This window comes from Cupriavidus sp. FW305-26 (assembly GCF_058787975.1).
In genome coordinates this window covers 1-54,303 of the sequence record NZ_JBYTAH010000023.1, presented here as the reverse complement: position 1 = coordinate 54,303, position 54,303 = coordinate 1, and the positions used below count along the sequence as shown (strand labels likewise).

Genomic DNA, 54,303 nt, shown 5'->3' with positions numbered 1-54,303 from the left:
GACAGCGCGGCGAGCCATCCGGCCTTGTAGCCAAAGGTATGGAAGAACGGATTGACGATCAGGTAGCGGTCGCCCGGCCGCACCCCGGTGATGGCGGCCCAGCCGTCGACGGCACGCAGGTTCTGCGCGTGGGCGGTCATCACGCCCTTGGGACGCCCGGTGGTGCCCGAGGTGAACATGATGTCCATCAGCGTGTCGCCGCGCACCCCGTCCTCGCGCTTGGCGAACGCCGCCATGTCCGCCTGTGGCGCCAGCGCGAGGAAGGCTTCCCAGGCCAGCTCGTCGGGGCCGGGCGTCCGGCCCTGCCCGGGGCGCAGGATCACCAGCCGCTCCAGCGTGGCGGGGCGGTGTGGCGCCAGCATCTGCGGATAGCTTTCGCCGAGGAAAGCGTCGACGCAGAGCAGCAGGCGCGCGCCGCTGTCGGCCAGCACGGCGCCGGCCTCGGCCCCCTTCATGCGCGTGTTGAGCGGCACCAGCGCCGCGCCTATGCTGTGCGTGGCCAGCGCCGCGATGATCCATTCGGAGAAGTTCGGCGCCCAGACGGCAACCCGGTCGCCGGGCTGCACGCCCAGCGCCATCAGCGCCCGGGCCGCCTGTATCCGGCTGGCGTCGAGCGCGGCGTAGGTGAGGCGCAGCCCGTCTTCCTGGATGGCGATGCGCTCGCCGTGGCGCCTGGCCGCGCGCCGCACCAGCTCGGGAATGGTCGCGGCAATGTCGTCGTTGGCGGCGGCGAGGTCGAGGTCGAGGCCGGCCGGTGCCGCAATGGCGTCGATGATGTCAGATGGGGTCATGTCAATCCGGGAACTTCAGGTGGATTTCGGCGCTGGACGGGCGGGCCTGGCAAGCCAGGGTCCAGCCCGCCTCCAGGTCGGCGCGGTCGAGCACATGGTTCTCGCCGAGCGTCACGTCGCCCTGCGTCACCTGGCACATGCAGGCGCCGCACAGCCCGGCGCGGCAGGAATTGGGCGCGGCCACGCCGGCGCGCTGCAACGCGTCGAGCACGGTTTCGTCCGGCGCCACGCCGACGTGGTGGATCTCGCCGTCGAGCTGCACGGTCAGTGCGGCGCCGCGCATCGCGGGCGCGGGCGATGCCGTGGCGGTGTCCCCCGCGCTGGCGGCCCCGCTTGCCGGTGCCTTGGCCGCCGGCACATCGGGCAAGGACACGAAGCGCTCGACGTGCAGTTGCCCGCGCGGCACCCCCAGGGCCTGAAGCGCGGCCTGGGCGCCGTCCATGAACGGGCCGGGCCCGCAGACAAAGCATTGCGCCATGCTCCACGGCCGCACCAGTTCCTCGATCTGGCGCTGCGTGGGCGGCCCCTGCACGCTGTCCAACCAGTGGATCACGCGCAGCCGGCCGGGGTGGTTGCGCGCCAGTTCCGCAAGCGCCTCGCGGAAGATGATGGAGCGCTCGTCGCGGTTGGCATAGACCAGCGTGACCGCGCCGCGCCCGTGGCGCAGCGCCGCCTTGGCGATCGACAGCACCGGGGTGATGCCGCTGCCGCCGGCCAGCAGCAGGAAATCGCCATGCAGCGCGGGCGGGGTGAACACCCCGGCGGGCGGCATCACCTCGACCGTATCGCCCGCGCCCAGGTGGTCGCAGATCCAGTTGGACACGCGCCCGCTCTGCACGCGCTTGATCGTCACGCGCAGGGCGTTGTCCACCTCAGGCGTGCTCGACAGCGAATAGCAGCGCTGCAGCGGCACGCCGTCCACGGGCACGCGCAGGGTCAGGAACTGCCCGGGACGGTAGGCAAACGCATCGCGCAGGCCGTCCGGCAGCGCGAATACCAGCGAATGCGCCTGGTCAGTTTCCGTGACGACTTCGGCGATCTGCAGCCGGTGGAATTGCACTGGCGCCATGATGTCCTTCTATTGCTTGAGGGCGGGGTCAGGCCACGCCCATGATGGTCTGCGCGTTGTCGATACGCAGTTCCGCACCGTTGATAAAGCGCGATTCGTCGGAGGCCAGGAACAGCACCAGGTTGGCCACGTCGCGCGGATGGCACATGCGCTGCATCGGCTCGGCGCCACCCACCTCCTCCGGCAGGGCCGTGGCACCGCCCGGCAGGAAGGCCGCGGTCATCGGCGTAAGGATGCCGTCCGGGTGGATCGAGTTGCAGCGGATCCGGTAGCCGCTCTGCTTGCAGTGCCCCGCCACCGCGCGCGTGAGCGCAGCCACCGCGCCCTTGCTCGCGCTGTAGGCGCAGAACGCGCCCATGCCGCCCAGCGCCGCCACCGACGACATATTGACGATGCTGCCGCCGCCCGCCTTCATCGCGGCCACGCCGTACTTGCAGCCGAGGAAGTAGCCGTCGGCATTGATGCGCATCACGCGCTGCCATTGCTCCAGCGTGGCGTCCTCGACCGAACCCAGCAACAGGATGGCGGCATTGTTGACCAGCACGCTGGGGGCGCCGAATTGCTTTTCGGTGCGCGCCATCACCTGCTGCCAGCCGGCTTCGCTGGCGATGTCATGCGGCACGAACAGCGCGGTCTCGCCGATCTCGCGCGCCAGCGCATGGCCCGCCTCCTCGTTGAGGTCGGTCAGCACCACGCGCGCGCCCTCGCGCGCCAGCAGCAGCGCGTCTTCCTTGCCGACGCCGCTGGCGGCCCCGGTGACGATGGCGATCTTTCCTTCAGTACGTTGGCTCATGGGTGGTCTCCTCGTTGGTGTGTGCCTGCCGGTCGCCGGCAGGCTGTCGTGTCAGATGGCGGCCCGCGTTGCGCCCCGACCAGATGCAGTCGGCAAGCGACAGGCCGCTTACGTAATGGTTGGATGCGATGCCAGCGGCAGTGCGGCCCACGGCGTAGAGCCCTGGAATGGGCGCCCCGCCAGCGGCGGCCAGTACACGGCCGCTGGACTCTTCCACCGACAATCCGCCCAGCGTGATGGCAGGGCACGGAAAGACGCGGCTGTTGGCCGAGATGTCGATGGCAAGCCACGGCCCGGTTTCGAGCGACGCGCACATCGGCGCCGATTTGCCGGCCGGATCGGGGATCTCGCCGCGGGCCGCGGCGTTATAGGCATCGACGGTGGCCCGCAGCGCCGCGCCGGGCATGCCCAGCTTGCCGGCAAGCGCTTCGAGGCTGGAGGCACGCCGCGCCCCCGCCAGCATCAGCAGCGCCGCGGGCAAGGCCTGGAAGGCCCACAGCCGGCCGCCCAGGCATTCACGCAGCGCGGCGCGCGCCAGTTCGCGGTTCAGGACCAGCCAGGCCCGCCCGCCATGCCGTTCGCAGATGGCGTGGCCAAGGGTGGCGCCGTAGGTTTCCTCGTTGCCGATGCGCGCGCCCTGCGCATCGACCACGCAGCCGCGCGCCCAGTCGAACGGCGGATTGATGAAGCGCCATGCCGAGACCCGCTCCAGGTGCCGCGTGGCCGCGCCCGCCGACTCACCAAGGCGGATGCCGCTGCCGTCGCAGCCGGTCGCGCCAAGGCGCCAGTTCTGCAGGTATTTGCCGGCGTGGCGCGCCACCATGGCGCGGTTGAAGATAAAGCCGCCGGTGGCCAGCACCACCGCGCCGGTGCGCACCGCGACCGGGCGCGCATGGCGCAGTTCCAGTTGCAGCACGCGCTCGCGCAACAGGTCGGCCAGCGCAGGCGCTACGTTGTGCAGGCGCTCGGCCAGGCGCGCCAGGCGGGCGTGGCGTTTCTGGTGGCGGCCCGGCGACAGCTGCCACAGCTCGATGCCGACGACCGCGCCGTCCTGGTCGAGAATCAGCCGCCTTGCCGCGGTCTGGCGCATCACCGTCACCTCCGGCCGGGCCTGCACGGCGGCGCGCAGCACGGCGTACAGCGTGCGGCCGGACATGCCGGGGCCTTTCACGCGGTGACCGCGCGGCGCGGGCGCGGCATGCTGCGCGTAGGCGGCGACCGCTTCGTTGCCGGAGTAGTAGAGGTAGTAGGGCTGCGCCGGATACGAGGTCTTGCGCGGCGGCACGGTGGCGGCAAAGCCCACGCCCAGGCCTTCAAGCCAGCCGATCATCTCGCGGCTGCGCTGACAGAATGCCTGCAGCGTGGCATCGCTGACGACCCCGCCCGTCTCCTGGCGCAGGTAGTCCGCCATCGCCTGCGGTGTATCGGCATAGCCCGCGGCAGACTGGTAGGGCGTGCCGCCGCCGGCGTAGACCACCCCGCCGCTCTTGGCGCTGGCGCCCCCGCCTTCGAAGCGTTCCGCAACGATCACGCGCGCGCCGCCATGCGCGGCCTCCAGCGCGGCGCAGGCCCCGGCGGCGCCGAAGCCCACCACCACGGCATCGCAGGCGGCCTGCCACGGGTGTGCGTCCGGATCGTCGAGGCGCAGCGGCGCGTGGACCGGCGTGGCGGAATCGGTCGGAGGGTACATGCTGGCTTGCGCTCCCGGCTTAGGCCGAACACAGTGCGCCAAGCGGCGCGGACGTGGTGTAGGCACCATCGACATAGACCAGCGGCGACACCTCGCCAGCCAGCTTTACCTCGCGCAGGCGTCCGATGAAGACCGCGTGCGTGCCGTAGTCGAAGCGGCCATCCTGCTGGCACACCAGGTTCGCCTGGGCATCGCGCAGGCACGGCACGCCGAGCAGATCGTCCTCCCACTCGCCACTGGTGAAGCGTTCCTCGCCCTTGAGCCGGCCGCTGCAATCCACTGCGATATCGCGGTGGTCGGCTGCCAGCAGGTTGATGCAGAAGTCCGCGCCGGCATCCAGCGGCGGGTAGATCGAAGAATTGCGGTTGATGCAGATCAGCAGCGAAGGCGGGTCCGCGGACAGCGAATCGACCGCGGTCACGGACATCGAATAGCGGCGCTCGCCATGGCGGCAGCTGATCACCGCCACCGAGCGCGCCATGCGGCGCATCGCCATCAGCATGTCTTCGCGCAGCGCGGTGCTGGGTTCGGGGTTGGCGCTCATAGGGCCTCCTGTACGGTTTGAGCATGGGGCGCGGCGGCAGGCTGGCGCGCGTTCTGAGAGAGCACGTCGGCAGCGATAAAGCCGAAGGTCATGGCCGGGCCCAGTGTCGAGCCCGCGCCGGGATAGCTGGTGCCCATCATCGAGGCACTGGTATTGCCGATGGCGAACAGCCCGGCAATGGCGCTGCCGTCGTCGCGCAGCACGCGCGCGCTGGCGTCCGTCACCAGGCCGCCCTTGGTGCCGATGTCGCCGGCATCGATGCGCACGGCGTAGAACGGCGCCTTGCCGATCGGCGCCAGGCACGGGTTGGGCCGCACTGCCGGGTCGCTGTAGTAGGTATCGAACAGGTTGTCGCCCTTGCCGAACTCCTCGTCCACGCCGGTGGCAGCATAGTGGTTCATGCGCGCCACGCTGTCGGCCAGGCCGCCGGCATCGACACCGATCCGCTGCGCCAGCTGCGCCAGCGAGTCGGCGCGCACCAGGATGCCGGACAGGCTTGCCGGAATGCCGCGGTCCGGCATGACCGAGCCGGGCAGGATCGGCCCGCACGGATATTTGTGGCGGAAGGCGGCGTCGAACACCATCCACGCCGGCACGCTGCTGCCGGTTTTCTCGTGGTCGCGGTACATGGCGGGAACGAACTCGGAATACGGCGCGGCCTCGTTGACGAAGCGCCGGCCCTGCCCGTTCACCACCAGGCAGCCGGGCATGGCGCGCTCGATAAAGAGCGCGCGCTGCTTTTCCTCGCCCTGCACATGCACGGTGGGTGCGCCCCAGACGTGGGACATCAGCGCCACGCCGGCGCCGGCGGCCTGGGCGGCGCGGATGCCGTCACCGGTGTTGTTGGGCGGGGTCGCGCTCCAGGCGGCCTGGGTCGGCTGCGGCAGGTACTGTTCGCGCATGGCCTGGTTGCGCTCGAAGCCGCCGGCGGCCAGGATCACGCCGCGCAGCGCGCGGATCTCCACCACGCGCCCGTCCTGCACCGCGCGCACGCCGCGCACGGTGCCATCCTCGACGATCAGGTCCTGCAGCGCGGTGTCGAGCCACAGCGGAATCGCGCGGTCCATCATGGCCCGCCGCAGGCCGCCGACCAGGCTGTTGCCGAGCGTGAGCCGGCGGTCGCGCCGGGTCTTGCGGCGCCAGCCCAGGTCCAGCCAGTAGCGGGCAAACTGGCGCACCGCCAGGCCCAGCCAGCCGGGCGCGCGGCACAGCAGCGCATGCGCCTCGGCCGAGGTCACGGCCACGCGCCCGCCCACCAGCGTGCCCGGCGACGGCGGCCGCAGCCGTGCGAATTCCTCGCGCAGCTGCGCGCCGTCGAACGGCATCGGGTCGAGCGCGCGGTAGCCCGGCATCGCGCCCGGAACCTTCTGGAAGTAGTCCGCGTAGCGCGGCAGCGTGTAGTAACGCACGCCGGCCTGCTGCTCCAGGTACTGGAGCATGCGGGGCGCCTGCTCAAGATAGGCGCGCACGCGCTGTGGATCGCCGTGCTCGCCGGCGCACGCCAGGATGTATTCCAGCGCCGTGGCGTAGTCGTCGCGCCCGCCCGCCGGCGCGATATGGTGGTTGAGCGGAATCCAGATGCCGCCGCCGGACACCGCCGAGGTGCCGCCGTACTGGCTGCTCTTTTCCAGCACCACCACCGACAGTCCGCGGTCCGCGGCGCGGCAGGCGGCCAGCATGCCGCCGGCGCCCGAGCCGACCACCACCACGTCGAACTCGCTGGGCTGCATGCGCGCTCTGCTCTGGCTCATATTGGATCTCCGTGCGGCGCGCGGCTCAAATGAAGAAGTCAGTGTTGGCGCGGCCCATCATCACGCCGCCCAGGTTCTGGCCGAAGCGGTCCAGGTTGTTGGCGTAGTGGGCGCGGGCCGCATGCAGGTCGAGGAAGCGGCGCACCATCGGGTTGCTGCGGTAGATGCCGTTGCCGCCGGCATAGCGCAGCAGGCCGTTGGCCAGCTGCGCGCAGCGCTCGGCCACTTGCGCGGACTGGTAGCGGAAATGCAGGCGGCGCGGGGTCTGCACCTGGCCGCCTTCACGCGCAACGGCCAGCAGCTCGTCGAAATTGCGCTCAAGGATGGTCCGCATCTCGTCGATGGCGACCTGCGCGTTGGCGCAAGCCATCTGCGCGCCGCCGTCTTCCGCGGTCTTTCCGCCACCGTTGCTGCTGACGCGGCCGTCGGCATAGGCGACAAAGTCATCGAGCGTGCCTTCCAGCGCGCCGATGCAGGCGGTGCACACCGCGCGCACGAAGATCTGCGCGAACGGCAGCCGGTACAGCGGAACGTCATTGACCGCCAGCCCCGGGCTGGTGCCCATGGCGCCATCGACGGCGCGGTGGGTGCGGTACTCGGGCACGAACACGTCCTCGACCACGATATCGTGGCTGCCGGTCGCGCGCAGGCCCAGCACATCCCAGTTGCGCACGATCTTGTAGTCGGAGCGCGGCAGCAGGAAGGTGCGGTAGTCATAGGCGCCGCCCGGCTCGGCCGGCGGCACCAGCCCGCCCAGGAAGATCCAGTCGCACAGTTCGCTGCCGCTGGAGAACTTCCAGTGGCCGGAGAAGCGATAGCCGTCTTCGACCGGCGTGACCTTGCCCACCGGCATATAGGTCGAGGCGATCAGCGTGGCAGGGTTGCTGCCCCACACTTCCTGCTGCGCGCGCTCGTCGAACAGTGCCAGCTGCCAGTTGTGCACGCCGACCACGCCATAGACCCAGGCGGTGGACATGCAGCCCTTGGCCAGCGCCATCTGGATGCGGAAGAAGGTCTGCGGATCGAGTTCGTAGCCGCCGTGGCGGCGGGGCTGCAGCACCTTGAAGAAGCCCGCGGCCTGCATGTCGGCAATGGTCTCGGCGGGAATGCGCGCTTCGGCCTCGGCCTGCGCGGCGCGCTCGGCCAGCACCGGAATCATCTGCTCGGCACGCGCGATCAGCCGTGCCGCCAGTTCCTTGGGATTGTTGTCGTGATGCACCGCGGTCTCCTTGTTGCTTGGTCTTGTAGCTGGCCTTGATGTTTGCACCGGTGGGGCCGGGTGCCATCGTCTGTTGGGACTAGCTATGTCGCGATTTGGTGAGTGGGACTTCGTGGATGCTCTGGCCCTCTCCCCCGGCCCCTCTCCCGCAAGCGGGAGAGGGGAGCAAACCCGCAGGCTTGCATAGCGCCGATCAAGCCAGCGCGCGCAGCTTCCGTCCCTGCTTGCGGAAGTGCGGGATCACGTGCTCGCCGATATTGCGGATGGTTTCCAGCTGCGCCCACTGCGGCACCGTGCCCATCTGGCAGATGAACAGGATCTCGTCGGCGCCGGAATCGATCAGGCGCTGCACGTAGCCGATACAGTCCTCGACGGTACCGTAGGCATGGTTGGGGTTGAGCATCATCATCGACGGGTCGCTGAAATCCACCGAGACCTTCTCTGAGGCGAACTTGGTGTTGATGACGGCCTTGCCCTGCGCGTCCGTGGCGGTGACATGCTCGTCGTCCCAGGTGGACGGGTCGGGCCGCTCGCCGCCGGCATACCAGTACGACAGCGACTCCATGAAATAACGCTGGCCCTTGATGCCGATCTTGCGCGCGGCCAGGCCGTCTTCCAGCACGATGGTCGGGCACAGCGCGGCCAGGTGCTGGTGCGGGCGGAAGCCCACCTGGTCCTCAGGCTTGCGGGTCTCCCACGCGGTACGGTAGATCTCGTTCTTTTTGGCGACATCCTCGGGGCCGCCAAAGCCAAGCACCAGCGCGCCCATGCCGCGCGCGCCGGCGCGCTGCAGCGTGTCGGCATTGGTGCAGGCCAGGTACATCAGCGGGTGCGGGTCCTGGCGCGGCTTGGGGTGGATCGGGCGGCGCGGGATCTTGATGAACTCGCCGTCGTGCTCGATCTCGTCCTGCGTCATGATCTTCGGGATCAGGTACATCGATTCGTCGATCATCGGGTGCAGGCTGTTCAGGTCGTAGCCGAAGGTGCCGGCCTCCTGCTGGGTGCCGCCCTTGCCCACGCCGAAGTGCACGCGGCCTCCGGACAGGATGTCCAGCGTGGCGATGCGCTCGGCCACCTTGACCGGATGGTTCATCGCCGGCGGCAGGCACACCACGCCGTGGCCGATGCCGATGCGCTGCGTGCGCCCGGCGACGAAGGCCAGGAAGGTTTCCGGCGCGCTCATGTGCGCATAGTTGGTCAGTGCGGTGTGCTCGACCGCCCAGACCACGTCAAAGCCCATGTCCTCGGCCAGCACCACCTGTTCCATGATTTCATCGAACACCTTGTGGTCGCCGGCACGCGAGGCATCGACGGTCTGGGCTTCATAGATCAGTGAAAAACGCATTGCAGTCCCCTTGTCTGGCATTGATGGTTCAGGACCGCCGCCGGGGCGCCGCCCGTTGCCGCGCCACCGGCCCGAAACGGCCTGTGTGATCGCAGTGTGGTCGGCGCAAGGCGTTGCAACATCGTCTGATTGGATTATGAACAGGACATGGAGCATCCCTATCATTGGCCGCGGGCATCACGCCCGCTTTCACCAGGAGGATCAGGACATCATGCAAGCCAGGCTGCTGCTTTACCCCGTCGCGGACATCGACACCGCGCTGCCGTTCTTCACGGAAGGACTCGGACTACCGGTGAAGTTTCGCGACGGAAACCGCTATTGCGCGCTCGACGCGGGCGCGCTGACGCTGGCGCTGGTGGCCGGCGAGGAACGCCTGGTGGACCAGCCCGCGCTGGCCTTCAAGGTGGATGAGGGTGACGATATCGCCGCGGCAATGGCGCGGCTGGTGGGTGCCGGTGCCGGCGTGACGCTGCCCGCGGCGCAGGGGCCGCATGAGACGCGCGCGGTGCTGGAAACGCCGGAAGGCTTTGCGCTGGTGCTCAGCGCAAAGCCCTGACGTGCGTTACGTGGTTTAGCCGAGAGAAATCACGCTGCTCAGCAGCATGCGCACCAGCGTGGCCTGCCGGGTCACGCCGGTCTTGGAGAAGATCGCGCGCAGGTGCGCGCGCGCCGTGTTCTTGCTGATGCCGAGCTCGTCCGCGGCCTCATCGAGCGTGAGCCCGTTGGCCAGCTGCAGCGCCAGCTGCGTCTCCGCCGGGGTGAAGTCGAACAGCTGGCGCACGACCTCGTGCGAGGCCTGCGAGCGCCGCTCGGGGTCGCGGATGAACACCACGCAGGCGGGGCGCTTGCGGTTGTCCTCGGACCACTCGCTGAGCGGGATGGTGCGGATCAGCACGCCCAGCCTGGCGCTGCCGGACGGGCGCGTGATCGACATCGCTTCCATCAGCGCCGGCGTGGTGCCGAGGTGGCCCATCATGGCCTGGCGCAGCAGGCGCTGGAACTTGCGGTTCTCCTGGCCGTATTCCACGTCCAGGCTGCCTTTGGCGACACGGATGCCATCCTTGGCGCCCAGGATTTCATCGGCGGCGGCATTGGTCTTGATGATGGTGCCGGACTCGTCCAGGATCACCATCCCGACCAGCATGCGGTCGATGGCGCTGGCATAGACGGTGCGCTCGGATTCAACCACGTCGATGCGCGAGTGCAGGTCCACCGCGCGCTTCAGGTGCGGCAGCAGCGCGGTGCACAGCGCCTTGTCCGCGGCGGAGAAGTCGCGTCCGTCATGCTCGCGGCACACGCGGAAGCGGCATTCGACGCCGTCATCGGTACGCAGGTCCGCGCCAAGGATGTAGCGGATGCCGATGTCCTTGAGGAACTGCTGGTAGAGCTCGCTCTGGCACCAGGCGCCGGGCCCGAGATGCTCATCGATGGTCACCACCCGGTCCGACGGCAGGCCGATGAACGGGTCGAGCGCGTAGTAGTAGTTGTTGTAGGAGGTCTCGCCCGGCAAGGTCGAGCCATGCTCGGACGCATTGATCATCAGCCCGGGCCGGTCCGTGGCCGGCGAGCGCAGGATCAGGGTGCAATAGTTGGCATTGAGCTGGCGGCGGATCTGTTCCAGTGCCTTGCCCCAGGGCACCTGCTCCATCGGGCCCTGGTAGATATTGCCCAGCAATGTGCTGAACTCCGACAGCGACACCGTCGCCTGCGCGAACAGGTGTGCGGCCGCCTGGTTCTGGCTAACCTCCATCAGCATTTTCCTCTGTCTCCATTGTGGCGTGCGCAGCGCTTCGGGCGTGCCGGGTCGGCGCTGGCCTGCTACGGGCTCTGTGGCCCTTTTTTGTGCCCTGATTATAGGGACGGCAAAGGGGTCGCGGCTTGCCCCCGCCTTCGTGGTTTGCCCTAGGCAAGACCGGCTGCACACGCTGGCCGGACTAGTCCTGCGGGACAGGCCAATCCTCACGCGCCGGCGGGCCGAACACATACTCCAAACAGACTAAGGACAGACCCGTCCCGGCCGTTCAAGGGCAAACCCCTACACGCCGTGTGATGCCACCCTGTCCTACCCAAACAGACGATGCCGTGCCGCCGCGCTGCCGCTACAAGTCAGCCATGCGCGGCGATCCCCGCCGCCTTCTTTTCACGGAGAACCATGACCATGGCGGCAAACCCGCGGCTGCAGGCCGCAGTGATCACCGGAGCGGCAAGCGGCATCGGCCGCGCGCTCGCGCAGGCGCTGGCAGCGCAAGGCTACGCGCTGGCGCTGGCCGATATCGACGCCGGCGCGCTTGAAGCGGTGCGCGAGGCGCTTGCCGGCCAGGGGGCGAACGTCATCGCCGTCCCCACCGATGTCTGCGACGCGCGGCAGATCGAGCACCTATGTGAAGAGAGCTTCCTGCGCCTGGGCCGTGTGGACCTGCTGGTCAACAACGCCGGCGTGCTCGTCACCGGCCGCTGCTGGGAGCTGCCGCCGGAAGTGTTCGACCACGTGATGCGCGTCAACCTGTGGAGCGTGCTGCACGCGCTGCGCTGCTTCGTGCCGCGCATGGCGGCACAAGGCGCCGGCCATATCGTCAACGTGGCCTCGATGGCCGGCCTGGCCGTGGGGCCGTGGCTGGCCCCCTACACGCTGTCCAAGCAAGCGGTGGTGGCGCTCAGCGAAGGGCTCGCGCTGGAGTTGCAGGCGGCGGGCCTGCCGCTGGGCGTGTCCGTGGTCTGCCCCGGTCCGGTGGCCACCGGCATCGCTGCCGGCCTCGACGGCGGCGGCGCGCAGGAGGTGGACCAGATGAACGGCGCGCTGCGCAGCGGCATTGCCGCCGGCATCACGCCGGACGCGGTCGCGCGCTTCATCCTGGACGGGGTCTCGGCCGGCCAGTTCTGGATCCTGCCGCACGAGCAGGCCGTGCATGCGGCGCTTGCGCGCGCGCAAGGCATTGCCGCCGGCACCGCGCCGGCGTTCGCGCTCTGACACCGATTTCCCCACCGCAATCCAGGAGACCCCATGCCGCTCGATCCCCAGGCCCGCGCCGTGCTTGAAGCCATGGCCGCCATGCCCAGCCCCGACTTTTCCACGCTGCGCGCGGCCGACTACCGTGCCGCGCTGGCTGCCATGCCCGCGTTCGCGCCCGGCGACACCGTCGCCGCGCAGCAAGACCTCACCATCGATGGCGCCGCAGGCCCGCTGAAGGCCCGCCTGTACCGGCCCGACGACGGCACCGCACTGCCGCTCGTGGTCTATTTCCATGGCGGCGGCTTTGTCCTCTGCGGCCTCGATTCGCACGACAACATCTGCCGCGGCCTGGCGCGCCGCAGCGGCGCGCTGGTGCTGTCGGTCGACTACCGGCTCGCGCCGGAGGCACGCTTCCCGGCCGCGGCCGACGACGCCGTCGCGGCCGTGCGCTGGGCCGCCGCGCATGCGGCACAACTGGGCGCCGACCCGGCCCGCCTTGCCGTGGCCGGCGACAGCGCCGGCGGCAACCTTGCCGCCGTTGCCTGCCAGCAGCTGCGCGGCAGCGCCATCGCGCTGCGGCACCAGCTGCTGCTCTACCCCTACCTGGACTGCAGCGACGCCGCGGCCACCAGCGCCAGCTACCGCGAATGCGCGCAGGGCTACTTCCTCAGTGCCGCGGAACTGGACTGGTATCGCGCCCAGTACCTGGCCAACCCGGCGGACGCCACCGATGTGCGCGCCAGCCCGCTGCACCAGCGCGAGCTGCACGGCCTGCCGCCAGCCACCATCATCACCGCCGAATACGACCCGCTGCGCGACCAGGGCGAGGCCTATGGCGAGGCCCTGCAGCGCGCGGGCGGCAGCGCCACCGTGCGCCGCTGGCCCGGCCAGTTCCACGGCTTTATCAGCATGCAGGGGATGATCGATGCCGCCAGCGATGCACTGGATGCGGCCGCGGCATCGCTGCGCCAGGCCTTCGGCAGTACCAGCCGGCAGGAGGCAGCATGAGCGCCACCACACTGCCGCCGATGGCCGACGTGCTCGCGGCACTGGCCGCGGGCCAGCGTGTGCTGGTGATCGAGGACGAGACCGACGAGGCCACCGGCTGCGTCCTGGTCGCCGCCGAGCGCGCCAGCGAGGCCGATGTCAACTTCATGGCCGCCGAGGCGCGCGGCCTGGTCTGCATGGCAATCACCGAGGCGCGCCGCGCGCTGCTGCAGCTGCCGCCGATGGCCGCGAACCACCGCCAGCGCGAGCGCTACACGGTGTCGATCGAAGCGGCCAGCGGCGTCAGCACCGGCATCTCCGCCGCCGACCGCGCGCTCACGCTGCGCGTGGCGGCGGCAGCGCGCGCGCAGCCGCATGACCTGGTCCAGCCCGGCCACATCTTCCCGGTGGTGGCCCAGCCCGACGGCGTGCTGCGCCGCGCGGGCTTTGCCGAGGCCTGCTCAGACCTGCCGGCGCTGGCCGGTCGCGTAGCCGCCGGCGCCTACGCGATGCTGCTCGATGACGACGGCGACCTGCTGCGCGGCCCCGCCCTGCTGGCCTTCGCGCGGCACCACGGCCTGCCGGCGGTTTCGATCAGCGGGCTGATCCACCACCGGCTGCTGACCGAAAGCGCACTGTGCCGCACGCATTCGACGGAACTGGCCACGCCCTTCGGTTGCTTCACCGTGCACGCCTACCATGACGCGCCGGTCGATGCGCTTCATCTTGCGCTGGTGCTGGGCCAGCCCGATCCTGGGCAGCCAGTGCTGACACGCGTGCAGACCGTGGAAATGCAGCGCGACGTGCTGGGCTTCGGCACGCCGGCCCTGCCCGCCTGGAACCTGGAGCGCTCGCTCGCCCGCATCGGCGCCGAGGGTTGTGGGGTGCTGGTGCTGCTGGATGAGCGCGAATCGCCGCAGCAGCGGCTGGAGCGGCTGGCAGCGCCGGCCGCCGCCATGCCGGCGCCGGCCTTCGCGCAACGCGCGCTGGGGGTCGGGGCGCAGATCCTGCGCGATGTGGGGGCGCACAAGCTGCGCCTGCTCAGCCACCCGGTGCCGTATCGCGCCGTCACCGGCTTCGACCTGGAGGTCACCGAGTTCGTGCCGCCGTGCTGAATTATCAGGAACGGGGACCGAAGCAATCTGCAAAGCAGCGCGTGAAGCGCTCCACTTCGGCGTCTGGCAGGTGGTTGATGCCGCCTGCCAGGCGCCGGCCGCCGCCGGTCTCGAAGCCGCGGCAGAAATCGGCCGCCCCGGTGGCGCTGTGGGCGGGCACCCGCACGCTGACGGCAAAGCCGCCGCCGGACTTCGGCGAGAGCAGGCCGATGGCGTCGCCGGGCCGCCCGCGCACCAGTTCATTGGCCAGCACGCCGATCGCGCGCCGGGCCCACGGCGCGTCAGGCAGCACCAGCAGCGCGGCGCCGGGCACTTCGTGCGCGGGCGCCAGGCGGCGCGCGCGGGCCATGTCGTCCGCATAGCCGTCGCACAGCACCGCATAGGCCCCGCATTGCGCGGCGAACGCCAGCGGGTCGGCAAACGGCAGCATGTGCCGCGCCAGCTCGGCGGGATCGAAATGCAGGTCCGCCACGCACTCGCCATAGGCGTTGTAGTTCAGGCACGTGCCCAGCTGTTCCAGCACCGCGGTTTCGCGCTCGCCCAGCCCGGCCTGCGCCGCCAGCGCGCGCGCCACGCTGCCCAGGTTGTCGCCGAACGCGGCGGTGATCGCCCAGCGCCGGTGGCAGCCGTCCAGGTGGCGGTCGACCAGGAGGCTGGTGCAGACCTCCGGCCCCTCGTCGATATGCGCGCGCAGGCCGGCATGCCCGGGCAGTTCGCCGGCATGGTGGTGGTCGAAGTAGTCCACCCGCGCACCGGCGCCGAGCAGCCGCATCAGGCCATCGCGGTTCTGCTCCAGCGAGATGTCCAGCGCGGTCAGGGTATCGCCGGGCCCGGCGTCGATGCGCTCGAGCAGCCGGATATCGCGCTTGACGCCGGTGACCAGCGTGGCGTCGCCGGGCTGCGCCAGGCGCAGCTGCTGCAGGGCGCACAGGCCGTCGGCGTCGCCGTTGAAGGCAAAGTAGCGTGTCATTGGTGTGGTCAGGACTCAGGGCATGAAATCGCCGCCGTTGGCATCGAGCGAAGCGCCGGTGATGGCCCTGGCGTAGTCTGACACGAGAAACAGCGCAGCGCGCGCGCAGTCGTCGTCGGTCGGCATGCGGCCCAGCGCAATCTGCGCGGTCACCGGCGCGATCACGGTGTCCTCGCTCACGCCCTGCTCGGCCGCGGCGTGGCGCACATAGCCCTGCACCGGCTCGCCCCACATCCAGCCCATGAAGATGCTGTTGGCGCGGATGCCATGCGGGCCCAGTTCGCGCGCCAGGTACTTGACCGCCACCGCCAGCGCGCCCTTGGACGCCGCGTAGCCGGATTCGCCGGGCATCGGCTTGCGCGTGGCCTGGGTGTTGATCATGACAATGGCGCCGCCGCCCTGCGGCTTCATCAGCGCCGCCACTTCCTGCGTCAGCGTCATGGTGCCGAACACGTTAGTGTCGAACACCTGGCGCCAGACATCCAGGTCGGCCGCTTCCACCGGCTCGGGGAAGTTGCCGTGCTGGAAGGCGCTGTTGACCAGCGCATCGATGCGGCCGAAGCGGCGCATGGTCTCGCCGGCCAGGTGCCGGGACTGGGCCCGGTCGGTGATGTCGGTCACCACCTTGAGCACTTCGCAGTCGGCGCCTAGTGCATCGATGCGGGCCTGGGCGTCGTCCAGCTTCGCCGCGGTGCGCGCGGCGATGGCAACGGCGCGGGCGCCTTCGCGCGCCGCCTCAACGGCCAGCTTGACGCCCAGCCCGGGACCGATTCCCGACACGATGACGACCTTGTCTTTCAACAGCATGGTGTTGTCTCCTGTGATGCGCAGTGCGCTGTCTTAGTTTTGCTTCAGGATGTGCCGCGCGCGGTAGCCGGCGAAATCGCGTTCCAGTTGTTCCTGGCTCAGTCCGAACTGCTCCAGCGTATAGGCGTGCGCCGCGCGCTGGTTGCGCGGGTTGCCCTCCATCCATGCCCACATGCCGGCGCGCGCGGACTCGGTCAGCGGCATGCCGGCAAAGCGGTAGACCGCCTGCGCCACGCCGAAGGGATCGCGCACGGTATCCTCGAAACGCACGTCGAGGAAGCAATCGGCAGGCAGCCCGTCGCGCACCGTCATGGCATGGGCGGTGGCGCGCTGCATCTGCCCGCTCCACTGCCGCCCCACCGTGGCGGCATCGGGCGCGTCGGCGTACAGCTTCCACAGCGTATGCGCCATGCTGGCCATCGACGGAATGGTCTGGGCGGGGTCGCGATGGGTCAGCACGACCTGCGCGCCGGGGAAGACCCGGAACAGGATTTCCAGCGTATGCAGGTGCTGCGGCGTCTTCAGCACCCACCGCTGCGCCGGCGGCTCGCCGCGCTGCCGCTTCTGCCACTGCAGGAACTGCAGCATGGTCTTCAGGTAGGCATAGACCTGGGTGTGGTCCTGGCGCGCCAGCCAGTCGGTATAGGACGGCACGTTGGCGTAGGAATCCATCGCGCACAGGAAGGAATGCTCCATCAGCATGAATTCCTCATCGGCCGCCATCGCGTCGAGCGGATGGATGGCGAGGATGTCCGGGATAAAGCGGATCATCTGCGCCACCTCCTCGCGCGCCAGCCCGATGCGCCGGCCGGCATCGCGCACGTCCTCGCCGGGCAGCGGCGCCGGGTAGCGCGTTTCCCACCACGCCGCCGAGTGGAAGCGCGCGTCCGTGGCCAGCATGCGCTGCAGCAGCGTGGTGCCGGTGCGCGGCAGGCCGACGATCACCAGCGGATCGTCGACGCGCTCTTCCAGGATTTCGGGATGGCGCCGGCAGTAGTCCTGGATCACCAGCCGGTTCACCAGTTGCGCCTGCAGCTTGCCTTGCAGCATCTGCGCGCCCTGCGGCGACAGCCCGGCTTCGCGCGCAAGCGAGTCGGACAGCACCGCCAGCGCCTCGCGGTAATCGCCCGGGCCAAAGTCAGTCAGTCCGCCGGCCTGTGCGCTGGCCTGTGCCAGCAGTCGCTCCACGTCAAGCACTGCGGTGTGGTCGGATGCGATGGTGTTCATGCGTTCTCCCTGCATTCATTCCTGAGCGATTCAAGCTTGACCACGCGCGTGCGCGGATGCACCGGCTGCGCCGCCCCCACCCAGCGCCAGCACATGGTGCCGTTGCGGTGGCCCGCGGCTTCCAGCCAGTTGGGCAGGCCCGGATCGCGCGCGCTGAGGACGACGGTGACGCCGCCGTTGGCATCCAGCCGGGCACTGTGCTTGTTCAGGCAGATGTCGTGGTAGCGGTAGTCGAGCGACTCCATCCAGTAGTTGTTGATCTGGAAATTCCAGAAATCGCAGGCCGGCACCCGGTCCACCTCGACCACCAGCGCCTCGTCGTCCGCCAGCGCCCAGCAGGAGTGGTAGTAGAAGATGTTGGGATCGCCGCCGGCCGCCTGGCATACGGCCTGGTCGGCGGGCGGCAGCGCATTGACATGGCCGCCATAGCCCTGGGCCCAGTCGGCGAAGATGCGCGCGGTCCCCTCGACAAAGCCAGCGGCGCGCAGCAGGCCGCCATGCAGGCGTTCAGCGTCGAGCACTGGCGGCTTGTCGCTGCCATTGAGGCGCTCGATGTGCAGTTCGGCCGGGGTCTCGGCCTTGCGGTCCATAAAGGTCTGCCGCACCACCAGCGCGTTGGTGCCCGGCTCCATGCGCACCCAGTTGCCTTCGTGCTGGCGCGCGCTGAGGGCGATCTCGAAACTGCCATCGGCCGCCACTGCCAGCTTGTTGCTGTCGAGAAAGCCGGTCTGGACCATGCGCCCGTCGGTTTCATAGCCGCCCTTCTGCGTGCCGAAACTCAGGTACGCCACCGTGCCGCGCCGGCCGCGGATGCGGTACTCGGCACTGCCGTCCAGGCGTGCGTATCGGTACAGGTTGTCCGGATTGTCCGCGCCGATCTTGGCGGTTTCGTGCGACGGCGAGAAGAAGCCGGGAAACGCCGGATCGGCAAATTCCACATGCATCTCCAGCGCAATGCGCAGCAGGCGGCTCAGGTAGCGGAAGCCCTCGGCGCGCGTGAGCGCGTCCGAGGGGGCCTCCGGGCGCAGGATCTGCTGCCCGCTGCGCTTGAGCACCTCGCAAAACTCGGCCCAGGTCTGGCCGCTCAGCAATTGTTCTTCGGCGGAGTTCGCCATCTGCCTGCTCCCGTGGTTCGTCGGCGAAGCAACGATACCGAGCGCGGGGCCGCCCCAGCCTCGTCCGGGTGGACTAGGAAATGCGCGCCGCGTCCCGCGATTTCTTAGTCCGCCCGGACGAAGTGGCGAAGGGCCCCGGCTCGCTACCTTGTGCCCATGCCAGACCGCCGCGACATCCCTGCACGGCGCCGGCAAACCAAGAGGAGATCCCGATGTTGACCCACCTGGAGCAACTGGAGGCGGAGAGCATCCACATCATGCGGGAGGTGGTGGCGGAATGCGAAAACCCCGTCATGCTCTATTCCATCGGCAAGGACAGCGCCGTGATGCTGCACCTTGCCATGAAGGCCTTCCATCCCGCGCGGCCGCCGTTCCCGCTGCTGCATGTCGATACCACATGGAAGTTCGGCGAGATGATCGCGTTCCGCGACCAGACCGCCGCGCGGCTTGGCCTGGACCTGCGCGTGCATGTCAACCCTGAAGGGCTGGCGCGCAATATCAGCCCGCACGAGCACGGCTCCGCCGTCCATACCGACGTGTGGAAGACCCAGGGCCTGAAGCAGGCGCTGGACCACTACGGCTTTGACGCCGCCTTCGGCGGCGCGCGCCGCGACGAGGAAAAGTCGCGCGCCAAGGAGCGCGTGTTCTCGGTACGCACCGCCCAGCACCGCTGGGACCCGAAGATGCAGCGCCCCGAGCTCTGGCGCCAGTACAACACCCGCAAGCGCAAGGGCGAAAGCCTGCGCGTGTTCCCGCTGTCCAACTGGACCGAGCTGGACATCTGGCAATACATCTACCTGAACGACATCCCCATCGTGCCGCTCTACTACGCCAAGGAGCGCCCGGTGGTGGAGCGCGACGGCACGCTGATCATGGTCGACGACGAGCGCCTGCCGCTGCGCCCCGGAGAAACGCCGCAGCTGCGCAAGGTGCGCTTCCGCACGCTGGGCTGCTACCCGCTCACCGGCGCGATCGAGAGCGAGGCCGACACCCTCGGCGGCATCATCCAGGAAATGCTGCTGGCAACCACCTCGGAGCGCCAGGGACGGCTGATCGACAGCGACTCGGCCGGATCGATGGAAAAAAAGAAGCAGGAGGGATACTTCTGATGGAAACCCTGATCGACACCGCGCCCGCGCTTGCGCAGGACGCCGCGCAAGCCACCGGCACCTCGGGCGAGATCGCCCACTACCTGCGCGCCCAGCAAAACAAGAGCCTGCTGCGCTTTATCACCTGCGGCAGCGTCGACGACGGCAAGAGCACGCTGATCGGCCGGCTGCTGTATGAATCCAAGATGCTGTTCGAAGACCAGCTCGCCCAGCTGGAGGCCGACTCGAAGAAAATGGGCACGCAGGGCGAGAACCTCGACTTCGCGCTGCTGGTGGACGGCCTGGCCGCGGAGCGCGAACAAGGCATCACCATCGACGTGGCCTACCGCTTCTTCGCCACCGACAAGCGCAAGTTCATCGTCGCCGACACGCCCGGGCACGAACAGTACACGCGCAACATGGTCACCGGGGCCTCCACCGCCGACCTGGCCATCCTGCTGGTGGATGCGCGCCGCGGCGTGCAGACCCAGACGCGCCGCCACAGCTACCTGGTGGCCACGCTTGGCATTCGCCGTGTGGTGCTGGCCGTCAACAAGCTGGACATGGTCGACTACTCGCGCGAGGTCCATACGCGCATCGAGAACGAGTACCGGGAGTTCGCCCGGCAGATCGGCCTGACCGATATCACCTGCATTCCGATGTCGGCCCTGCGCGGCGACAACATCACCGAGCCCAGCGCCAATACCCCGTGGTACCACGGCCCGACGCTGATGGCCCACCTGGAGAACGTGCCGATCGACAACGCGCCCGTGCAAGGCGAACCGTTCCGGTTGCCGGTGCAGTGGGTCAACCGGCCCAACCTGGACTTCCGCGGCTTTGCCGGCACCGTCAGCGCCGGCGAGATCCGCCGTGGCGACCGCGTGCGCGCGCTGCCCTCGGGCCGCGAGAGCCGCGTGGCCGGCATCGTCGGCGCCGCCGGCGCGTGCGAGCACGCCATGCGCGGCCAGGCGGTGACGCTGACGCTGGAGGACGAGATCGACATCAGCCGCGGCGACGTGCTGGCCTGCCCGGAAGACCCGCCGGCAGTGGCCGACCAGTTCGAGGCCACGCTGGTGTGGATGAACGAGGACGCCATGCTGCCCGGGCGCCCCTACCTGCTCAAGCTCGGCACGCGCACCGTGGGCGTGACCGTGGCGCAGCCCAAGTACAAGGTCAATGTCAACACGCTCGAACACCTGGCCGCGCGCACGCTGGAGCTGAACGAGATCGGCGTGTGCAACCTGCACCTGGACCAGCCGGTGGCCTTCGATCCCTACGCGCGCAACCGCGAGCTGGGCGGCTTCATCATCATCGACCGTCTCAGCAACAACACGGTCGGCGCCGGCATGCTGCACTTTGCGCTGCGCCGGGCGCAGAACGTGCACTGGCAGGCCATCGACGTGGACCGCCGCGCCCATGCCGCGCTCAAGCACCAGTCGCCGCGCATCGTCTGGTTCACCGGGCTCTCCGGCGCGGGCAAGTCCACCATCGCCAACCTGGTGGAAAAGCGCCTGCACGCGCTGGGCCACCACACCTACCTGCTCGACGGCGACAACGTGCGCCACGGCCTGAACAAGGACCTGGGCTTCGCCGAGGCCGACCGCGTCGAGAACATCCGGCGCGTGGCGGAAGTGGCAAGGCTGATGCTCGATGCGGGCCTGATCGTGCTGGTGTCCTTTATCTCGCCGTTCCGCTCGGAACGCGAGATGGCCCGCGCGCTCGCCGGCGACGGCGATTTCGTCGAAGTCTTCATTGACACGCCGCTGGCGGTGGCCGAGCAACGCGACCCCAAGGGCCTGTACCGCAAGGCGCGGCGCGGCGAGCTGAAGAACTTCACCGGCATCGATTCGCCGTACCAGCCGCCCGAGCGGCCCGAGATCCGCATCGACACTACCGCCGACACCGCGGAGCAGGCGGCGGAGCGGATCGTGGCGTGGCTGCGGGAGAAGCCCTAGGCCGAACGGACGATGAGGCGACGGACGGGGTCGGTACGATGGGAACGGCGGGATTTGCGTCTCGGAGTGCTGACAAGCTTGCCAAGTGCCATTGAGTCTGAATGACCAGTTGTGTGCTCCCTCTCCCGCTTGCGGGAGAGGGTTGGGGAGAGGGCCGGTGTGTCGACGAAGTGCAGGCTGTCGATACTGCCAATGCCTGCCCTCTCCCCCGGCCCCTCTCCCGCAAGCGGGAGAGGGGAGCAAACCCGCGGCATGCGGGTTTTGTCAGCAATCAGGGGCGAGATTCGCGCTTTTGACTGTTGCCACGACCCGACGGACCGCCATCATGCTGCCAGCCCCCCTGCCCGCCGCCGAGCTGAGCGCCCTGCTCGCCCAGCTCTACCAGGGCCCGACCGAAGCCATGCCCTGGGCCGGCTTCCTGGAAAGCGTGCGCCAGCGCCTGGGCGCCGCCTTCGTCACGCTGGTGCTGCGCCACCCTGCCACCGACCGGCCGGGCCTGATCGTCAATGCCTCCGACTACGGCCCGCACCTGCCGGGCGAGCCCTCGTACAGCGAGCAGTACTACGCGCTGTGCCCCTTCCTGGACCTGCACCCGGACCGGCTCTTCAGCGCCGACGAACTGTTTGGCGAAGCCGGCTGGCTGGCACACCCCTTCTACACGCAATACCTTCAACCGCTGGGCCTGCGCTATATCCTGGCGGCCAACCTGGTCACGCCCGACGGCGTGGAATGCGCGCTGTTCATCAGCCGCGTCCACGCGGGACAGGACTTCGGCGAGGCCGACAAGGCACTGCTGCACGGCCTGCTGCCGCACCTGAAGCGCGCAGTGGACCTGCATGCCGCGCTCGACGTGCTTGCATCCGAACGGTCCCTGTACGCGGATGCCGTCGACCGGCTGCAGGTCGGCACGGTGATCCTGGACGAACACGGCAGGACCATCCGGACCAACGACGTCGCCGGCCGCCTGCTGCAGGCGCGCGACGGCCTCTACCTGTCAGACGGCGCGCTGCACGCGCACTGCCCGGTGGAAAACCGCAGGTTCCGCAAGATCCTGGAAGGCGCGGCCCAGGCCCACGCGCTGGCCGCACCGCGCAGCGAAGTCACCACGCTGAGCCGGCCCGCCGCGCCCACGCCCCTGAGCGTGCTGGTGCGGCCGATCCCGCTCAGCTATCGCAGCGAAGACAAGTCGCGCCGACCCGCGGTGGCGGTGTTCATCCGCGACCCGGCGGGATCGCCGCGCAACACCCACGCCAACCTGCGCAAGCTGTTCCACCTGACCCCGACCGAGATCGAACTGGCTTTGCTGATGGTCGACGGGCTGACGCTGGACGAAGCCGCGATGCGGCTCGGCATCAAGAAGAACACGGCACGGGCGCACCTGCGGGGCATCTTTGCCAAGACCGGGGCGACGCGGCAGGCGCTGCTGGTGAAGATGTTGCTGTCCAGTGTGGTGGGGATGGGGTAAGGGCTTCGTACTCCAAGCGGACGATGCCGGAGTAGCGCCGGACTGCTTTAATCCTCGCAAACCACCGGAGACGAGTCGATGACCGAGGATGCCGTGCAGCTTGCCGATCTCCTCTACATCTATGCCGAGCGCATGGACGCCGGCGATCTGCCTGGGGTCGCCGCACTGTTCGAGCATGCAGAGATCGACACCGGAGATGCAGTGCTGCGAGGTTCCGAGGCCATGCTCAAGCTCTGGCAAGCCTATGTGAAATTGCATGCGGATGGAACGCCCAGAACCCGGCATGTCATCAGCAATCCGATCATTGAGATTGCTTCGGGCAAGCTGACAGCTACCGTCAGATCGTACTACACGGTCCTTCAGGCATCCGACCGAATCGCGCTGCAGGTGATTGCGGCCGGTCGCTATCATGACGCCTTCGAAAAGGTCGACGGACGCTGGCGCTTCAGCCGCCGGAATTATTCGATGCTCGATCTGAAGGGCAACCTGACCGATCATCTGCTCTTCCCGTCTGCCTGAGAGATGGCGCGGCGGCACTCCTGGCAGGTCGAAATGCTAGGCAAGCAAGCGCAAGGCATCAGCGAGCGAAAGCACCGTTGTGCGCGAATCGAACGCCGTTGAAAAGAGATGGTCGTGCACGACCTGATCCGGGTCGTAGCAGCAATCCTTGACCGTGAATAGCCGGAAGTCCGCATCGCTCGCATAGGCGACCGACGACAGCACCACACCGGTCGAAGCAATGCCCACCATGAGCAGGGTATCGATACCCTGCGCGGAAAGCCGTACCTGCAGGTCAGTACCAAAGAACACGCTGGCGCGATGCGCGATGATCAGCGGCTCGGTGGCCTGCTGGCCGAGTTCCGGCGAGATCTGGTCGTCGACGAAAAGACCAAGCTGCTTGATTCCCTGCCCGTTCCGGTTCAACGGACTGACTTCCGGATAGCCTGGAGCAAAGTGGATCTTGGCAAAATAAACGCTGACGCCCCTGGCCCGCGCGGCGTCACACAGCTTGCGCGTGTTGGAGAGCAGAGTGGGCGCGACCGAGGGAAATAGCGCCAGGATGTCGGTCTGATAATGCATGACCACCAGCGCGGTTTGCGCGGGAACAATTGCCGGAATCTCAACGGGTGGCGACATAAGGCTACACGATAAGAAATGATGGTCGACTCTACCACGACCAATCGGTTGGCCGTTCTGGGTCGTCTACGGAAGTTGGCCGTGGGATCGTCAGCGAACGACCTGCACCCGGCTTCGAGGGTTCGAATGCATCCGCAGCCCGTTCAACATTGACTATGTTCGTCTCGCCGGCGGCCTAACCTTGGCCCTGAACCGGAGGATCAGTCTCTATGGCGAAGCCGGAAGGCTTTGGGCCACGGGGGGTAATGCCAGGGTCAGGAACTCGATCATTGGATCGGCCGGGCTGCAGGTCAAGTGGTGATCCAAGGGTGTCGGCCGCGATTGGGATACGCACGGTCAGCATTGTCCCCTCCCCTGTGGATCGCACGCTGAGCGTCCCGCCAAGACGCCGGGTACGCGCGCGCATGCTGCGCATGCCGGTGCCCGGATGCCGTTCGATGGCGGCGGGTTCGAAGCCCATTCCGTTGTCGCTGACAACCAGCTCCAGCCCCCGGGCATCATTGCGCAGGACGACGTCCGCGCGACTCGCCTTGCTGTGCTTCAGCACATTGGTCAGCGCCTCTTGCAAGGTCCTCATGACATCAAGAATTTGCGAAGTCGGCAGATAGCATTGATCGAGGCCAGTGAGCTGCCACCGGCACTCGATGTCGTGGCTCTCGAACAGCCGCGTAAGACGGTGCCGCAGCGGCACGATCTGACCTGCCAGCGCGTGCTCGCCAAACTGCTGGCTGGAGGTGGTATCGATGATGATGCGCAGGTCGTCGCGCAGCTCCTTGAGGATCGACAGGACCTGGCCTGGCGGGATGTCGTGAGGGATGCGCTCCAGTGTCGCAATTCCGCTGACGAGCGTGCCGCCGAGCCCGTCGTGCAGGTCGTGTGCGAGATTGAGCCGTTCACTGAGCCGCGCATTGGCGACTTCGAACTCGCGCTGGCGATCCAGGTTGGCTGCGAGCTCCGCCTTGGCCGCGTCGATCTTGCAGTGCAGTTCGTCATTGAATCGTTCAATGCGGCGCAGGTTGGCGACGAAGCGCCAGGCCAGCACCAGCGCCATGGCGATCATCTGGAACTGCGAAGTGAGGGCCGCGTAGTAGAGGTTGTCCTTGAGGATGCCAAGAAAGCTCAGCAGGTCGTGTACCGCGGCGACAAGGAAAATTGCAATGCAAAACGAGAGGATGCGATGGTCGGTGCGACCACTGCGCCCGGCAAAGCAGAGAAATACGAGGCACGTCGCGAAAAAATTGCACGCCAGTCCCACCGTCAGCGTGTTGCGCACGTCGGTCAGGTAACCGTGCGGCGCCCCGAGCATGACGGCGGCGCCCAACACTACCAGCGTCCAGAGCACCGCTTCGATGCGCGGCAGGCGCCGTTCGCAGAAGCGCACCATGGACATCGTGAAGGCAGCACTGTAGATGAGCAGCGCGATGATATTTGCGCGCCCCCAGGCATCGGTACTGGCAAACGGCCAGGTGCTCGTCGCCACCTGATTCAGCGCCACCCACCACCAGGCCAGCGACATCAGGCTGAACCATCCGTAGGTCACTTCTTGCCGGCGCATCACCCAGAGCGAAAAGAAGAAGCAACCTAGCGCGACGGTGATTGCAAGGCTGACCAACTGCAGGTCATGACGCAGCCGGTAGGCCTGTTCGTAAGCGGCCCGCAGGCGGTCCGGGTCGGCGACCGATACTGGTCCAAGGCCGGGTTGGTATGCCGACAGCCCCGAGACGCGAATCAGCAGCGTGTTGGTGCCCTCCCGCAACAGCGGCGGAGATATCAACTGATAACGGGGAGTATTCCAGGCTCGCGTGAGCGGTTCGACGAGGCTCGCGTCACGCATCAGCAAGCTGCCGTTGAGATAAACCGCCCCCGCCATATTCAGGTAAGCGAGCATCAGCGCCGTGGGTTGGCTTGCATCTGCGCACTGCCAGCTCAGCCGGTACCAGACCACGCCGTCGAAATCGGGCCAGCGCGAGGACCAGTCGTCCGGCAGCTTCACTGGGACCCAGCCCGCCGCCGGCGGGCTATCACCCTGCCAGGTCGATCGGGCAGCCTCTATGCGGGTAAAGGCGGTGGCGCCCGGCCCTTCCTGCGCGTTTGCAGCGCCGGCGAGGAGCGTGGCGCCCAAGATCAGCGCAACAAGCCATGCGCACGCGCTTCGAAAACGGCCTGCGTGCGGGAGTGGACGGCCAACTTCTTGTATATGTTCCTGATGTGGCATTCGACCGTCAGTCTGGACAAGGACAGCAAATCCGCGATCTCCCGATTGGTCAGGCCCTTGCCGACCAGCGAGAGGATTTCGATTTCCCGTGCGCTCAGCGGCGACGCGCCGACCAATCGGCGCGCATGAATTTGCGCCCCGCCTGGCAATGGTGCCGTCGTGGCGACCAGATCGAGGATGTGCCTGGCAACGAAAGGATCGATCGGCGCTCCGCCGCGCAGCGCACTGCGGATCGACAAGGAAATCTCGAGGTCGTCGCGCTCCTTGAGCAGGTAACCGGTGGCACCCGCCTGCAGCGCGCTCACGATGACGCGCTCCGTGTTCCAGGTCGAGATTACCAGAGTTGGCAAGGCAGGATCGCGCTCGTGCAACGCGCGAATGAGGTCGATGCCATTGCCGTCGGGCAACCCGACGTCAACCAGCACCATCGCAAACGGCTGGGCGGTTAGCAGCGCATTGGCGTCGGCGAGGCTGCCGGCAAACCACAAGGCCTCCTCGGCATAGCCGAGCGTGGCCAGGATCGTGCGTAGCCTGGTCTGCATCAGTGGCTCGTCCTCGACGACCAGCAAGGGAGCGGGCAACACCGATTCGCCGGTGTCAGTCAATGGTTGGCTCATTGGGTACGGTGCGGTCACGGCCAGAGTTTAGCTGTACCACCGGAACTGGCCGATCTCCGGATCACGCCAGGCTGACAGAAATCGGCCGTGAGGGGCATCCCCGGAACCAGGTAATTCGGGCGAATCTCGCCGGCGGGTAGCCGAGCTTACCAAATTGCTACCTTAAGCCCGCTCAGTCCAGCCTTGCAGCAAAGTCAAGCAGTTGCTGTGCCGTCACCGTGGCCCCGCCACATACCACCACGGTAATGCTGGACGCCGCCTGCAGCACCGGGGTGTCGCAATCCAATGCCGCCAAGGCTGCGCCGCATGCCGGCTCAACCAGGACGCGGTGTTCGTCAAGAAGCCTTATCGCTGCCTCCACCGCCTGTTTGTCTGACACAACGACGCTGTGGATCTCGTGACGCTGCGCCCATCGGAGCGCGCCATCACACGGCCGCCTGGCGCCAAGCGACGTCGCCACGCTGGTGATCTGTGCGAGTTCGACCGGCCTGCCTTCGGCAACCGAGCGGGCGTAGCAGTCCGCACCGTCGGTTTCTACCGCGATCACAGGCACGTCGGACCAGCCATTCCGCTGAAGCCCCTCCAGCACGCCGCACAGCAGGCCACCACCGCCCACGGCAAGAACGATGGCGCCTGGCTTCGGCCCGGATGCCGCGATCTCGTCCACCAGCGTGGCGTGCCCCTGCCAGATGAGCGGATCGTCGAACGGGTGCACGAAGGCATCGCGTGGCCCGATCAGGGACAGTGCAAACTCGTGCGCTTCCGCCCATGTGCCTCCGCGCACGATCAACTCCGAGCCCTCCAGGCGGATCAGGTCGCGCGCTCGCGATGGTGTGCTCTCCGGTACCACCACCACCACGGGAACGCCGAGTTCGCGTCCGCAATAGGCTGCCGCAAGCCCGGCATTTCCGCCTGAAGATGCAACGAATCGCTGTACGCCCGCGGCGTGCCGCGCTTCACACAAGGCTCCGACACCCCGAAGCTTGAAAGACCCGGACGGCTGTGCGGCTTCCATCTTTAGCCAGACCGGTTTGCCGAGCCGCCGCGAATTGGGCTGGGACTGTACAAAAGGTGTGCTGATGTGAAGCGTCATGTTTGGTAGCGAAATGTGGAAAGCGAGCCGTCCCTGCAACGCGGGAAGCTGCGCCATCGTAGTCGCAGGAAGCTATGCAAACCAATGTTATTTAGGTAGCCTAGCTATGCTTAATGAGTATGGAAATGAATGGGCGGAAACGGTATGCGGAACATTGAATTGCGGCATCTTCGCTACTTCATCGCGGTAGCGCAGGCCGGCAGCGTGGTGGCGGGCGCCCGTGCCGTCGGCATTGTCCAGCCAGCCCTGTCGCGGCAAATCATCGAACTTGAGGCGGCCATCGGTACGCCACTGCTGGCGCGCAAGGCAAGGGGCGTGCAACTCACCGTGGCGGGCGAGAGCTTCCTGAGGGATGCCACACAACTTCTGGCAAACCTGCAAGCCAGCCGCGATCGCGCCCTGCGTTGCGCCGCCGGGCAGCTCGGCGAGCTGCGCCTTGGTGTGTTGCCGAACTACCTGAGTTCAGCCGTCGTGACGGAGGTGCTCCGGGCCTTCCGGATAGCGTGCCCGGAAGTCAAGGTCCTGGTGGACCCGATGCTGTCGACGGAGCAGATTGCCGCGATCCGGAACAGGCAGGTGGATGGCGGCATCATGGCCTGGCGTCGGCATGAGGCGCCGCATCTGACTGGCATCGTGTTGCTCAGCGACCGCTTCGTATTGGCCATGCCTTCATCGCAGACCGCCCGCCACAAGCAGCCGAAACGACTGGCGGACGTGGCGGATCTGCCCTTCGTCTGGTTCGATCCGGCGCGGTCCTCGTCCCAGCATCGCTTCCTGATGACGCAGTGCGAGCGCGCCGGCTTCTCGCCTCGCGTGGCCCAGGTGGGCAGCGACATCCCGACCGTGCTCGGTCTGGTTTCGGCGGGGATGGGTTGCGCGTTTGTCCCCGCAAGCCTGTCAACCGTCTGTCCGCCGACCGTGCGGCTGGTGCCACTGCCTGAGGTCGCTGACCGCTTCGACGTGGAATTCGCGTTCGACGAGGAGGTAGCGACGCCAGCAGTCAGGCAATTCGTGCAGGCGCTGCAGCAGGTGATCGATGATCGGGCAAGCCACTAGCCATTGGCTCGGGGCGGCGTCTCACATGGAATACCGTCGCCGTCCCCATCCATCTTTACCGCGGAGTTCACCGCAATAAGGTCGTTTCGGAAAAACTGCAGGGCTGGTAAGGCACTTTCCATTCGGAATCCGACAGACTAATCTTGGACTAGGCTGCGGGCAGACGATGGAGGCGGATATGGGCATGGTCTCAATAGAACCCGGCAGCTATCACGTTGTACCGCCGCAAAACCCCGGCGAGGTCATCGATCTGATCCGGACGCACGCGATCCAGGTGGTTGACCTCAGGTTCACCGACTTGCCCGGCGTGTGGCAGCACTTCTCGATCACGCTGCCGGAAGTCAACGACGACTTATTCTCTGTCGGCATCGGCTTCGACGGGTCTTCCATTCGCGGGTTCCAGGAAATCCACGAGTCCGACATGCTGGTCAGGCCTGACCCGGCCACGGCGTTCATCGATCCGTATTGCGCAGCACCAACGCTGGCGCTGATCTGCGACGTGCTGGACCCTGTCCTGCACCAGCCGTACTCGCGCGATCCGCGCCATATCGCACGCAAGGCCGAGCTGTACCTCCGGCAAACCGGTCTTGCCACGGTTTGCTACCTTGGCCCCGAACTGGAATTCTTTATTTTCGACTCCATCCGCTTCGGGCAGGACCAGCACTCTGGCTACTACCATGTCGAATCCGCCGAAGGCGAATGGACCTCGGGCCGTGACGAAGGCGCCTATGGCGGGGGCAATCTCGGCTACAAACAGCGCTACAAGGGCGGGTACTTTCCCGTGCCGCCAAGCGACACGCTGCAGGACATCCGCTCCGAAATCGTGCTCGCGCTGATGCAGGCCGGCATCCAGGTCGAAGTGCATCACCATGAGGTCGCCACGGCCGGCCAGAATGAAATCGACATGCGCTTTGCGCCACTGATGCGCATGGCAGACAACGTGATGATGTACAAGTACATCTGCAAGAACGTTGCGCGCCGCCACGGCAAGGTCGCCACCTTCATGCCCAAGCCGCTGTTTGCCGACAACGCGAGCGGCATGCATTGCCACCAGAGCCTCTGGCGCGACGCCGAGAACCTCTTCTATGACAAGAACGGTTGGGCGCAGACGTCCCAGATGTGCCGTTGGTATATAGGCGGCTTGCTCAGCCACGCCCCCGCGCTGATGGCATTCTGCGCACCGAGCACGAACTCCTACAAGCGGCTGGTGCCCGGATACGAGGCGCCTGTCAATCTGGCCATGTCGCAGCGCAACCGGTCCGCCGCGGCCCGGATTCCAATGGTGTCGGATTCCCCGAGCGCCAGGCGCGTTGAATTTCGCTGTCCTGATCCGTCGGCCAATGCCTACCTCGCCTTCTCGGCAATGCTGCTCGCCGGCCTGGACGGCATTGAAAACCAGACGGACCCCGGCGACCCGCTCGACAAGAACATCTATGATCTGCCACCGGAGGAAGCCGCCCGCATCCGGCAGGTACCAGGCTCCCTGGAAGAGTCGCTTTGCGCGCTGGAAGCCGATTCAGCGTTCCTGCGCAAGGGGGATGTCTTCACTGAAGACCTGATCACGACCTGGATTGATTACAAGCGCACGCGCGAGATCGATACATTGAAGGTGCGGCCACACCCGTGGGAATTCCAGCTCTACTTCGACATCTGATGACGGCACTACCGTGTCATCAGCGACTCGCGCTGGCAGAGCCCGCTGCACGCAGATGCTCCAGGAGCGTCCTTGCCTCCGGCAAGAGACCAGCTTCGTCCCTCACGCCCAGCCAGAGAATGCGTGAGGCCCAGGCGTCGGACAGGTAGACGGCATGCAGCCCGGCACCCAGCAGTTCGGGCCGGACCGCGCCATCTGGCAGGACGCCGATGCCCAGGCCGGCCTCGATCATCCGGCAGATCGCATCGAAGCTGCTGACCTGGATCCTCAGCCGCACCACCTTGTCCAGTGCCGATGCGGCGTCGGTCAGGCGCTGCAGCAGCGAGCTGCCCTGGTTGAGGCCGACAAAGTCGTACTCCAGGGTTTCGTCGAAACTCACTTCCGGGCGCCCGGCCAGCGGATGCCCGGCAGGCACCAGGACGACCAAGCGGTCACGCCGATAGACAGACTTCCTGATGTCATAAGCCGGCACGTTGTCGGCGAACACGCCGATATCGGTTTCACCGGACAGCAGCGCTACCACCACGTCCTGGCTCAGGCGCTCCTCCAGGCTGATCCTGATCATCGGCTGCGAGGCCAGGAAGCTTGCCAGGTCGTGCGGAAGGAACTGGATCACGGCTGACGTATTGGCCCAGACCTTGACGTGTCCGCGCACGCCGGTGGCGAAGTCGCTCATCTCGCCCGCCATCTGGTTGACCTTGTCGAGCACCATGCGCGCATGCTGGACCAGCTCATGGCCAGCGGGGGTCAGCTCAAGCCCGCGCCGAACCCGCAGGAACAGCGCGCATCCCACCGTGCGCTCAAGATCCGCGATCCGTTTGCTCAGGGCCGACAGCGTCATGTGTGACTTGTTCGCCGCCTGCGTCAGCCCGCCGCATTGGGCCACCAGCTGGAAGACGCGCAGGGACTGGAGATCGAAATGGGCAGGATTGATCATGGTATTGCACTGGCGACGCGCGCCGACTGGATTGAAAGCCAGGAAAGGCTAGTAAGCCGCTCGCGCCTTGTCAAACGGCGCGCCCGGCTCCCGGCAGCGCAATGCAGGCCTTGATCCGCCTGGGATAGCCGACAAAGTGGCGGGTTGTGCCGGTCGTGGTACTCCCGTACGGCAATATGCACCACCTTTTCCCGTAAGGAAAGGACGGTTGAGAATCCATCGATTACCAGGCAACGGCTTTTGACCCACTATCTCCAGCACACAGCAGGAGCCATGAGATGGAAACAAGCAAGTCAAAGCCCCTTGCCGGCGTACGCGTCCTGGAACTGGGGCAGCTGATCGCGGGGCCGTTTGCCGCGCGCATGCTGGCGGCGTTCGGCGCGGAAGTGATCAAGGTCGAGCCGCCGGGCACGGGCGATCCGCTGCGCAAGTGGCGGCTGTTGCATGAAGGCACCTCGGTCTGGTGGGAGGCACAGTCCCGCGACAAGCAGTCGGTCACGCTGGACCTGCGCACGCCGCAAGGCCAGGAAGTCGTGCGCAAGCTGGCCGCGCAAAGCGACGTGCTGATCGAGAACTTCCGCCCGGGCACGCTGGAAGGCTGGGGCCTGGGCTGGGACAGCCTGCGCGCGGCCAACCCCGGGCTGGTGATGCTGCGCGTGTCCGGCTATGGCCAGACCGGCCCCTATCGCGACCGGCCGGGCTTCGGCGTCATTGGCGAAGCGATGGGCGGCTTGCGCCACCTGAGCGGCGAGCCGGGCCGCACCCCGGTGCGCGTGGGGGTATCGATCGGGGACTCCCTGTCCGCGCTGCACGGTGTGATCGGCATCCTGCTGGCGTTGCGGCACCGGGAGCAGAACGGCGGCCAGGGCCAGGTCGTGGATGTGGCCTTGTACGAGTCGGTGTTCAGCATGATGGAGAGCCTGCTGCCGGAATACTCGGTGTTCGGCGCCGTGCGGCAGGCGGCCGGCAGCAGTCTTCCCGGCATCGCGCCGACCAATGCGTACCGCTGCGCCGACGGCAAGTATGTGCTGATCGCTGGCAATGGCGATGGCATCTTCAGGCGGCTGATGGACATGATCGAGCGCCCCGACCTGCGCGACGACCCTGCGCTGGCCCACAACGACGGCCGGGTCAGCCAGGTCGCGATGCTCGACGCCGCCATTGGCGAATGGGCGGCACAGCGCAGCCTGGAAGCGGCACTCGACGCGCTCAATGGCGCCCGCATCCCCGCGGGCAAGATCTATGACGTCGCCGATATCGCCAGCGATCCGCACTACCGTGCGCGCGACATGATCCTGGACGCGCAATTGCCGGACGGCACCCCCGTCCAGTTGCCCGGCATCGTGCCGAAGCTGAGCGCCACCCCCGGCGCACTGCCCAACCCCGCCCCCGCGCTTGGCCAGCATACCGACGCGGTGCTGGAAGGCCTTGGCATCGGCACGGCACAGCGCGAGGCATGGCGCATGGCAGGGATTATCTGACCAGGAGACCGGCATGACTGCCAGGAAGGTGTACATACATGAAGTCGCCACGCGAGACGGCTTCCAGAACGAGGCCCGCTTTGTCGAGACCGATGACAAGGTTGCCCTGATCGACGCGCTGAGCGCATGCGGCTACGCCAGGATCGAGGTGACTTCCTTCACCTCGCCCAAGGCGATTCCCGCGCTGCGCGACGCGGAAGCGGTGATGCATCGCATCGCGCGGCGCCCCGGTGTGGTCTACACGGTGCTGGTGCCGAATGTGCGCGGCGCCGAGCGGGCCCTCTCCTGCCAGGTCGACGAGGTCAACCTGGTGATGTCGGTCAGCGAAAGCCACAACCGCACCAACCTGCGCATGTCGCGCGAGCAATCGTTTGCCCAGCTTGCCGACGTCATCCGCGTGGTGAGGGAGACGCCGACCGCGATCAACATCTCGCTGTCGACCGCGATGGGTTGCCCGATGGAAGGCGACGTGCCGCTGGAAAACGTGCTGGGCTGGATGCAGCGCTTCGCCGACCTGGGGGCTCACGGCGTGACGCTGTGCGACACCACTGGCATGGCGTTCCCGTCCCAGGTCGCGAGGCTGTGCCAAGCCGCGCGGCGGCAGTTCCCCGGCCTGGCGCTGACCCTGCATTTCCACAATACCCGGGGCCTGGCGCTGGCCAATACGCTCGCCGCGCTGGACCAGGGCATCGACCGCTTCGACGCTTCGCTGGGCGGCCTCGGTGGCTGCCCGTATGCGCCGGGCGCGACCGGCAATGTCTGCACCGAAGAACTCGTCCATATGCTTGAACTGGACGGCTACGACACCGGCGTCGACCTGGCTGCCATCCTGGATGCCGCCGCGCGCTTGCCTGGCCTGATCGGCCATGACGTCCCAAGCCAGCTGCTGAAGGCCGGCCGCCGCCTCGACCTGCATCCGATGCCTGCCGCCGACGCGATCCCCGAACAACGGGCCTTCCAGCCCTGACACCCACCCGGAAACCATCATGTCCCTGATCGACCATCTTGACCATCTGGTGCTCACCTGTGTTGACCTTGAAGCCACGCGGCACTTCTACACCGAAGTCATGCAGATGCAGCCTGAAACCTTCGGCAACGGTCGCCTGGCCTTCCGCTTCGGCAACCAGAAGATCAATCTCCACCAGCGCGGCGCCGAGTTCGAGCCCAAGGCACACCTGCCCGTTCCCGGCGCACTCGATCTCTGCTTTATCGCTTCCGTCCCGCTCGACGACGTCATCGCCCATCTTCGGCGATGCCAGTGGCCCATTGTCGAAGGACCGGTGGCGCGCACCGGCGCAACGCAGAAGATCCGCTCGGTCTACGTGCGCGATCCGGACCTGAACCTGATCGAGATATCAGAACTGGTCGACTGAAGATCGGCCAACCCGGCAAAACGATGGAGGAGACACCCATGAAACGCATGACGATCGCCGCGGCCGCCCTGGCGGCCCTGGCTGCGGCCGCCCCGGCCCACAGCACCAACGCCTATCCCACCAAGCCGGTCACCCTGGTGGTGCCCAGCGCACCGGCCGGATCCACCGATATCGTTGCCCGCCTGGTCGGCGAACAACTGCAGGCCGCGCTTGGCCAGCCCGTGGTGGTGGACAACAAGCCCGGTGCCAGCGGCAATATCGGCACCGAAGCCGTGGCGCGCGCCGCGCCGGACGGCTATACGCTGCTGCTTCAGTATTCCGGCTACCACGTCGGCAATCCGGCGCTGTTCCCGCAGATCCGCTGGAAGCCGTCCAGCTTCGTCCCGGTGGCGCTGGTCATGCGCGCGCCGCACGTCATCGCCGTCAGCGGCAAGCTGCCCGCGACATCGATAGCCGAACTGGTTACCTACGGCAAAAGCAATGGCAAGGGCCTGTTCTATGCCTCGTCCGGCAATGGCTCGATCCAGCATATCGCCGGCGAGCTGCTGGCGCGGCAGACCAGGGTGCCGATGACGCACGTACCGTACAAGGGCGCCGGGCCCGTGGTCACCGACCTGATCAGCGGGCAGGTCGACATGTTCATCACGACCCCGCCGAGCGTGATCGGGCATGTGCAGGCGGGCAAGATCAAGGCGCTTGCCTATGCCGGACCGAAGCGCCATCCCTCCATGCCCAATGTGCCGACCACCGCGGAGGCTGGGCTGCCAGGGTATGAGGTGGAATCCTGGTTTGCACTGTTTGCACCGGCGAATACACCGCCGGCCATCGTCGAGCGCTTGTCCCAGGAGGTGAAGAAGATCGTGGCCAGCGACACGTACAGGAAGAAGATCGAGGAACAAGGTGCCTTTGCCGCCTACATGGGGCCGCAGGAGCTGGGCAAGTTCGTCGATCAGGAGCTGGCGTCCTGGTCGCGTCTGGTCAAGACATCGAATATTCGCGCGGACTAAGTGTCGTCGATGCGTGGAAGGTCTCCCCGGGTGGGGAGACCCGTTTTTTCTATACGCCCAGGCGATTTTCCAGCCGGCTGGCGGCGACATACAGGCGCGCAAGCTGGCACGCAGCATCCTCAAGCAATGCCGCCGCATGCTCCATCGCAAAGCCGATTGATACCGGCCCCTGCTGAATCGAGATGCACCCGTCGAAGGCTTCGGCCAGTCCGGCATCGGGCTCGACGGCGCCTGAGAGCAGCGTCACCGGCACACCGGCCTGGCGCGCCATGCGCGCGATCATGGCAGGACCTTTTCCCATCATGGTCTGCGCATCGGACCGTCCCTCGCCGGTAATGACCCAGTCGAAGGCGCCGAGCCCTGCATCGAGGCCGGCAGCACCCAGCACAAAGGCCGCGCCGGGAACGATCTCGGCGCCGAGCAGGCGCAACGCAAAGCCGATGCCGCCGGCGGCGCCGCTGCCTTGCGCATCGGCAACCTCCAGCCCGACCACGGCGGCGCATCGCGTTGCAAACCGTTCCAGCCGGGCATCCGCAGCGGCCAGGTCTTGCACGCCCTTCTGCGGGCCGAAGACAAAGGTCGCGCCGTTTGGCCCGCAGAGCGGATTGTTGACGTCGGACAGGCCCAGCAGCCGGACCCGGCCAAGCTGCGCAGGCTGCTGATACGTTGCGGCGCAGATCGCGTCCAGCGTATCCAGGGTTGGCCACAATGCGTTGCCCTGCGCATCGGTAAAGCAAAAGCCGGTTTCCGCCAGCAGGCCGGCACCTGCGTCATTGGTGGAAGATCCGCCCAGCCCGATCGCGATGGTATCGACACTGCGCTCAGCGAGCGCGCGGATGACATGGCCGATGCCCCTGGTCGTGCGTTGCCCCGGCGCCAGCAGGGCGTGCGGAAGGCCGACGATTTCAGCCACCTCGACGATCGCGAGCTCGCCAAACTCCTGCGTGCGGCCGCGGAAGTACCGCACCGGCCTTGGCACGCCATTGGCATCGGTGGCAACCACCGCTTCCCACACGCCCGCACGCGTGGCCGCCAGGACTTCGGCGGTACCTTCGCCGCCATCGGCGATCGGTGCCACGGTGACATCCGCACCAGGCACCGCGCGCCGGATGCCGGCGCGGATGCGATCCGCCACCTCGGTCGCGCTGAGGCTGCCTTTGAACGAGTCAGGTGCAACCAGCACCTTGAGTCCTGCTGCTTTCATTGTCGGCACCATCCTTCGTCCGGCGGGCACGTCATGCGGCCACCACGTTCCTGGGCGCGCCTTGCGCGAAGGCACAGATATTGTCGATAAGCTGGTCGGCCAGGCCTTGCACGGCCTCGTCGCTGGCCCATGCAACGTGCGGGGTCAGGATGAAGTTCGGCACATCCTTCAACTGATGGAACGGGTGTTCCGCGCCGGGCGGCTCCTGCGTCGCAACGTCGAAGCCGGCTCCGGCCACCTTTCCGGATTGCAGCGCTTCCACCAGCGCCGCTTCATTGACCAGCCCGCCTCGGCCGGTGTTGATCAGCAACGGGCGCCGTTCCATCTTCGAGAACTCCGCGGTGTCGATCAGGTTGCGTGTCTGCGCCACCAGCGGGCAATGCAAGGTGATGATGTCGCTACGGCGCAGCACCTCGTCGAAAGGCGTGTAGAGCGGGCCCATGCCCTCGCGTCCCTTGTGGGCCGCAAACAGCGGCTGCATGCCCAGCGCACTCGCCATCCTGGCCACCGACTGGCCGAGCACGCCGTCGCCGATGATGCCAAGCACCGACCCGTGCAAGTCCTTGATCGGGTAGTCGAAGAAGCAGAAGGATCCGGATTCCTGCCAGCGGCCGCGCCGGACCGCATCGTGGTAGGCGGCCAGGCTTCGCCGCAGCGCGAAGATCAGGGCAAAGGTATGTTCCGGCACCGTATGGACGGCATAGTTGCGGATATTGGAGACGACGATGCCGCGGGCGGCACAGGCTTGCAGGTCGACAACATCGGTGCCGGTCGCCGCAATGGCGATGAGCTTCAGGTTCGGTGCCTGCTCAAGCTGGCGGGCATCCAGCTTCACCTTGTTGGTGATGACCACGTCCGCGGCGGCGATGCGCGCGGCGACGTCCTCGTCAGGCGTTTCCCCGTAGAGTTGGAGCTCATGCGGGAACGGCAGCGCTGGCAGCGTGACCTGCGGCGAGATGGTGGAACGGTCCAGGAATACGATCTTCATTGCCATGACATCCAGGTTGCGGGCCCCCCGCAGCGTGCCGATGTGAGGCACGGCTTGTCACACTGGCGCGTAGGGACGGGCTGCGGTCGAAGGGCGGCAGGCATCTGCCGCGTTATTGCGCCACAGACATGATGAGGGGAGGCAGGCCCAGCTGGAATCGCGGCTTTCTCCATCTTCCTTTCTCAAATGGAAAGGCAATGGCCACGTCACGGCAGCATCGGCCCTGCATGGCGTGGAACATTTCGGCCTGGGCTGACACGAACTACGTGAGGGGCCGCGGAAACGCCGACGCTGCGCGACGGCATCACATTCCCCGGCCATTCGCGGTAGCTATGGCAGGAGGACCCACATGAACACCACTGCAAAACTCATTCCCTCAACCGAGTTGGCGCAACAAAACCCCGTCCGGTTTCCCAATGAAAGCGCGGAGTACCGCAAGGCGCGCAATGCGCTGCTCGCGGAGGAGATCGAGCTGCGGCGCCACATTGAGCGCGTGGCCGAACAGCGCCGCGGCCTGCCCGCGGGCGGCGAGGTGACAAAGCGCTATACCTTCCAGGGCGAACGCGGTCCGGTCACGCTGGCCGAACTGTTCGGCGACAAGGACACCCTGGTCATCTACAGCTATATGTTCGGACCGCAGCGGGAGCAGCCTTGCCCGATGTGCACGTCGGTGATGGCGTCGTGGGATCACAAGGTCCCGGACATCGAGCAGCGCGTGGCGCTGGCGATGATCGCCCGCTCGCCCATCGATCGCCTGGTCGCCGCCAAGAAGGCGCGGGGCTGGACCAAGCTGAAGGTCTATGCGGACGTCGACGGCGATTTCACCCGCGACTATGTCAGCCCCGAAGATGCCGACGCTCCGGGCTACTCGGTGTTTACGCGCCGGGACGGCAAGATCCGCCATTTCTGGAGCAGCGAGATGTATGCCCTCTCGGTCGACCCGGGTCAGGACCCGCGCGGTGCGCCGGACCTGGATCCGCTGTGGACCCTGCTGGACACCACGCCGGAAGGCCGGGGGGCGGATTGGTATCCGAAGCTGGAATACCCCGAGGGGAAATAATCGTCCTCGATGGCAGGGTCAGGCCTCGGGTTGGTGGCAAACCACTTCGATGTTGTGCCCGTCCGGACCAATCACGAACGCCGCATAGTAGTTGGCGTGGTAGTGCGGGCGCAGGCCAGGCGCACCATTGTCTTTGCCACCCGCCTCCAGGGCCGCGCGATAGAAAGCTTCGACTTGCCGGCGATTCTCGGCCGTGAACGCCAGGTGAAGATGCGCCGGCTTCTCCTCGGTCTGGAACAGGCACAACGAAGCCTTACCCTTTGGGCAAAGCTCGACACCGTACGCCGGCGGCCCCTCCGAGGCAACCGCTACGCCGAGCGGTTCGAGTGCCTTGAGGAAGAACGCCTTGCTCGCTGCATAGTCGCTGACTCCGAATTTGACGTGGTCAAACATGGGTTCTCCTGAAGTGTGTGGGCCCTGCGCGCAGCCCGACCCCAGAGTTTGACGATGAACCAAAAAAAATGCCAGCCATCCCGGATGGCCGGCACCAAGCTCACAGCAGTTGGAGACTGAGACCCCGCCGCGCGTCGCCGCCGCCGGACCGCGCGCGCTCGGGGCAAGCCTCAATCTGCCTGACCTCGACAACATCGCCTTCGTCCACCCGGACTCGTCCGTTCGGGGTATGCGAACCGAAGTCACACGGCTCTAGTGTGTCCCTTCCCGATGACTTTCATGAAGGAGGGGCCGATGGCCAAAGCAGAGAATCTCGTGACGTCGATCCAGGTGGAGATCGACGCACCGGTAGCGCTGGTGTGGGAAGTGCTGACCGACTTTGCGCGCTACGCGGAATGGAATACGTTCTGCCCGGAGCTGGAGACCACCGGCCGGCTCGGCGACATGGTGTACATGCAGGTGCGCATCCCCGGCACCGACCAGGTCATCCCGGTCAACGAGTACCTGGTGGCGTGGGAGCCGGAACGCCTGCTCTCGTGGGAGCAGCGCCCCACCGACGAGAACAAGGATGCAGCCCGGCGCGACCAGTACCTGGAAGCCGTCGGGCCCGGGCGCACCCGCTACTTCACCACTGACCTGTTCCTGGGGCTGAACGCGGAGACCATCATGCGCGAGCACGGTGCCTGGGTGAAGCAGGGCTTCGACCAGGTGGCACGGGACGTCAAGGCGCGCGCGGAAGCGCTGAATGCGCAACGGCAGGCTGGCCTGCGCTGAGCAGTCATTGCCTGTACGCGCGGGCGGGAGCGCCGCTACTCCCGCATCCTCTCCGCCATGAATGCCCGCAGCATCTCCATTGCGGGCGTCTCGGTCCGTCCCTGCAAGGTGATCAGCGCGAACTGCGCGCTGGTATGCAAGGGCGGCGTCAATGCCAGCTCCACCAGTTCCCCGCTTGCCATGGGCTCGCGCGCGGCGGCGATGATGCCGAGGAACACCGCATCGGTGATGCGGGCGGCTTCCACCAGGCTGGAGATCTCCTCGCAGCGCAGCGTGACCATCTGGTCGGGATGCGCGCGTGGCCCGAAGTGGGCGATCAGGATGCGCGCCACCTCGTCCGACAGGGGGCTGGAAGCGATCGGATAGGCCAGCAGATCGTCGAAGCTCACGCGGCGCAGCTTGCACAACGGATGGCCGCTGCGGCACATGAAGCCGGCGCGCAGGTCCGGCAGCCGCTCCACGCGCAGGTCGGGGCCCGGCACTAGCGAGCGCAGATCGATGACCACGCCGTCAAGCGCGCGGGCGCGTAGCTGCTGAAGCTGCAGATTGGTCGCGCCGCGCGAAATGGTCAGCCTGACCCTGGGATGGTGCCTGGCCATATGCACCAGCAGCGGCGTCATCAGCATGGCGCCCGGCCCGGATCCCAGGCCGATGCGCAGCGTGCCCGCCTGGCCGGCCTGCAACGCCAGCGCGCTCTGCCTGAGCTCGCCAGCCTCGAAGACGATGCGCCGTGCCCTTTCCAGCGCCAGCTGCCCGAACGGCGTCAGTTCGTTGCGCTTGCCGATGCGGTCTACCAGTGGCATGCCCAGCTCCGCTTCCAGGGCCTGGATGCTGCGGCTGAGTGCCGGCTGCGTCAGATGCAGCCGCGCGGCGGCCTGGCTGAACGAGCCGGTCTCCGCCAGCGCGATCAGGTGCTTGAGCTGAATCAGGTTCATCGCCGTCCTCGCATGCAATCTTGTAATGATAATGAGAAAAATGATGCATTGGACATCAGGTTGCCGCCTTCCTAACATGGCTGCCAGCCGTGCGTCCCGCCGGGGCAACAAGACAGACGCGGCATCCATGATCAGGAGACGACGATGACCCTCACACAATGCCTGCGCCGCCCGCTGACGAGGCTGACTGGCGGCCTGCTTGCCGCCGTGCTGGCCAGCCCGATCTGCGCCGGCGCGGCCGGCGCGACCGCAGCCGCGGGGGCGACCGGGGCGTCCTATCCCGCCAAGCCGATCGCACTGATGGTGCCCTATCCCGCCGGCGGCGCCTCCGACGCCATCGCCCGCGTGCTGAGCCAGCCCGTCGGCAAGCAGCTCGGCCAGACCGTGCTGGTGGAGAACCTGGGCGGCGTCAGCGGCGCCATCGCCGCGCAGAAGGTGCTGTCGGCGCCGGGCGACGGCTACTACCTGTTCCAGGGCTCTCCCAACGAAGTGATCCTGTCTCCGCTGGCCAATGCCGCGGTCAAGCTGCAGGCGGAGGACTTCCAGCTGGTGCAGCCGATTTCCACCGCGGTGCTGGCACTGATCGCACGCAAGGACCTGGAAGCCAACTCCGCGGACGAACTGATCGCCCTGGCGCGCAGCCGCAAGGACAAGCCGCTGTCTTACGGCAGCGTGGGAGTGGGCTCGCTGTACCACATCCTGGTCGAGCACATGCAGCAACTCACCGGCACCAGGATGACCCACGTCCCTTACAAGGGCGCGGCGCCGCTGGTACAGGACCTCGGCGGCGGCCAGCTCGACTTCGCCATCGTGCCGTTCAACGCCGCGCTCGGCGCGATGGCCCAGCAGGGACGGCTGAAACTGCTCGCCACCGCGGGCGCCACCCGGGCGCCGCTGTTGCCCAATGTGCCCACCATCGGCGAAGGCAAGCTGCTGAAGAACTTCGCCTTCACGATCTGGACCGGCTTCATGGTGAAGAAGGGAACCCCGCCCGAGGTGGTGCAGCGCCTGAACCTTGCGCTCGGCAATGTCCTCAAGGATCCCGCCGTGCGCGCCGGGCTGGAAGCCCAGATGCAGACCGTGGCCACGCCGATGACGCTGCAGGAGGCGGCCCGCTTCTACGAAGGCGAGACGGCGCGCTACCGCGGCCTGGCCAAGGCCATCGGGCTGCAGCCGCAATGACGCAACGCCAATGCCATCGCATATAGAGAGGAGAGAAATCCCATGCACGCCATCCTGGAATCGCTGCGCTCCCGCGCGGACAAGTTCGTTGCGCTGCGCCGCGACATTCACCAGCATCCGGAACTTGGCTTCCAGGAGCACCGCACCAGCGACGCCGTGGCCGAGCGCCTCGCCCAATGGGGCTACGACGTGGAGCGCGGGCTGGGCGGCACCGGCGTGGTGGGCAGGCTGCGGCGCGGCAGCGGCACGCGCCGGCTCGGCCTGCGCGCCGACATGGACGCCCTGCCGATCGGCGAGGCGACCGGCCTGCCCTACTCCAGCAGCCATGCCGGCGTCATGCATGCCTGCGGGCACGATGGGCACACCGCCATGCTGCTTTGCGCCGCGGAATACCTGGCGCAGGAAGCGCAGTTCTCCGGCACGCTAAACCTGATTTTCCAGCCGGCCGAGGAAGGCATGGGCGGCGCCGTGCGCATGATCCAGGACGGGCTGTTCGAGAAGTATCCCTGCGACGCCGTCTTCGCCATGCACAATATGCCTGGCATCACGCAGGGACGGCTGGTGCTGCGCGACGGTCCCACCATGGCTTCGTCGGACTACGTCACCGTCACGGTCAGAGGCGTGGGCGGCCACGGCGCGCTGCCGCACCGGGCAGCCGATCCGCTGGTGGCCGCCGCCGGCATCGTGCTGGCCCTGCAGACCGTGGTCTCGCGCAACGTCGACCCGCTGCAGATGGCGGTGGTGACGGTCGGCGCCATGCATGCCGGCAAGGCCAACAACGTGATCCCGCAGGAAGCCACGCTGGAAATCAGCGTGCGGGCGCTCGACCGCGACGTGCGTGCCACCCTGGAGCGGCGCATCAAGGCGCTGGTGCAGGCCCAGGCGGAAAGCTACGGCGTGCGCGCCGAGATCGATTACCGGCAAGGCTATGCGGTGCTCGTCAACACTCCGGAAGAGACGGAATTCGCGCGCCAGACGGCGCTCGCCTTGCTTGGGCCGGACAAGGTCGTGCCGCAAGGCCCGGCGCTGCCCGGCAGCGAGGACTTCGCCTTCATGCTGGAGCGCTGCCCCGGCAGCTATCTGCTGATCGGCAACGGCGATGGAGACAGCGCAGGCGCCTGCATGGTGCACAACCCCGGCTACGACTTCAACGACGACAACGTCACCATCGGCGCGGCCTATTGGGCGCTGCTGACGCAGCGCTTCCTGATCGACTGAGGTTGCAGATCGCTGTTTCGGCTATTAGGGACTGGCCCGTCGATCGACCTGCATAGGCAGGTCGATCGACGGGTCAATGCGGAGGTCTCTGGCTTAGCACCACCAACGCCGCGGTGCCGCGGCTGCGCACGCAGGCGTCGTTGCAGTGGTCTTGCGCCGCGTCGGCGGAGGCCACGCTGACAGCGAGCATCTCGTCCTGGCTGCCATGCGCGGTGGCAAGGTCGCCGCCCACGGCAATCGCCCAGGCCGCGCCCATCGCGGCGCCGGCCCCGGCCAGGCCCGCCGCCCAACGAAATCCGAGCCGCTTCATGCTGTCTCCTCCGCACCCTTACTGGGTTTCCATGCTTTTGAAAGCATCGTAGTCAGCGCCGGCCCGAAACGCTTCGTCCGAGCAGACTAAGGGGTATCCCGCAGCAGCGCCGGATCGAAAGTGGCGTCGGGTCGACAGGAAGGGATGGTGGACAGGGCCGGATGCGGCGGCACGTCGGGCCCTTGATACAGCCGGGCCAGCGCTGCGGCACAGCCGGACAGGCCAGACGGCGCGAGATGCATGGCGTGCGCGCTCAGCAGGCCCCACAGGTGCGCCACCAGCAGGCCGGCCATGCCTGGGGCCGGCAGCAGGCCGGCGAAGGTTGCGCGCAGGGTCTCGACGCCCGCCAGCACGCGGGCGCGCAGCGGGCAAAGCTCGCAGTCGTCGCCGCACTTGTGCTGCAGCAGGGCGGCCAGCAGGCTGACATGGCGCGCCAGGTCATCGCCATCGAGCAAGGCGGCCAGCGCCTGCTCCAGCGTGCCTGGCCCGTTGGCGGCGCGGCCTTGCGCCAGCGGCGCGAGGCGGGCGGCGAAGTCGGCTTCGGCGCACGACAGCAGCGCGCCGAGCAACTCGGCGCGGGAACGGAAATGCCCGTAGACGGCCCCGCGCGTCATGCCGATGGCGCGGGCCACATCGTCCACGGTGACGCAATGCAGGCCGCGGTGCCGGATCAGTTGCAGCGCGCTGGCCAGGATGCGCGTCCGCGTGACGGCGGCATCTTCGCGGGTGTGGCGGGCCATGGGCGCGGCGGGCCTACAGGAAATGCACGTCGTCCGGCCCCCAGTGGGCGCGCATGCTGCGGATGCGGCCATCTGCGCCGAACGTCATGATGTCGGTCACGTCGATGCGGGCCGGCCGCCCTTCCAGGCGGGCATGCACGGCAAAGGTCAGCGCGGCGGCGTCGCCGTGCGAGCCGCGCGGCGGCGCCACCACCTCCAGGCGCGCGCCCAGTGCGGTGGTGTGCTGGTAGAAGGCCAGGATGGCCGGCTTGCCGGCGATCGGCTGCGCGCCGACCGGGTCTTCGACGGTGGCATCGTCGGCGTAGAGCGCGGCAACGCCCTGCGCGTCACCGGCATTGAAACGATCGACATAGGCGAGCAGCGTGGCTTTCATCGCGGCGCTATCGGGCATGGGGATTCTCCTTGTCTGGTGGTTCTAGCGTGCGGTGTAGCCGCCGTCGATCACCAGCTCGGCGCCGGTGACGTAGCGCCCGGCGTCGGACACGAGGTACAGGATGCCCGCGGCGATGTCGCGGGGCTGGCCCACCTTGCCCGCGGGGGTCTGTCCACCCAGGTAGTCAAACAGCGCCTCGCCCTGCCCCGAGGCCTGGGCCACGTGTTCGAGCATCGGCGTGCGGATATAGCCGGGATGGATCGAGTTGGCGCGAATCCCCTTGCCGGCATAGAGCATGGCATCGGTCTTGGCCATCATCCGCACCGCGGCCTTGGATGCGTGATAAGGCGGCACGTCCGGCCCGCCGGCGATGCCGTACATCGACGACACGTTGACAATGGCGCCGCCGCCGGCGCGCTCCATGTGACCGATGGCGTGCTTGGTGCACAGGAAGGTGCCGGTCACGTTCACGGTCATGACCTGCTGCCATTGCTCCAGCGCGAGCTCATGGGTCGGCGCATTGGGCCCTTCGATGCCGGCGTTGTTCACCAGGATGCCGAGGCCGCCGAAGCGCGCCGCGATCTCCGCGAACACGCGCTTCACGTCGCTTTCGCTGGTGACGTCGAGCTTCCAGAACTCGGCCTCGCCGCCTTCGGCGCATATCGCTTCCGCGGTGGCCTTGCCGTCGGCTTCCAGCACGTCTAGTACCGCGACCTTCGCGCCGGCCGCCGCCAGCACGCGGGCGGTTTCCGCGCCGATGCCGCGCGCGGCACCGGTGATGGCGGCAACCTTGCCGCGCAGGTCGAACAGGCTATACGGGTATTCCATGATGTCTCCTGGGTCTTCTTGTGTGGACGTGCGAGCCAATTATGCCGCCCCGCCCTGGGCGGTATCCGCCAGGAAGCCGATACATTCACGGTTGAAATATGCGGCGTGCTCGACCATCACCCAGTGGCCGCAGCGGTTGATCATGACGAAGCGCGCGTCGGCGCAGCCGGCCAGGAATCTGGTGGCGCCCGAGGCGGGATTGAACTGGTCTTCCGTGCCCCAGAAGCCAAGCACCGGGCAGCGGATCTCGCCCAGCCGCTCGGTCAGGTTGGGCACCTTCATGGTGGCCAGCACCTCGCGCGGCTGCTCGCGGCACACCGCCATGCGCTCATCGACCAGCGCGTCGGTGACCAGGCTGGCGTCGTGCACCAGCAGTTGCAGCAGCTGCCGCATGGTGTCCGGGTTCATGTGGCCGCCGGTAAACAGCGACACCATGCGCTGGATGCCCTCCATCTGGAAATAAGTTTCCCGTTCTTCCACGCCGCCGGGCGCCATCATCACCAGGCGGCTGACATGCTCCGGGAAATCCAGCGCGTACTTCAGCGCGATGGCGCCGCCAAGCGAATTGCCCACCAGCACGCAGCGCGGCAGCTCCAGTGCCAGCAACTGCTCACGCAGCGCGGCGACAAAGAAGTCCAGGGTGTACTCGACATCGTCCGGCTTGGACGACAGGCCATACCCGGGCAGGTCCACCACCACGGTGCGAAGGCCCGCCTCGGCGAAGGCCGGCGCGTTGTGGCGGAAGTTGCTGTGCCCGCTCGCGCCCGGCCCGCTGCCGTGGATAAAGACCACCGGCTCGCCGCTGCCGGAGTCCAGGCAGTGCAGGCGCAGGCCCGTTGACGTGATGACGAAGCGCCCGACCGGCAGGTTCGGGTGTGGGGACAAAGGCGTGTGCTGTGACGTAGCGGACATGAGGGCGTCTCCCGTGGTTTGCCCAGCATATTGCGCAGCGCTGCCCGCGCGGGCATCGTTCATTCGGACTACGATCCGGACGGCCACTTCTCCTACGATGGGCGCTCCATGCATCAAGGGGGACCCATGACAGGATTCGACTACACCGGCCAGACCGTGCTGGTCACGGGCGGCATGCGCGGCATCGGCCGCGCCATCAGCGAGGCCTTCCTGCGCGCCGGCGCGCAGGTCTTCGTATGCGGCCGCACCGCGCCCGCCGACGACAGCGAACTGCCGGCCGCGGATGGCCGCAGCGCCCGCTTCATCCCGGCGGACATCCGCGACATCGAACAGGTCGATGCCATGCTGGCGCAGATCGCGCACGCCAGCCCGACGCTCGACGTGGTCATCCACAACGCCGGCGGCTCGCCGTTCGCGCTGGTTGCGCAGGCCTCGCCACGGCTGCTGGAATCGGTGATCCGGCTCAATCTGGTGGCGCCGCTGCAGCTCGCGCAGCGCACCAATGCACGCATGCAGCAACAGGCTGGCGGCGGCACCCAGCTGTTCGTCGGCAGCGTCAGCGCGCTGCGCCCTTCGCCCGGCACGGCGGCCTATGGCGCCGCCAAGGCCGGCATCCTCAATGCGGTGCGCACGCTCGCGGTGGAATGGGCGCCCAAGGTGCGCGTTGCCGCGGTCAGCCCGGGCGTGGTGCTGACCGAGACCTCGCAGCAGCAGCACTACGGTGACCCCGAGGCGTTGCGCACCATGGCCGCGACGGTGCCGCTGGGCCGGCTCGCGCATCCGGACGACATCGCCGGCGCGTGCCTGTTCCTGGCATCGCCGCAGGCGTCGTACGTATCTGGCGCCAATCTCGTGATCGATGGCGGCGGCGAGCGCCCGGCCTTTCTCGACGCCGCTTCGGTCAATCGCGGCTGAGCGGCCCGCCTGTAGGGAAACCGCCTAGTCCGTTCTGCCGATTTGTGCATGGCTGCCCCTCTCTACGCTTGCGACCAGGCGAGCGCCATTCGAAGTGCCAGGCAACGAACCAACACCGACACCACGGGGGAGACCACCATGCACCATCCACAACTCGGCCCACTGAAACGCCGCAACCGGCTGCGGCCAATCGCTGCCGCGGCGGCACTGGCCGCGCTGCTTGCAACGCCAGCGAGGGCGGGCGACACCATCGACCTTGGCCACGACACCACGCTCGACTACAGCGTCACCGCCTCCTACGGCGCGGCGGTGCGCACCGGCCACCAGAGCAACACACTGCTGAGCCCCGCCAATATCAACGGCGACGATGGCAACCGCAACTTCAAGCGCGGCGACCTGATCGCCAACCGCGTCTCGCTGCTGGGCGAAGCGCATCTCAAGCACGACGTCTTCGGCGCGCTGGTGCGCGGCAGCGTGTTCCAGGACTGGGCCTACAGCGGCACCAACTCGAACAATGCGCCGTTCACGGTCAACCACAGCGGTCCGTTCAACCAGTTCACCAACTCGGCGCAGGACTATCACGAGCACCGCGCGCAACTGCTCGATGCCTATGTCTATGGCGCGGCGCCGATCGGCAGCACGCAGCTGAGCTTCAAGCTGGGCAACCAGGTGGTCGCCTGGGGCGAGAGCCTGTTCTTCGCCAATATCGCCGGCGCGCAAGGGCCTGCCGATGCCACCAAGGCCTTCGTGCCGGGCGCCGAGGTCAAGGACATCCTGCTGCCGGTGCCGCAGGCGTCGCTGCAGCTGCAGGTCACGCCGGCATTCAGCGTGATGGGCTATTACCAGTTCACCTACAAGCCGAACCAGATCTTCGCACCGGGCAGCTATTTCAGCTCCACCGACGTGGTCGGCCCGGGCGCGGAGTTCATCATCGGGCCCGGTTTCAACATCCCGCGCGGCCCGGATATCCGCCCCTCGGACTGGGGGCAATGGGGCGTGGGCGCGCGCTTCCGCGTATTTGACAGCACCGAGATCGGGCTGTACCAGCTGCGCTATCACGACAAGAACCCGAGCGTGGTCACCTCGCTCTTTCCCACGCTGCAATACCAGCAGAAGTTCTACGGCGGCATCAACCTGACCGGCGCCAGCTTCTCCACGCAGATGCTGGGCGCCAACGTCGCCGGTGAAGTCAGCTACAAGGACGGCGTGCCGATGCTGGTGGACGTGGCCGGCTCGCCCACCGCGACGCGCGGCAAGGCGCTGCAGGGCCAGCTCTCCGCGATCTACTCGGTGGGCCCGACCTTCCTGGCCGACTCGCAGACGCTGCTGGGCGAAGTGGCCTACCTGCACGTGCTCGACGTGGACCCGGTGATGGGCTTCAGCAAGCTGTCGAACACCCGCAACTCGGCGGCGTTCCAGGTGGGCTGGTCGCTGAACTACAACAATGTGTTCGATGGCTGGGACATGAGTGTGCCACTCACCTACGCTCAGCAGTTCAGCGGCCAGTCGGCGGTGGCCGGCGCCTTCGGCACGCTGTTGGGCTATGGCGACAAGCGCGCCAGCGTGGGGCTGACCTTCAAGTACCTGAACAACCTGGAGCTCAACCTGACCTACGCCGCTTTCATCGGCGGGGCCAACATCGCCAACCGTCCGCTGGCTGACCGCGACTACGTGGCCTTCAACGCCAAGTACTCGTTCTGACCTTTTGTCCTGACCCGAACTGCCGCGGCGCGCTGCCGCCGCGGCAGTGCGGCCCGACCCTCCCCTGCCATGAACGCCGACCTGATCACCACGCTCAGCAATGAACTCCACCATGCGCTGGTCACGCGCTCGCCGGTGCCGCCGCTCAGCGGCCGCGGACTGGGGCTCGACGTCCACGCTGCCTATCGCATCCAGCAAGGCTTTATCGCCCACCGGCTGGCGGCCGGCGACCGCGTCACCGGCAAGAAGATCGGCGTGACCAGCGCGGCCGTGCAGCAGATGCTGGATGTGCACCAGCCGGACTTCGGCATCCTGCTGCAGAGCATGCAGTACGCCGCCGGGCAGCCCATCCCCACCGAAACCCTGATCCAGCCGCGCGCCGAGGGCGAGATTGCCTTCTTCCTGCGGCGCGACCTGCGCGGCCCGGGCGTGACGCGCGCCGATGTGCTCGACGCCACCGAAACGGTGGCGGCCTGCTTCGAGATCGTTGACTCGCGCATCCGGGACTGGCGCATCCGCATCGAGGATACCGTCGCCGACAACGCCTCTTGCGGCGTCTATGTGCTCGGCGAGGAACGCGTCAGCCCGCACGCGCTGGACCTGGGCGCATGCGCGATGACGCTCGAGAAGAACGGCAAGTGCGTCGCCACCGGGCTTGGCAGCGCCGCGCTGGGGCATCCCGCCGACGCGGTGGCGTGGCTGGCCAACACCCTGGGCAGCTTCGGCATTCCGCTGCTGGCCGGCGAGACCATCCTGTCGGGTTCGCTGGCGGCGCTGATTCCGGTGCAGGCGGGCGACCGGCTGTCCATGCATATCACCGGCATCGGCGGCTGCAGCGCCGTGTTCCGCTGACTTACACGACTTTCCTGACTTCCTGACTTTGCCAAGCGAGACCCCATGAACAAGATCCGATGTGCCCTGATCGGGCCCGGCAATATCGGCACCGACCTGCTTTACAAGCTGCGCCGCAGCGACATCCTGGAACCGGTCTGGATGGTCGGCGTGGAGCCGTCCTCCGAAGGCCTGGCGCGCGCGCGCGAGCTGGGACTGAAGACCACCAGCGACGGCATCGACGGCTTGCTGCCGCACCTGGAGGCCGACGATATCCGCATCGCCTTCGATGCCACCTCGGCCTACGTCCACGCCGAGCACTCGGCCAGGCTGACCGCGCGCGGCGTGCGCGTGATCGACCTGACGCCGGCGGCGATCGGGCCGTTCTGCGTGCCGCCGGTCAACCTGGACGCGCATATCGGCAGCAACGAGATGAACGTCAACATGGTCACGTGCGGCGGCCAGGCCACCATCCCCATGGTGTATGCGGTCTCGCGCGTGCAGCCGGTGGCCTATGGCGAGATCGTGGCAACGGTGTCGTCGCGCTCGGTCGGGCCCGGCACGCGCCGCAATATCGACGAGTTCACGCGCACCACGGCGGGCGCGATCGAAGCCGTGGGCGGCGCGCGCCAGGGCAAGGCCATCATCGTGATCAACCCGGCCGAGCCGCCGCTGATCATGCGCGACACCATCCACTGCCTGACCGACGATGCGCCCGACGTTGCCGCGATTACCGCCTCGGTGCACGACATGATTGCCGAAGTGCGCAAGTACGTGCCCGGCTACACGCTGAAGAACGGCCCGGTGTTCGACGGCAAGCGCGTGTCGATCTTCCTGGAGGTCGAGGGCCTGGGCGACTACCTGCCCAAGTATGCCGGCAACCTGGACATCATGACCGCCTCGGCCGCCCGCACCGCCGAGTGCATTGCCGCCGCCATGCGCGCCGGCAGCGCGCAAGAATCCGCCAACGCCTGAGGAGCCAGCCATGGTCCAACACATCACCCTGCACGACATGACCCTGCGCGACGGCATGCACCCGAAGCGCCACCAGATCTCGCTGGAACAGATGAAAGACATTGCCCGCGGGCTGGACGCCGCCGGCGTGCCGCTGATCGAGGTCACCCACGGCGATGGCCTGGGCGGCGCCTCGGTCAACTACGGCTTCCCCGCGCACAGCGACGAGGAATACCTGCGCGCGGTGCTGGGCGAACTGAAGCAGGCGCGCGTCTCCGCGCTGCTGCTGCCCGGCATCGGCACCGTCGACCACCTGCGCATGGCGCATGAGATTGGCGTGCATACCATCCGCGTCGCCACCCACTGCACCGAGGCCGATGTCTCGGAGCAGCATATCGGTATGGCGCGCAAGCTGGGCATGGATACCGTGGGCTTCCTGATGATGGCGCACATGGCACCGGTGCAGACGCTGGTGCAGCAGGCGCTGCTGATGGAAAGCTATGGTGCCAACTGCCTGTATATCACCGACTCGGCCGGGCACATGCTGCCGCACGACGTCACCGAGAAGCTGGGCGCCGTGCGGCAGGCGCTGCGCCCCGAGACCGAGCTGGGCTTCCACGGCCACCACAACCTTGCCATGGGCGTGGCCAATTCGCTCGCCGCGATCGCCTGCGGCGCCAGCCGCATCGACGCCGCCGCGGCGGGACTGGGCGCCGGTGCCGGCAATACGCCGATGGAAGTGCTGGTGGCCGTGTGCGAGCGCATGGGCATCGAGACCGGCGTCGACGTCTACCGCATCGCCGACGTGGCCGAAGACCTGGTGGTGCCGATCATGGACCACCCCATCCGCATCGACCGCGACGCGCTCACGCTGGGCTATGCCGGCGTGTACTCGTCCTTCCTGCTGTTCGCCAAGCGCGCCGAGGCCAAGTACCGCATCCCCGCGCGCGAGATCCTGGTCGAGCTCGGCCGGCAGCGGCTGGTGGGCGGGCAGGAGGACATGATCGAGGATACGGCGATCACGCTGGCGCGCGAACGGGGCCTGCTGGTGCCGTGACGCTGTCGCCCCGGTTTCGATCAAGCCTGGCGGCGCCGCTGCGCGGCCGGGCATGGCTTTCATCAGGCACCAGAGAATGGAGACAGGTTCCCATGCTTCGACTTCCCACCCGCCTGCGGCTCGCTAGCCTCGGTATCGCGGCCGCGGCACTCGCCGCCGCGGCCAGCCCCGCGCACGCGCTCAATATCCTGCTGACCAATGACGACGGCTGCGCCGCACCTGGCATCACCGCGGTCCGCAAGGCCCTGCAGGACGCCGGCCACCGCGTCATCACGGTCGGGCCGGCCACCAACCAGAGCGGCTCGGGCGCTGCCTATGCCGTGCCCGACGGGCGCACCCGGCTGGTAGTGGATCCGCTCGCCGGCAGCGCCGACACCTTCTGCGTGCACCGGGTCAAGGCCACCTTCGTCGCAGGCGGCGCGCTCAATGCCACCAACCCGGAATACCTGGGCAGCGGCTCGCCGGTGGACGCCACCGCCATGGGCCTGAAGATCGTCGGGCCGGAAAGCAGCTTCACGCCGGACCTGGTCGTCTCCGGGGCCAATTTCGGCGAGAACCTGTCGGACTCCATCCCGCACTCGGGCACGGTGATGAACGTGCTGTTCGCCGCGCGCCGCGGCGTGCCCGGCATCGCGCTGAGCGTTGGCGTGGACTTTGCCGAGGCACGCACCGGCTTCGGCAGCACCGTGGCCGCGTTCCCCAGGGCCGGGGCCTTCCTGGCCCGCGTGATTGCCAGCCTGGAAGCCACGCGCGCAGCCGGCCAGCCATTGCTGCCGGTGGCCCACCCGCTGAGCATCAACTACCCGATCGCTGCCGGCGGGACTCCTGCCGGCGTGCGCCTGACCACGCCTGGCACGGTGGATTCCTTTACCACCGCCTACAAGCGCAATGCCGACAACACGGTATCGATCGACGTGGGCGCGCCGGAGACCGAAGCGGCAGCGCTGGCGCGGATCGCGGAGACGCCGGCCTTCCTGGCCAAGTTCATCACGATCTCGGCGCTTGACGTCGACTTCCGCCCGACGCCGCTGGCGCGCGGCCTGTTCAACCGCTCGCGCCGCGAGCTGGCCACCCTGGCACCTTAGGCGGAGCAACCATGGGCAAGGACCTTAGATCCTGGCGCCACCTCGTGCTCGCATGCGGGGTCGCGGCGGTCGCAGCATGCGGGGATGACCATGCGCCGGAAGTGAGCGGCACGGCTGCCGTCGGCGCCGCGCTGGCAGGCGCCACCGTGCAGTTGCGCGATGCGCAAGGACAAGTGCACAACACAACCACCGATGCAAAGGGCGCATTCCGCCTGGCCGCAGTGCCGGGCGGCGCGCTGATGGTGCGCTGCGAGGGCGGGCTCGCGCAGGGCGAGCCGAACCGCCTGCGGCTGCATGGCCTGGTGCTGGGCGCGCGCACCGTGAACTGCTCGCCGCTGACCGAGCTGGCCTTGTGGAAGCTGCTGAGCGGGCCGCCGGATCAGGCGTTCGACAGTTTCGGGCAGGGGCGCGCCAGGGACCTGTCCGCCGACGCCATGGCCGAAGCGGAGGCCGCGGTGCTGGCTGCGCTGGCGGCAGGTGCCGGCGTCGATATCGACCCCGCTGCCTTACCCCGGCGCTGGCATGACACGCCGCTGGAGGCAGGCAATGCCAGCGATCCCCATGACGCCGCGCTGGATGCGCTGCGCGACGCGATTGCCGACCAGGCTTCCATGGACTTCATGGGCGAGATGGTGGTGCGCGGCGTGTGCGTGGCCGACGGAACCTGCGGGTGAGGCGGCTGCCGCTGCGGCGCGAACAGGTGGCCTGAAGCGGCCGGTGTGTTAGCCGCAAACGCCGCCCCCTGGCAAGGGGGGCGGCGTCTCTGTTTTCTTATATCACCCCTGAATCTTTCTTAAAACCCGGCGAAAATGTGGCGCGCCCGGTGTAGCCCAGGTGGTGAAGCAAGCGCACGAAGGCTGAGGCATTCGGTTCATTGAAGACATGGCTATCAAACTAGCCCGCGAAGCGCCGTAATCGCTAGAATGCGCGTTAATGCGCAGTGCGCGTTGGCCTGATCCCGGAGCCGGTATGGAACCCCTCTCTTTTGAATTCGTCACCGTTGAGGAAGCAAAGAAGGTACTGGACGGCGCGCCGCCAGTGCAAACCGAGCCTGACTGGACCGGCGTGCGGCGCCCGCCGTCGCCGAAAGATACGTTGCTGTCAGACGTCGCCATGCGGTGGCTGGCATCGCTGCCGGCCGAGGCGCGCCCCGTTGAGCTGTGCCGCCGCTATGCGCGCATCGGCAACCACCTGGCTGCGCTTTCTGCCAACCCGGCGGCTCTGCGTGCTTTCCTGGTTGAGCTGCTGATAGACAAGCGGGGTGGGCGGCAGGGGTTTCCGGATGGCATTGCGCTGGAACTGTCGCGGTTGCATGAATACATGGTGCAACAATTGCCCGGGTCCGGCGGCGGGCAGGGGTGGCCTGAGTTGGGGGATTGAACTGCGTTGGGG

Annotated in this window: 54 protein-coding genes (1 of these 54 only partly in view); 26 read left to right on the top strand and 28 right to left on the bottom strand. The window is 67.5% G+C overall.

Annotated elements, in window-relative coordinates:
• From AC3WQZ_RS14990 to AC3WQZ_RS14955, 8 genes are all read right to left on the bottom strand, one after another.
• Positions 1–791: the 5' end (the start) of a FadD3 family acyl-CoA ligase gene (locus tag AC3WQZ_RS14990; RefSeq protein WP_454750745.1), read on the bottom strand. Its footprint begins 850 nt before the window's first position; only the first 791 of its 1,641 coding nucleotides appear in the window; the start codon lies at positions 789–791; its stop codon lies beyond the left edge, outside the window.
• Position 792: 1 nt separating this feature from the next.
• Positions 793–1,860, bottom strand: a complete 1,068-nt coding sequence (locus AC3WQZ_RS14985) for a ferredoxin--NADP reductase (protein ID WP_010813993.1) — start codon at positions 1,858–1,860, stop codon at positions 793–795.
• 28 nt (positions 1,861–1,888) lie between these two features.
• The gene (locus tag AC3WQZ_RS14980; protein WP_010813994.1) at positions 1,889–2,653 is read right to left on the bottom strand and encodes an SDR family oxidoreductase; all 765 of its coding nucleotides are present in this window, start codon (positions 2,651–2,653) and stop codon (positions 1,889–1,891) included.
• Complete coding sequence (locus AC3WQZ_RS14975) at positions 2,637–4,343, bottom strand: FAD-binding protein (RefSeq protein WP_492300805.1); 1,707 nt, start codon at positions 4,341–4,343, stop codon at positions 2,637–2,639. Before AC3WQZ_RS14975 ends, AC3WQZ_RS14980 begins: the two co-directional genes overlap by 17 nt.
• A gap of 19 nt (positions 4,344–4,362) precedes the next feature.
• Positions 4,363–4,887, bottom strand: a complete 525-nt coding sequence (locus tag AC3WQZ_RS14970) for a flavin reductase family protein (RefSeq protein WP_010813996.1) — start codon at positions 4,885–4,887, stop codon at positions 4,363–4,365.
• Positions 4,884–6,638 carry an FAD-dependent oxidoreductase gene (locus AC3WQZ_RS14965; RefSeq protein ID WP_037025771.1) on the bottom strand — a complete coding sequence of 585 codons (1,755 nt, stop codon included), beginning with the start codon at positions 6,636–6,638 and terminating at the stop codon, positions 4,884–4,886. The genes AC3WQZ_RS14970 and AC3WQZ_RS14965 overlap by 4 nt, the downstream gene beginning before the upstream one ends.
• Positions 6,639–6,663: 25 nt before the next feature.
• A complete protein-coding gene (locus AC3WQZ_RS14960) occupies positions 6,664–7,857 on the bottom strand; it encodes an acyl-CoA dehydrogenase family protein (RefSeq protein ID WP_011616718.1) in 1,194 nt (397 codons plus the stop codon).
• 193 nt (positions 7,858–8,050) lie between these two features.
• The gene (locus tag AC3WQZ_RS14955) at positions 8,051–9,202 is read right to left on the bottom strand and encodes an LLM class flavin-dependent oxidoreductase (RefSeq protein ID WP_011616717.1); all 1,152 of its coding nucleotides are present in this window, start codon (positions 9,200–9,202) and stop codon (positions 8,051–8,053) included.
• Between the two features lie 211 nt (positions 9,203–9,413).
• Between AC3WQZ_RS14955 and AC3WQZ_RS14950 the strand changes: the two genes are divergently transcribed.
• Complete coding sequence (locus AC3WQZ_RS14950) at positions 9,414–9,758, top strand: VOC family protein (protein WP_010814000.1); 345 nt, start codon at positions 9,414–9,416, stop codon at positions 9,756–9,758.
• A gap of 15 nt (positions 9,759–9,773) precedes the next feature.
• Here AC3WQZ_RS14950 and AC3WQZ_RS14945 read toward each other — a convergent pair whose 3' ends face one another.
• Positions 9,774–10,958 (bottom strand): helix-turn-helix transcriptional regulator, encoded by a 1,185-nt coding sequence (locus AC3WQZ_RS14945; RefSeq protein ID WP_010814001.1) that lies wholly within the window; start codon positions 10,956–10,958, stop codon positions 9,774–9,776.
• A 402-nt stretch (positions 10,959–11,360) separates the two neighbouring features.
• Here AC3WQZ_RS14945 and AC3WQZ_RS14940 point away from each other — a divergent pair, with 402 nt between their 5' ends.
• The 3 genes from AC3WQZ_RS14940 to AC3WQZ_RS14930 are packed head-to-tail and all read left to right on the top strand — an operon-like array spanning position 11,361 to position 14,254.
• Positions 11,361–12,170: an SDR family NAD(P)-dependent oxidoreductase gene (locus AC3WQZ_RS14940; protein ID WP_492300813.1), complete on the top strand. Its 810-nt coding sequence runs from the start codon at positions 11,361–11,363 to the stop codon at positions 12,168–12,170.
• Between the two features lie 33 nt (positions 12,171–12,203).
• On the top strand, positions 12,204–13,160 hold the full coding sequence (gene lipP1 / locus AC3WQZ_RS14935) for a LipP1 family hormone-sensitive lipase (protein WP_058697819.1): 957 nt from the start codon (positions 12,204–12,206) through the stop codon (positions 13,158–13,160).
• The gene (locus tag AC3WQZ_RS14930) at positions 13,157–14,254 is read left to right on the top strand and encodes a 3,4-dihydroxy-2-butanone-4-phosphate synthase (protein WP_058697818.1); all 1,098 of its coding nucleotides are present in this window, start codon (positions 13,157–13,159) and stop codon (positions 14,252–14,254) included. Before lipP1 ends, AC3WQZ_RS14930 begins: the two co-directional genes overlap by 4 nt.
• A 4-nt stretch (positions 14,255–14,258) precedes the next feature.
• On the opposite strand, the gene AC3WQZ_RS14925 is transcribed toward AC3WQZ_RS14930, so the two are convergent.
• Genes AC3WQZ_RS14925 through AC3WQZ_RS14910 form a run of 4 tightly spaced genes read right to left on the bottom strand, consistent with a single transcriptional unit; the run spans position 14,259 to position 18,373 of the window.
• Positions 14,259–15,224 (bottom strand): acetyltransferase, encoded by a 966-nt coding sequence (locus AC3WQZ_RS14925; RefSeq protein ID WP_492300802.1) that lies wholly within the window; start codon positions 15,222–15,224, stop codon positions 14,259–14,261.
• 15 nt (positions 15,225–15,239) lie between these two features.
• Positions 15,240–16,031: an SDR family oxidoreductase gene (locus tag AC3WQZ_RS14920; RefSeq protein ID WP_439669741.1), complete on the bottom strand. Its 792-nt coding sequence runs from the start codon at positions 16,029–16,031 to the stop codon at positions 15,240–15,242.
• A gap of 33 nt (positions 16,032–16,064) precedes the next feature.
• Positions 16,065–17,258 (bottom strand): sulfotransferase family protein, encoded by a 1,194-nt coding sequence (locus AC3WQZ_RS14915; RefSeq protein ID WP_439669740.1) that lies wholly within the window; start codon positions 17,256–17,258, stop codon positions 16,065–16,067.
• Positions 17,255–18,373: a DUF1214 domain-containing protein gene (locus AC3WQZ_RS14910; protein WP_010814008.1), complete on the bottom strand. Its 1,119-nt coding sequence runs from the start codon at positions 18,371–18,373 to the stop codon at positions 17,255–17,257. The genes AC3WQZ_RS14915 and AC3WQZ_RS14910 overlap by 4 nt, the downstream gene beginning before the upstream one ends.
• A 212-nt stretch (positions 18,374–18,585) precedes the next feature.
• On the opposite strand from AC3WQZ_RS14910, the gene cysD reads away from it, so the two are divergent.
• From cysD to AC3WQZ_RS14890, 4 genes are all read left to right on the top strand, one after another.
• A complete protein-coding gene (gene cysD, locus AC3WQZ_RS14905; RefSeq protein WP_010814009.1) occupies positions 18,586–19,482 on the top strand; it encodes a sulfate adenylyltransferase subunit CysD in 897 nt (298 codons plus the stop codon).
• On the top strand, positions 19,482–21,416 hold the full coding sequence (cysN, locus tag AC3WQZ_RS14900) for a sulfate adenylyltransferase subunit CysN (protein ID WP_010814010.1): 1,935 nt from the start codon (positions 19,482–19,484) through the stop codon (positions 21,414–21,416). Before cysD ends, cysN begins: the two co-directional genes overlap by 1 nt.
• A gap of 325 nt (positions 21,417–21,741) precedes the next feature.
• Positions 21,742–22,881: a helix-turn-helix transcriptional regulator gene (locus AC3WQZ_RS14895; protein WP_011616709.1), complete on the top strand. Its 1,140-nt coding sequence runs from the start codon at positions 21,742–21,744 to the stop codon at positions 22,879–22,881.
• 78 nt (positions 22,882–22,959) lie between these two features.
• Complete coding sequence (locus tag AC3WQZ_RS14890; RefSeq protein ID WP_492300801.1) at positions 22,960–23,400, top strand: nuclear transport factor 2 family protein; 441 nt, start codon at positions 22,960–22,962, stop codon at positions 23,398–23,400.
• A gap of 36 nt (positions 23,401–23,436) precedes the next feature.
• On the opposite strand, the gene AC3WQZ_RS14885 is transcribed toward AC3WQZ_RS14890, so the two are convergent.
• The 4 genes from AC3WQZ_RS14885 to AC3WQZ_RS14870 all read right to left on the bottom strand — a co-directional run bounded on the left by AC3WQZ_RS14885 (position 23,437) and on the right by AC3WQZ_RS14870 (position 27,943).
• A complete protein-coding gene (locus AC3WQZ_RS14885) occupies positions 23,437–24,018 on the bottom strand; it encodes a cysteine hydrolase family protein (RefSeq protein ID WP_010814013.1) in 582 nt (193 codons plus the stop codon).
• 175 nt (positions 24,019–24,193) lie between these two features.
• The gene (locus AC3WQZ_RS14880) at positions 24,194–26,140 is read right to left on the bottom strand and encodes a sensor histidine kinase (protein WP_492300799.1); all 1,947 of its coding nucleotides are present in this window, start codon (positions 26,138–26,140) and stop codon (positions 24,194–24,196) included.
• A 2-nt stretch (positions 26,141–26,142) separates the two neighbouring features.
• Positions 26,143–26,850 carry a response regulator gene (locus AC3WQZ_RS14875; RefSeq protein WP_011616706.1) on the bottom strand — a complete coding sequence of 236 codons (708 nt, stop codon included), beginning with the start codon at positions 26,848–26,850 and terminating at the stop codon, positions 26,143–26,145.
• Positions 26,851–27,022: 172 nt separating this feature from the next.
• Complete coding sequence (locus AC3WQZ_RS14870) at positions 27,023–27,943, bottom strand: pyridoxal-phosphate dependent enzyme (protein ID WP_492300811.1); 921 nt, start codon at positions 27,941–27,943, stop codon at positions 27,023–27,025.
• A gap of 144 nt (positions 27,944–28,087) precedes the next feature.
• Here AC3WQZ_RS14870 and AC3WQZ_RS14865 point away from each other — a divergent pair, with 144 nt between their 5' ends.
• On the top strand, positions 28,088–28,999 hold the full coding sequence (locus tag AC3WQZ_RS14865) for a LysR substrate-binding domain-containing protein (protein WP_010814017.1): 912 nt from the start codon (positions 28,088–28,090) through the stop codon (positions 28,997–28,999).
• On the opposite strand, the gene AC3WQZ_RS14860 is transcribed toward AC3WQZ_RS14865, so the two are convergent.
• Entirely contained in the window at positions 28,996–29,121 is a 126-nt protein-coding gene (locus tag AC3WQZ_RS14860; RefSeq protein ID WP_081645178.1) for an excalibur calcium-binding domain-containing protein, read from the bottom strand. The two genes, AC3WQZ_RS14865 and AC3WQZ_RS14860, sit on opposite strands and share 4 nt — an antisense overlap.
• Before the next feature lie 56 nt (positions 29,122–29,177).
• Between AC3WQZ_RS14860 and glnA the strand changes: the two genes are divergently transcribed.
• Entirely contained in the window at positions 29,178–30,653 is a 1,476-nt protein-coding gene (gene glnA, locus AC3WQZ_RS14855; RefSeq protein ID WP_010811649.1) for a type I glutamate--ammonia ligase, read from the top strand.
• Positions 30,654–30,672: 19 nt separating this feature from the next.
• On the opposite strand, the gene AC3WQZ_RS14850 is transcribed toward glnA, so the two are convergent.
• On the bottom strand, positions 30,673–31,590 hold the full coding sequence (locus tag AC3WQZ_RS14850; RefSeq protein ID WP_010811648.1) for a LysR family transcriptional regulator: 918 nt from the start codon (positions 31,588–31,590) through the stop codon (positions 30,673–30,675).
• Between the two features lie 278 nt (positions 31,591–31,868).
• On the opposite strand from AC3WQZ_RS14850, the gene AC3WQZ_RS14845 reads away from it, so the two are divergent.
• From AC3WQZ_RS14845 to AC3WQZ_RS14830, 4 genes are read left to right on the top strand one after another with little or no spacing between them, the layout of a single operon-like run.
• Positions 31,869–33,071 carry a CaiB/BaiF CoA transferase family protein gene (locus tag AC3WQZ_RS14845; RefSeq protein ID WP_439672475.1) on the top strand — a complete coding sequence of 401 codons (1,203 nt, stop codon included), beginning with the start codon at positions 31,869–31,871 and terminating at the stop codon, positions 33,069–33,071.
• Positions 33,072–33,084: 13 nt separating this feature from the next.
• Positions 33,085–34,038, top strand: coding sequence for a hydroxymethylglutaryl-CoA lyase (locus AC3WQZ_RS14840; RefSeq protein WP_010811646.1), 954 nt, complete (start codon positions 33,085–33,087; stop codon positions 34,036–34,038).
• 19 nt (positions 34,039–34,057) lie between these two features.
• Complete coding sequence (locus AC3WQZ_RS14835; protein WP_010811645.1) at positions 34,058–34,444, top strand: VOC family protein; 387 nt, start codon at positions 34,058–34,060, stop codon at positions 34,442–34,444.
• A gap of 38 nt (positions 34,445–34,482) precedes the next feature.
• Positions 34,483–35,451, top strand: a complete 969-nt coding sequence (locus AC3WQZ_RS14830; protein WP_492300797.1) for a Bug family tripartite tricarboxylate transporter substrate binding protein — start codon at positions 34,483–34,485, stop codon at positions 35,449–35,451.
• A gap of 49 nt (positions 35,452–35,500) precedes the next feature.
• Here the strand turns inward: AC3WQZ_RS14830 and AC3WQZ_RS14825 are convergent, their stop codons facing one another.
• Positions 35,501–36,655, bottom strand: coding sequence for a glycerate kinase (locus AC3WQZ_RS14825; protein ID WP_492300795.1), 1,155 nt, complete (start codon positions 36,653–36,655; stop codon positions 35,501–35,503).
• A 31-nt stretch (positions 36,656–36,686) separates the two neighbouring features.
• Complete coding sequence (locus AC3WQZ_RS14820) at positions 36,687–37,643, bottom strand: D-2-hydroxyacid dehydrogenase (protein ID WP_492300793.1); 957 nt, start codon at positions 37,641–37,643, stop codon at positions 36,687–36,689.
• Between the two features lie 349 nt (positions 37,644–37,992).
• Here AC3WQZ_RS14820 and AC3WQZ_RS14815 point away from each other — a divergent pair, with 349 nt between their 5' ends.
• Entirely contained in the window at positions 37,993–38,703 is a 711-nt protein-coding gene (locus tag AC3WQZ_RS14815; RefSeq protein WP_010811641.1) for a DUF899 domain-containing protein, read from the top strand.
• Between the two features lie 18 nt (positions 38,704–38,721).
• Here the strand turns inward: AC3WQZ_RS14815 and AC3WQZ_RS14810 are convergent, their stop codons facing one another.
• On the bottom strand, positions 38,722–39,096 hold the full coding sequence (locus tag AC3WQZ_RS14810; protein WP_010811640.1) for a VOC family protein: 375 nt from the start codon (positions 39,094–39,096) through the stop codon (positions 38,722–38,724).
• A gap of 294 nt (positions 39,097–39,390) precedes the next feature.
• Between AC3WQZ_RS14810 and AC3WQZ_RS14805 the strand changes: the two genes are divergently transcribed.
• Positions 39,391–39,870: an SRPBCC domain-containing protein gene (locus AC3WQZ_RS14805; protein WP_011616698.1), complete on the top strand. Its 480-nt coding sequence runs from the start codon at positions 39,391–39,393 to the stop codon at positions 39,868–39,870.
• Positions 39,871–39,905: 35 nt separating this feature from the next.
• On the opposite strand, the gene AC3WQZ_RS14800 is transcribed toward AC3WQZ_RS14805, so the two are convergent.
• Complete coding sequence (locus tag AC3WQZ_RS14800; protein ID WP_010811638.1) at positions 39,906–40,805, bottom strand: LysR family transcriptional regulator; 900 nt, start codon at positions 40,803–40,805, stop codon at positions 39,906–39,908.
• A gap of 144 nt (positions 40,806–40,949) precedes the next feature.
• Between AC3WQZ_RS14800 and AC3WQZ_RS14795 the strand changes: the two genes are divergently transcribed.
• Both AC3WQZ_RS14795 and AC3WQZ_RS14790 read left to right on the top strand, forming a co-directional pair.
• The gene (locus tag AC3WQZ_RS14795) at positions 40,950–41,987 is read left to right on the top strand and encodes a tripartite tricarboxylate transporter substrate binding protein (RefSeq protein WP_010811637.1); all 1,038 of its coding nucleotides are present in this window, start codon (positions 40,950–40,952) and stop codon (positions 41,985–41,987) included.
• Between the two features lie 42 nt (positions 41,988–42,029).
• Positions 42,030–43,205, top strand: a complete 1,176-nt coding sequence (locus AC3WQZ_RS14790) for a M20 aminoacylase family protein (protein WP_454750677.1) — start codon at positions 42,030–42,032, stop codon at positions 43,203–43,205.
• A gap of 73 nt (positions 43,206–43,278) precedes the next feature.
• Here AC3WQZ_RS14790 and AC3WQZ_RS14785 read toward each other — a convergent pair whose 3' ends face one another.
• From AC3WQZ_RS14785 to AC3WQZ_RS14765, 5 genes are all read right to left on the bottom strand, one after another.
• The gene (locus AC3WQZ_RS14785; RefSeq protein ID WP_492300792.1) at positions 43,279–43,515 is read right to left on the bottom strand and encodes a hypothetical protein; all 237 of its coding nucleotides are present in this window, start codon (positions 43,513–43,515) and stop codon (positions 43,279–43,281) included.
• An 86-nt stretch (positions 43,516–43,601) separates the two neighbouring features.
• The gene (locus AC3WQZ_RS14780; protein ID WP_011616697.1) at positions 43,602–44,255 is read right to left on the bottom strand and encodes a TetR family transcriptional regulator; all 654 of its coding nucleotides are present in this window, start codon (positions 44,253–44,255) and stop codon (positions 43,602–43,604) included.
• 13 nt (positions 44,256–44,268) lie between these two features.
• Positions 44,269–44,646, bottom strand: a complete 378-nt coding sequence (locus AC3WQZ_RS14775) for a nuclear transport factor 2 family protein (protein WP_010811633.1) — start codon at positions 44,644–44,646, stop codon at positions 44,269–44,271.
• 24 nt (positions 44,647–44,670) lie between these two features.
• Positions 44,671–45,456, bottom strand: a complete 786-nt coding sequence (locus AC3WQZ_RS14770; RefSeq protein WP_492300791.1) for an SDR family NAD(P)-dependent oxidoreductase — start codon at positions 45,454–45,456, stop codon at positions 44,671–44,673.
• A 39-nt stretch (positions 45,457–45,495) separates the two neighbouring features.
• Positions 45,496–46,368: an alpha/beta fold hydrolase gene (locus tag AC3WQZ_RS14765; RefSeq protein ID WP_011616696.1), complete on the bottom strand. Its 873-nt coding sequence runs from the start codon at positions 46,366–46,368 to the stop codon at positions 45,496–45,498.
• A 126-nt stretch (positions 46,369–46,494) separates the two neighbouring features.
• On the opposite strand from AC3WQZ_RS14765, the gene AC3WQZ_RS14760 reads away from it, so the two are divergent.
• The 8 genes from AC3WQZ_RS14760 (at position 46,495) to AC3WQZ_RS14725 (ending at position 54,291) form a co-directional block, all read left to right on the top strand.
• Positions 46,495–47,283, top strand: a complete 789-nt coding sequence (locus tag AC3WQZ_RS14760; protein WP_010811630.1) for an SDR family oxidoreductase — start codon at positions 46,495–46,497, stop codon at positions 47,281–47,283.
• Positions 47,284–47,421: 138 nt separating this feature from the next.
• Positions 47,422–48,984, top strand: a complete 1,563-nt coding sequence (locus tag AC3WQZ_RS14755) for a DUF1302 domain-containing protein (RefSeq protein WP_011616694.1) — start codon at positions 47,422–47,424, stop codon at positions 48,982–48,984.
• A gap of 69 nt (positions 48,985–49,053) precedes the next feature.
• Positions 49,054–49,836, top strand: a complete 783-nt coding sequence (gene dmpE / locus AC3WQZ_RS14750; protein ID WP_010811628.1) for a 2-oxopent-4-enoate hydratase — start codon at positions 49,054–49,056, stop codon at positions 49,834–49,836.
• A gap of 45 nt (positions 49,837–49,881) precedes the next feature.
• The gene (locus AC3WQZ_RS14745; protein WP_011616692.1) at positions 49,882–50,790 is read left to right on the top strand and encodes an acetaldehyde dehydrogenase (acetylating); all 909 of its coding nucleotides are present in this window, start codon (positions 49,882–49,884) and stop codon (positions 50,788–50,790) included.
• Between the two features lie 10 nt (positions 50,791–50,800).
• The gene (gene dmpG / locus AC3WQZ_RS14740) at positions 50,801–51,826 is read left to right on the top strand and encodes a 4-hydroxy-2-oxovalerate aldolase (protein WP_010811626.1); all 1,026 of its coding nucleotides are present in this window, start codon (positions 50,801–50,803) and stop codon (positions 51,824–51,826) included.
• Positions 51,827–51,918: 92 nt separating this feature from the next.
• Positions 51,919–52,911, top strand: a complete 993-nt coding sequence (gene surE, locus AC3WQZ_RS14735; RefSeq protein ID WP_010811625.1) for a 5'/3'-nucleotidase SurE — start codon at positions 51,919–51,921, stop codon at positions 52,909–52,911.
• Positions 52,912–52,922: 11 nt separating this feature from the next.
• The gene (locus AC3WQZ_RS14730) at positions 52,923–53,585 is read left to right on the top strand and encodes a carboxypeptidase-like regulatory domain-containing protein (RefSeq protein WP_010811624.1); all 663 of its coding nucleotides are present in this window, start codon (positions 52,923–52,925) and stop codon (positions 53,583–53,585) included.
• Positions 53,586–53,880: 295 nt separating this feature from the next.
• Entirely contained in the window at positions 53,881–54,291 is a 411-nt protein-coding gene (locus tag AC3WQZ_RS14725; RefSeq protein ID WP_058697809.1) for a hypothetical protein, read from the top strand.
• Positions 54,292–54,303: the final 12 nt, after the last annotated feature.

What these genes read in the sequence shown, in the direction of transcription:
- AC3WQZ_RS14910 (WP_010814008.1), bottom strand. Translation starts at nt 18,373, where the DNA reads ATGGCGAACTCCGCCGAAGAACAATTGCTGAGCGGCCAGACCTGGGCC.
- AC3WQZ_RS14885 (WP_010814013.1), bottom strand. Translation starts at nt 24,018, where the DNA reads ATGTCGCCACCCGTTGAGATTCCGGCAATTGTTCCCGCGCAAACCGCG.
- lipP1 (WP_058697819.1), top strand. Translation starts at nt 12,204, where the DNA reads ATGCCGCTCGATCCCCAGGCCCGCGCCGTGCTTGAAGCCATGGCCGCC.
- AC3WQZ_RS14800 (WP_010811638.1), bottom strand. Translation starts at nt 40,805, where the DNA reads ATGAACCTGATTCAGCTCAAGCACCTGATCGCGCTGGCGGAGACCGGC.
- AC3WQZ_RS14785 (WP_492300792.1), bottom strand. Translation starts at nt 43,515, where the DNA reads ATGAAGCGGCTCGGATTTCGTTGGGCGGCGGGCCTGGCCGGGGCCGGC.
- AC3WQZ_RS14830 (WP_492300797.1), top strand. Translation starts at nt 34,483, where the DNA reads ATGAAACGCATGACGATCGCCGCGGCCGCCCTGGCGGCCCTGGCTGCG.
- AC3WQZ_RS14760 (WP_010811630.1), top strand. Translation starts at nt 46,495, where the DNA reads ATGACAGGATTCGACTACACCGGCCAGACCGTGCTGGTCACGGGCGGC.
- AC3WQZ_RS14775 (WP_010811633.1), bottom strand. Translation starts at nt 44,646, where the DNA reads ATGCCCGATAGCGCCGCGATGAAAGCCACGCTGCTCGCCTATGTCGAT.
- surE (WP_010811625.1), top strand. Translation starts at nt 51,919, where the DNA reads ATGCTTCGACTTCCCACCCGCCTGCGGCTCGCTAGCCTCGGTATCGCG.
- AC3WQZ_RS14780 (WP_011616697.1), bottom strand. Translation starts at nt 44,255, where the DNA reads ATGGCCCGCCACACCCGCGAAGATGCCGCCGTCACGCGGACGCGCATC.
- AC3WQZ_RS14745 (WP_011616692.1), top strand. Translation starts at nt 49,882, where the DNA reads ATGAACAAGATCCGATGTGCCCTGATCGGGCCCGGCAATATCGGCACC.
- AC3WQZ_RS14865 (WP_010814017.1), top strand. Translation starts at nt 28,088, where the DNA reads ATGCGGAACATTGAATTGCGGCATCTTCGCTACTTCATCGCGGTAGCG.
- dmpG (WP_010811626.1), top strand. Translation starts at nt 50,801, where the DNA reads ATGGTCCAACACATCACCCTGCACGACATGACCCTGCGCGACGGCATG.
- AC3WQZ_RS14825 (WP_492300795.1), bottom strand. Translation starts at nt 36,655, where the DNA reads ATGAAAGCAGCAGGACTCAAGGTGCTGGTTGCACCTGACTCGTTCAAA.
- AC3WQZ_RS14920 (WP_439669741.1), bottom strand. Translation starts at nt 16,031, where the DNA reads ATGCTGTTGAAAGACAAGGTCGTCATCGTGTCGGGAATCGGTCCCGGG.
- AC3WQZ_RS14755 (WP_011616694.1), top strand. Translation starts at nt 47,422, where the DNA reads ATGCACCATCCACAACTCGGCCCACTGAAACGCCGCAACCGGCTGCGG.
- AC3WQZ_RS14845 (WP_439672475.1), top strand. Translation starts at nt 31,869, where the DNA reads ATGGAAACAAGCAAGTCAAAGCCCCTTGCCGGCGTACGCGTCCTGGAA.
- AC3WQZ_RS14860 (WP_081645178.1), bottom strand. Translation starts at nt 29,121, where the DNA reads ATGGAAAGTGCCTTACCAGCCCTGCAGTTTTTCCGAAACGACCTTATT.
- AC3WQZ_RS14805 (WP_011616698.1), top strand. Translation starts at nt 39,391, where the DNA reads ATGGCCAAAGCAGAGAATCTCGTGACGTCGATCCAGGTGGAGATCGAC.
- AC3WQZ_RS14870 (WP_492300811.1), bottom strand. Translation starts at nt 27,943, where the DNA reads ATGACGCTTCACATCAGCACACCTTTTGTACAGTCCCAGCCCAATTCG.
- AC3WQZ_RS14930 (WP_058697818.1), top strand. Translation starts at nt 13,157, where the DNA reads ATGAGCGCCACCACACTGCCGCCGATGGCCGACGTGCTCGCGGCACTG.
- AC3WQZ_RS14925 (WP_492300802.1), bottom strand. Translation starts at nt 15,224, where the DNA reads ATGACACGCTACTTTGCCTTCAACGGCGACGCCGACGGCCTGTGCGCC.
- AC3WQZ_RS14950 (WP_010814000.1), top strand. Translation starts at nt 9,414, where the DNA reads ATGCAAGCCAGGCTGCTGCTTTACCCCGTCGCGGACATCGACACCGCG.
- AC3WQZ_RS14895 (WP_011616709.1), top strand. Translation starts at nt 21,742, where the DNA reads ATGCTGCCAGCCCCCCTGCCCGCCGCCGAGCTGAGCGCCCTGCTCGCC.
- AC3WQZ_RS14940 (WP_492300813.1), top strand. Translation starts at nt 11,361, where the DNA reads ATGGCGGCAAACCCGCGGCTGCAGGCCGCAGTGATCACCGGAGCGGCA.
- AC3WQZ_RS14915 (WP_439669740.1), bottom strand. Translation starts at nt 17,258, where the DNA reads ATGAACACCATCGCATCCGACCACACCGCAGTGCTTGACGTGGAGCGA.
- AC3WQZ_RS14985 (WP_010813993.1), bottom strand. Translation starts at nt 1,860, where the DNA reads ATGGCGCCAGTGCAATTCCACCGGCTGCAGATCGCCGAAGTCGTCACG.
- AC3WQZ_RS14815 (WP_010811641.1), top strand. Translation starts at nt 37,993, where the DNA reads ATGAACACCACTGCAAAACTCATTCCCTCAACCGAGTTGGCGCAACAA.
- AC3WQZ_RS14955 (WP_011616717.1), bottom strand. Translation starts at nt 9,202, where the DNA reads ATGCGTTTTTCACTGATCTATGAAGCCCAGACCGTCGATGCCTCGCGT.
- dmpE (WP_010811628.1), top strand. Translation starts at nt 49,054, where the DNA reads ATGAACGCCGACCTGATCACCACGCTCAGCAATGAACTCCACCATGCG.
- glnA (WP_010811649.1), top strand. Translation starts at nt 29,178, where the DNA reads ATGGGCATGGTCTCAATAGAACCCGGCAGCTATCACGTTGTACCGCCG.
- AC3WQZ_RS14820 (WP_492300793.1), bottom strand. Translation starts at nt 37,643, where the DNA reads ATGAAGATCGTATTCCTGGACCGTTCCACCATCTCGCCGCAGGTCACG.
- AC3WQZ_RS14970 (WP_010813996.1), bottom strand. Translation starts at nt 4,887, where the DNA reads ATGAGCGCCAACCCCGAACCCAGCACCGCGCTGCGCGAAGACATGCTG.
- AC3WQZ_RS14975 (WP_492300805.1), bottom strand. Translation starts at nt 4,343, where the DNA reads ATGTACCCTCCGACCGATTCCGCCACGCCGGTCCACGCGCCGCTGCGC.
- AC3WQZ_RS14850 (WP_010811648.1), bottom strand. Translation starts at nt 31,590, where the DNA reads ATGATCAATCCTGCCCATTTCGATCTCCAGTCCCTGCGCGTCTTCCAG.
- AC3WQZ_RS14770 (WP_492300791.1), bottom strand. Translation starts at nt 45,456, where the DNA reads ATGGAATACCCGTATAGCCTGTTCGACCTGCGCGGCAAGGTTGCCGCC.
- AC3WQZ_RS14790 (WP_454750677.1), top strand. Translation starts at nt 42,030, where the DNA reads ATGCACGCCATCCTGGAATCGCTGCGCTCCCGCGCGGACAAGTTCGTT.
- cysN (WP_010814010.1), top strand. Translation starts at nt 19,482, where the DNA reads ATGGAAACCCTGATCGACACCGCGCCCGCGCTTGCGCAGGACGCCGCG.
- AC3WQZ_RS14730 (WP_010811624.1), top strand. Translation starts at nt 52,923, where the DNA reads ATGGGCAAGGACCTTAGATCCTGGCGCCACCTCGTGCTCGCATGCGGG.
- AC3WQZ_RS14890 (WP_492300801.1), top strand. Translation starts at nt 22,960, where the DNA reads ATGACCGAGGATGCCGTGCAGCTTGCCGATCTCCTCTACATCTATGCC.
- AC3WQZ_RS14725 (WP_058697809.1), top strand. Translation starts at nt 53,881, where the DNA reads ATGGAACCCCTCTCTTTTGAATTCGTCACCGTTGAGGAAGCAAAGAAG.
- AC3WQZ_RS14835 (WP_010811645.1), top strand. Translation starts at nt 34,058, where the DNA reads ATGTCCCTGATCGACCATCTTGACCATCTGGTGCTCACCTGTGTTGAC.
- AC3WQZ_RS14875 (WP_011616706.1), bottom strand. Translation starts at nt 26,850, where the DNA reads ATGAGCCAACCATTGACTGACACCGGCGAATCGGTGTTGCCCGCTCCC.
- AC3WQZ_RS14810 (WP_010811640.1), bottom strand. Translation starts at nt 39,096, where the DNA reads ATGTTTGACCACGTCAAATTCGGAGTCAGCGACTATGCAGCGAGCAAG.
- AC3WQZ_RS14965 (WP_037025771.1), bottom strand. Translation starts at nt 6,638, where the DNA reads ATGAGCCAGAGCAGAGCGCGCATGCAGCCCAGCGAGTTCGACGTGGTG.
- AC3WQZ_RS14945 (WP_010814001.1), bottom strand. Translation starts at nt 10,958, where the DNA reads ATGCTGATGGAGGTTAGCCAGAACCAGGCGGCCGCACACCTGTTCGCG.
- AC3WQZ_RS14765 (WP_011616696.1), bottom strand. Translation starts at nt 46,368, where the DNA reads ATGTCCGCTACGTCACAGCACACGCCTTTGTCCCCACACCCGAACCTG.
- cysD (WP_010814009.1), top strand. Translation starts at nt 18,586, where the DNA reads ATGTTGACCCACCTGGAGCAACTGGAGGCGGAGAGCATCCACATCATG.
- AC3WQZ_RS14795 (WP_010811637.1), top strand. Translation starts at nt 40,950, where the DNA reads ATGACCCTCACACAATGCCTGCGCCGCCCGCTGACGAGGCTGACTGGC.
- AC3WQZ_RS14840 (WP_010811646.1), top strand. Translation starts at nt 33,085, where the DNA reads ATGACTGCCAGGAAGGTGTACATACATGAAGTCGCCACGCGAGACGGC.
- AC3WQZ_RS14980 (WP_010813994.1), bottom strand. Translation starts at nt 2,653, where the DNA reads ATGAGCCAACGTACTGAAGGAAAGATCGCCATCGTCACCGGGGCCGCC.